General features: G+C 32.0%; 51 protein-coding genes (1 of these 51 cut by a window edge). 2 read left to right on the top strand and 49 right to left on the bottom strand.

Annotation, left to right across the window (positions count from 1 at the left end):
- Window positions 1-8: 8 nt before the first annotated feature.
- The 46 genes from ACWYN7_RS08380 to ACWYN7_RS08155 all read right to left on the bottom strand — a co-directional run bounded on the left by ACWYN7_RS08380 (window position 9) and on the right by ACWYN7_RS08155 (window position 50,572).
- Window positions 9-422 (bottom strand): HYC_CC_PP family protein, encoded by a 414-nt coding sequence (locus ACWYN7_RS08380; RefSeq protein ID WP_462859460.1) that lies wholly within the window; start codon window positions 420-422, stop codon window positions 9-11.
- Window positions 423-870: 448 nt separating this feature from the next.
- On the bottom strand, window positions 871-1,773 hold the full coding sequence (locus tag ACWYN7_RS08375; protein WP_462859458.1) for a leucine-rich repeat domain-containing protein: 903 nt from the start codon (window positions 1,771-1,773) through the stop codon (window positions 871-873).
- Window positions 1,770-2,630 carry an alpha/beta fold hydrolase gene (locus ACWYN7_RS08370; protein WP_462859457.1) on the bottom strand — a complete coding sequence of 287 codons (861 nt, stop codon included), beginning with the start codon at window positions 2,628-2,630 and terminating at the stop codon, window positions 1,770-1,772. Before ACWYN7_RS08370 ends, ACWYN7_RS08375 begins: the two co-directional genes overlap by 4 nt.
- 91 nt (window positions 2,631-2,721) lie before the next feature.
- Window positions 2,722-4,155, bottom strand: a complete 1,434-nt coding sequence (locus ACWYN7_RS08365; RefSeq protein WP_462859456.1) for an amidohydrolase family protein — start codon at window positions 4,153-4,155, stop codon at window positions 2,722-2,724.
- A gap of 92 nt (window positions 4,156-4,247) precedes the next feature.
- Complete coding sequence (locus ACWYN7_RS08360; protein ID WP_462859455.1) at window positions 4,248-5,210, bottom strand: NAD(P)-dependent alcohol dehydrogenase; 963 nt, start codon at window positions 5,208-5,210, stop codon at window positions 4,248-4,250.
- Window positions 5,211-5,287: 77 nt separating this feature from the next.
- Window positions 5,288-5,986, bottom strand: a complete 699-nt coding sequence (locus ACWYN7_RS08355; RefSeq protein WP_462859453.1) for a DUF4386 domain-containing protein — start codon at window positions 5,984-5,986, stop codon at window positions 5,288-5,290.
- Window positions 5,983-6,135: a hypothetical protein gene (locus ACWYN7_RS08350; RefSeq protein WP_462859452.1), complete on the bottom strand. Its 153-nt coding sequence runs from the start codon at window positions 6,133-6,135 to the stop codon at window positions 5,983-5,985. The genes ACWYN7_RS08355 and ACWYN7_RS08350 overlap by 4 nt, the downstream gene beginning before the upstream one ends.
- A gap of 82 nt (window positions 6,136-6,217) precedes the next feature.
- Window positions 6,218-6,739: a GNAT family N-acetyltransferase gene (locus ACWYN7_RS08345; RefSeq protein WP_462859451.1), complete on the bottom strand. Its 522-nt coding sequence runs from the start codon at window positions 6,737-6,739 to the stop codon at window positions 6,218-6,220.
- A gap of 38 nt (window positions 6,740-6,777) precedes the next feature.
- On the bottom strand, window positions 6,778-9,015 hold the full coding sequence (locus ACWYN7_RS08340; protein WP_462859450.1) for a CocE/NonD family hydrolase: 2,238 nt from the start codon (window positions 9,013-9,015) through the stop codon (window positions 6,778-6,780).
- A gap of 32 nt (window positions 9,016-9,047) precedes the next feature.
- The gene (locus ACWYN7_RS08335) at window positions 9,048-9,668 is read right to left on the bottom strand and encodes a hypothetical protein (RefSeq protein ID WP_462859448.1); all 621 of its coding nucleotides are present in this window, start codon (window positions 9,666-9,668) and stop codon (window positions 9,048-9,050) included.
- Between the two features lie 119 nt (window positions 9,669-9,787).
- A complete protein-coding gene (locus ACWYN7_RS08330; protein WP_462859447.1) occupies window positions 9,788-10,510 on the bottom strand; it encodes a LytR/AlgR family response regulator transcription factor in 723 nt (240 codons plus the stop codon).
- Window positions 10,497-11,588 (bottom strand): sensor histidine kinase, encoded by a 1,092-nt coding sequence (locus tag ACWYN7_RS08325; RefSeq protein WP_462859446.1) that lies wholly within the window; start codon window positions 11,586-11,588, stop codon window positions 10,497-10,499. The genes ACWYN7_RS08330 and ACWYN7_RS08325 overlap by 14 nt, the downstream gene beginning before the upstream one ends.
- 127 nt (window positions 11,589-11,715) lie before the next feature.
- Window positions 11,716-13,458, bottom strand: coding sequence for a tetratricopeptide repeat protein (locus ACWYN7_RS08320; protein WP_462859445.1), 1,743 nt, complete (start codon window positions 13,456-13,458; stop codon window positions 11,716-11,718).
- 122 nt (window positions 13,459-13,580) lie between these two features.
- A complete protein-coding gene (locus tag ACWYN7_RS08315; protein WP_462859444.1) occupies window positions 13,581-13,919 on the bottom strand; it encodes a hypothetical protein in 339 nt (112 codons plus the stop codon).
- A gap of 101 nt (window positions 13,920-14,020) precedes the next feature.
- Window positions 14,021-14,266: a hypothetical protein gene (locus tag ACWYN7_RS08310; RefSeq protein WP_462859443.1), complete on the bottom strand. Its 246-nt coding sequence runs from the start codon at window positions 14,264-14,266 to the stop codon at window positions 14,021-14,023.
- Window positions 14,267-14,607: 341 nt separating this feature from the next.
- On the bottom strand, window positions 14,608-15,249 hold the full coding sequence (locus ACWYN7_RS08305) for a DUF6266 family protein (RefSeq protein ID WP_462859442.1): 642 nt from the start codon (window positions 15,247-15,249) through the stop codon (window positions 14,608-14,610).
- Window positions 15,250-15,374: 125 nt separating this feature from the next.
- Window positions 15,375-15,917 carry a DUF6943 family protein gene (locus ACWYN7_RS08300; protein ID WP_462859441.1) on the bottom strand — a complete coding sequence of 181 codons (543 nt, stop codon included), beginning with the start codon at window positions 15,915-15,917 and terminating at the stop codon, window positions 15,375-15,377.
- Between the two features lie 132 nt (window positions 15,918-16,049).
- The gene (locus ACWYN7_RS08295) at window positions 16,050-16,346 is read right to left on the bottom strand and encodes a helix-turn-helix domain-containing protein (RefSeq protein WP_111126185.1); all 297 of its coding nucleotides are present in this window, start codon (window positions 16,344-16,346) and stop codon (window positions 16,050-16,052) included.
- A gap of 874 nt (window positions 16,347-17,220) precedes the next feature.
- On the bottom strand, window positions 17,221-17,715 hold the full coding sequence (locus tag ACWYN7_RS08290) for a heavy-metal-associated domain-containing protein (protein ID WP_462859440.1): 495 nt from the start codon (window positions 17,713-17,715) through the stop codon (window positions 17,221-17,223).
- A gap of 32 nt (window positions 17,716-17,747) precedes the next feature.
- Window positions 17,748-19,526, bottom strand: coding sequence for an efflux RND transporter periplasmic adaptor subunit (locus ACWYN7_RS08285; RefSeq protein WP_054851355.1), 1,779 nt, complete (start codon window positions 19,524-19,526; stop codon window positions 17,748-17,750).
- A complete protein-coding gene (locus ACWYN7_RS08280; RefSeq protein ID WP_027879803.1) occupies window positions 19,516-19,998 on the bottom strand; it encodes a DUF305 domain-containing protein in 483 nt (160 codons plus the stop codon). Before ACWYN7_RS08280 ends, ACWYN7_RS08285 begins: the two co-directional genes overlap by 11 nt.
- A gap of 18 nt (window positions 19,999-20,016) precedes the next feature.
- Window positions 20,017-22,512, bottom strand: coding sequence for a heavy metal translocating P-type ATPase (locus tag ACWYN7_RS08275; RefSeq protein WP_054851356.1), 2,496 nt, complete (start codon window positions 22,510-22,512; stop codon window positions 20,017-20,019).
- Window positions 22,513-22,516: 4 nt separating this feature from the next.
- Window positions 22,517-23,752 carry a TolC family protein gene (locus ACWYN7_RS08270; protein ID WP_054851357.1) on the bottom strand — a complete coding sequence of 412 codons (1,236 nt, stop codon included), beginning with the start codon at window positions 23,750-23,752 and terminating at the stop codon, window positions 22,517-22,519.
- Entirely contained in the window at window positions 23,752-27,456 is a 3,705-nt protein-coding gene (locus ACWYN7_RS08265; RefSeq protein ID WP_462859439.1) for an efflux RND transporter permease subunit, read from the bottom strand. The genes ACWYN7_RS08270 and ACWYN7_RS08265 overlap by 1 nt, the downstream gene beginning before the upstream one ends.
- A 107-nt stretch (window positions 27,457-27,563) precedes the next feature.
- Entirely contained in the window at window positions 27,564-27,977 is a 414-nt protein-coding gene (locus ACWYN7_RS08260; RefSeq protein ID WP_036122971.1) for an HYC_CC_PP family protein, read from the bottom strand.
- A 71-nt stretch (window positions 27,978-28,048) separates the two neighbouring features.
- Window positions 28,049-30,001 carry a heavy metal translocating P-type ATPase gene (locus tag ACWYN7_RS08255; RefSeq protein ID WP_054851359.1) on the bottom strand — a complete coding sequence of 651 codons (1,953 nt, stop codon included), beginning with the start codon at window positions 29,999-30,001 and terminating at the stop codon, window positions 28,049-28,051.
- A gap of 11 nt (window positions 30,002-30,012) precedes the next feature.
- The gene (locus tag ACWYN7_RS08250) at window positions 30,013-30,219 is read right to left on the bottom strand and encodes a GDCCVxC domain-containing (seleno)protein (RefSeq protein ID WP_076692386.1); all 207 of its coding nucleotides are present in this window, start codon (window positions 30,217-30,219) and stop codon (window positions 30,013-30,015) included.
- 5 nt (window positions 30,220-30,224) lie between these two features.
- Window positions 30,225-30,812, bottom strand: coding sequence for a mercuric transport protein MerTP (gene merTP / locus ACWYN7_RS08245; RefSeq protein ID WP_054851360.1), 588 nt, complete (start codon window positions 30,810-30,812; stop codon window positions 30,225-30,227).
- Window positions 30,809-31,171, bottom strand: coding sequence for a DUF3703 domain-containing protein (locus ACWYN7_RS08240; RefSeq protein ID WP_013622781.1), 363 nt, complete (start codon window positions 31,169-31,171; stop codon window positions 30,809-30,811). Before ACWYN7_RS08240 ends, merTP begins: the two co-directional genes overlap by 4 nt.
- A 67-nt stretch (window positions 31,172-31,238) precedes the next feature.
- The gene (locus tag ACWYN7_RS08235) at window positions 31,239-31,652 is read right to left on the bottom strand and encodes a Fur family transcriptional regulator (RefSeq protein ID WP_054851361.1); all 414 of its coding nucleotides are present in this window, start codon (window positions 31,650-31,652) and stop codon (window positions 31,239-31,241) included.
- A 2-nt stretch (window positions 31,653-31,654) separates the two neighbouring features.
- Window positions 31,655-32,860: an efflux RND transporter periplasmic adaptor subunit gene (locus tag ACWYN7_RS08230; protein WP_013622779.1), complete on the bottom strand. Its 1,206-nt coding sequence runs from the start codon at window positions 32,858-32,860 to the stop codon at window positions 31,655-31,657.
- 4 nt (window positions 32,861-32,864) lie between these two features.
- Window positions 32,865-37,199 carry a CusA/CzcA family heavy metal efflux RND transporter gene (locus tag ACWYN7_RS08225; protein ID WP_054851362.1) on the bottom strand — a complete coding sequence of 1,445 codons (4,335 nt, stop codon included), beginning with the start codon at window positions 37,197-37,199 and terminating at the stop codon, window positions 32,865-32,867.
- A gap of 123 nt (window positions 37,200-37,322) precedes the next feature.
- Window positions 37,323-37,718 carry a hypothetical protein gene (locus tag ACWYN7_RS08220; protein WP_236630970.1) on the bottom strand — a complete coding sequence of 132 codons (396 nt, stop codon included), beginning with the start codon at window positions 37,716-37,718 and terminating at the stop codon, window positions 37,323-37,325.
- 63 nt (window positions 37,719-37,781) lie between these two features.
- On the bottom strand, window positions 37,782-39,893 hold the full coding sequence (locus tag ACWYN7_RS08215) for a Piwi domain-containing protein (RefSeq protein WP_054851363.1): 2,112 nt from the start codon (window positions 39,891-39,893) through the stop codon (window positions 37,782-37,784).
- Window positions 39,894-39,914: 21 nt separating this feature from the next.
- The gene (locus ACWYN7_RS08210) at window positions 39,915-41,168 is read right to left on the bottom strand and encodes an ApeA N-terminal domain 1-containing protein (protein ID WP_013622775.1); all 1,254 of its coding nucleotides are present in this window, start codon (window positions 41,166-41,168) and stop codon (window positions 39,915-39,917) included.
- Window positions 41,169-41,183: 15 nt separating this feature from the next.
- The gene (locus tag ACWYN7_RS08205; RefSeq protein ID WP_038507003.1) at window positions 41,184-41,480 is read right to left on the bottom strand and encodes a helix-turn-helix domain-containing protein; all 297 of its coding nucleotides are present in this window, start codon (window positions 41,478-41,480) and stop codon (window positions 41,184-41,186) included.
- A 155-nt stretch (window positions 41,481-41,635) separates the two neighbouring features.
- Window positions 41,636-43,387: a DUF3987 domain-containing protein gene (locus tag ACWYN7_RS08200; RefSeq protein ID WP_054851364.1), complete on the bottom strand. Its 1,752-nt coding sequence runs from the start codon at window positions 43,385-43,387 to the stop codon at window positions 41,636-41,638.
- Window positions 43,384-44,292 (bottom strand): BT4734/BF3469 family protein, encoded by a 909-nt coding sequence (locus ACWYN7_RS08195; RefSeq protein WP_105473071.1) that lies wholly within the window; start codon window positions 44,290-44,292, stop codon window positions 43,384-43,386. Before ACWYN7_RS08195 ends, ACWYN7_RS08200 begins: the two co-directional genes overlap by 4 nt.
- Complete coding sequence (locus ACWYN7_RS08190) at window positions 44,279-44,575, bottom strand: helix-turn-helix domain-containing protein (protein WP_133355496.1); 297 nt, start codon at window positions 44,573-44,575, stop codon at window positions 44,279-44,281. Before ACWYN7_RS08190 ends, ACWYN7_RS08195 begins: the two co-directional genes overlap by 14 nt.
- On the bottom strand, window positions 44,572-44,874 hold the full coding sequence (locus ACWYN7_RS08185) for a helix-turn-helix domain-containing protein (RefSeq protein WP_027879783.1): 303 nt from the start codon (window positions 44,872-44,874) through the stop codon (window positions 44,572-44,574). Before ACWYN7_RS08185 ends, ACWYN7_RS08190 begins: the two co-directional genes overlap by 4 nt.
- 156 nt (window positions 44,875-45,030) lie before the next feature.
- The gene (locus tag ACWYN7_RS08180) at window positions 45,031-45,978 is read right to left on the bottom strand and encodes a DUF6617 family protein (RefSeq protein ID WP_105473072.1); all 948 of its coding nucleotides are present in this window, start codon (window positions 45,976-45,978) and stop codon (window positions 45,031-45,033) included.
- A complete protein-coding gene (locus tag ACWYN7_RS08175; RefSeq protein ID WP_105473073.1) occupies window positions 45,978-47,072 on the bottom strand; it encodes a site-specific integrase in 1,095 nt (364 codons plus the stop codon). The genes ACWYN7_RS08180 and ACWYN7_RS08175 overlap by 1 nt, the downstream gene beginning before the upstream one ends.
- A gap of 7 nt (window positions 47,073-47,079) precedes the next feature.
- Window positions 47,080-47,532, bottom strand: a complete 453-nt coding sequence (locus ACWYN7_RS08170) for a helix-turn-helix domain-containing protein (RefSeq protein ID WP_255449828.1) — start codon at window positions 47,530-47,532, stop codon at window positions 47,080-47,082.
- Window positions 47,533-47,662: 130 nt separating this feature from the next.
- On the bottom strand, window positions 47,663-49,051 hold the full coding sequence (gene mnmE / locus ACWYN7_RS08165; protein ID WP_462859438.1) for a tRNA uridine-5-carboxymethylaminomethyl(34) synthesis GTPase MnmE: 1,389 nt from the start codon (window positions 49,049-49,051) through the stop codon (window positions 47,663-47,665).
- A gap of 90 nt (window positions 49,052-49,141) precedes the next feature.
- Window positions 49,142-50,020, bottom strand: a complete 879-nt coding sequence (locus ACWYN7_RS08160; RefSeq protein ID WP_462859437.1) for a mechanosensitive ion channel family protein — start codon at window positions 50,018-50,020, stop codon at window positions 49,142-49,144.
- A 51-nt stretch (window positions 50,021-50,071) separates the two neighbouring features.
- Window positions 50,072-50,572, bottom strand: coding sequence for a Dps family protein (locus ACWYN7_RS08155; protein WP_462859436.1), 501 nt, complete (start codon window positions 50,570-50,572; stop codon window positions 50,072-50,074).
- A 238-nt stretch (window positions 50,573-50,810) separates the two neighbouring features.
- On the opposite strand from ACWYN7_RS08155, the gene ACWYN7_RS08150 reads away from it, so the two are divergent.
- Window positions 50,811-51,149 carry a DUF4870 domain-containing protein gene (locus ACWYN7_RS08150; protein ID WP_462859435.1) on the top strand — a complete coding sequence of 113 codons (339 nt, stop codon included), beginning with the start codon at window positions 50,811-50,813 and terminating at the stop codon, window positions 51,147-51,149.
- 59 nt (window positions 51,150-51,208) lie between these two features.
- Here the strand turns inward: ACWYN7_RS08150 and ACWYN7_RS08145 are convergent, their stop codons facing one another.
- Both ACWYN7_RS08145 and ACWYN7_RS08140 read right to left on the bottom strand, forming a co-directional pair.
- Window positions 51,209-51,640, bottom strand: coding sequence for a DUF4268 domain-containing protein (locus tag ACWYN7_RS08145; protein WP_462859434.1), 432 nt, complete (start codon window positions 51,638-51,640; stop codon window positions 51,209-51,211).
- A 69-nt stretch (window positions 51,641-51,709) separates the two neighbouring features.
- On the bottom strand, window positions 51,710-52,291 hold the full coding sequence (locus ACWYN7_RS08140; protein WP_462859433.1) for a MiaE family protein: 582 nt from the start codon (window positions 52,289-52,291) through the stop codon (window positions 51,710-51,712).
- 121 nt (window positions 52,292-52,412) lie between these two features.
- On the opposite strand from ACWYN7_RS08140, the gene ACWYN7_RS08135 reads away from it, so the two are divergent.
- Window positions 52,413-53,726 carry a DEAD/DEAH box helicase gene (locus ACWYN7_RS08135; RefSeq protein ID WP_462859432.1) on the top strand — a complete coding sequence of 438 codons (1,314 nt, stop codon included), beginning with the start codon at window positions 52,413-52,415 and terminating at the stop codon, window positions 53,724-53,726.
- Here ACWYN7_RS08135 and ACWYN7_RS08130 read toward each other — a convergent pair.
- On the bottom strand, window positions 53,716-55,833 hold the 3' portion of the coding sequence (locus tag ACWYN7_RS08130) for a SulP family inorganic anion transporter (protein ID WP_462859431.1). Its footprint extends 87 nt past the window's final position; 2,118 of the gene's 2,205 nt are visible here — the last part of the coding sequence; its start codon lies off the right edge, out of view; it ends in the stop codon at window positions 53,716-53,718. The two genes, ACWYN7_RS08135 and ACWYN7_RS08130, sit on opposite strands and share 11 nt — an antisense overlap.

The raw sequence follows: 55,833 nt of genomic DNA, 5'->3' as shown, positions 1-55,833 counted from the left end.
TTTAAAAATCAAATTAAGTATGTCTCGTCAATCTTGTAGAGTTGCCTTATGACGAGTGGTGGTTTGTATTCTTCGTACGTAGATACATTATTGTCTAAACCTTCAAAAAGGTTACTATAAGTGTAAACAAATGAAGCTATAAATAGGTGTTGCTCAAACGTGATCTTGTCAACTTGCAATTGTAATTCGTCTTGACCTTGAATTGCTAATTGCTTGTCATTACAACAGTTTTTCTTTATCACTGAACACTCTTCAGTTGAAGGTTTTTCCATTTCCATGCCACAACCTTTGGCCTTATGAAAAAGAGCAGTTTCCACTAAAGTATCTCCACAATAATGCATGTTTATAGTAAATGACATTGTAGCGCATAACACTACAAAAACCATTACTAAGGCTATTATTTTATGGAAAAACTGTTTTATATTCATATCTGATACAAAGTTACGAAAATTTAACAACTTGTTATTTTGTTTTGTAAAAACTATAATTAATCTTCAGTATTTGATAGGGAGTGTTTTGAAAATATGTATCATAATTTAGTTACCAATTCAAAATATTAGATGGTAATTGTTAAGTTTTGTTATATTAAAGATTTTCTGCAAATGCTGCTAAATTGATCTACTTATGCAGATAATACTAGGAGCATATCTGTAATTTTAAAAGTACCTTTATCGGGTTAAAAATACTTCTATAGAAAAAATGGAGAGCACTTTCTGTTGCTTGATATTTATATTTTTTCAGCAGGATTGCCTATATTTTTTTACCTGCTTCAAAAACTTCTAATTTAATACCATTTATTGGAATCATGTTAGGTTCCGGAATTTTACTGGTTTCTTTTATTGATTTCATCTTATTATTGAGTTTAATTTGTTAATTACAAGAATCATTTAATACTTGATGATTGGATAAGGTTACAGATGGTATATTTTGACCATTAGCTATTTTAATACAATTTAAACTTGGATTTCTATCTACTTTTAATTCCACTAAGTTTTGATTTTTACTTACATCTAAACCTGTAATCAAATTACTAGCTATGTATACATGCGTTAAACTCGTATTTTCACTAAGATTAATACTTTGTAATTGGTTATCTGATACCAATAATGTTTGTAGTTCTTTATTTGAAGATATATCTAAACTATTGAGCTTATTTGATGTTAGCAATACGTTTTTAAGATTTACAACTGAACTTATATCTAGGTTTATTAAATCATTATTACTAAAATGAAGAACTTCTAATGCTGGATTATTAATACTTAATTCTACAAAGTAATTGAAAGATAAATCAATACTTTTTAGTTTTACTAGGTTAGATAATCCTATGATCGTTGTAAGTTGGTTTGATGTTAAATCTAGATCTACAAGGTTTGTGTTTTTACTCACATCTATGCTAGATAGGTAGTTACCTGCTAGATATACTTCTTCCAAAAGAAAATTAGCACTCAAATCTATCTGCTCTATATCATGTTGATTTGCATATAATCTCTTTAAACTTGTAAACCCTTCAATACCAGATAAATTAGTAATAGTACCCAACTCTAAGTTTGCTAAATCTAAATCTTCAATAACTTGAGCATCTGACTTCAGTATTTGGCGGTTAACAACGCCATCTGAATCAATACCTTTTGCTATAAGTATTTCCTCGAAGCTAGTGTCAGGTATACTTAAAAAATTATCAGAGTTTATATTCATATTGTCATCTTTTGAACACGAAAAAAACAGGCTGATTGCTAATAATGCAGTGTAAAATAGTTTTATATTTTTATTCATTTTATTGATTTAATGAGAATTAACTCTTCAATTATTTTAAAATTTATATTGGTTGGTACATGTTTAGACCCCACTAATAACATTACTTCTTCTAAAGAAGGAAATACTTTCTTAGCACGTTTTATCATCTTTTTACCTGGAAATAAGATGTCTTTTTCGGCTGCAAAAATGCTGATTGGTGTTTTAATGTTTTTTGCCTTTTCCTTAGTTATTATTGGTAAAGGTGAAAAATCCATATTACACTGTTGAAATGTAGTTGACATGAAGTTTAATGCAAAATCATCGTATTCTGAAAAAAGTGCTTGCATTACTTTTTTAATGTATTTTGTATTATTAGTTTTTATAAACTTTTTTAAGGGTATAAACATTTTCCATAAACCAAGTAATGGATTACCATTAACAATATATACAGGTGCAATTAAGAAAACTTGTTTAATAGATGATTCATTAAATTCTAAAGCTTTTACGCTAATTAAACCACCAAAAGAAAAACCAACCAAGGTTACATCTTTTAGTCTTAATTTAATTATGATTTCTATCAGCCACTTTCCATAATCTAAAGACTTCATGTCTAATCTATTTTCTGCACTTTTATTCGGTTGTGCTAATACATCAACTGTGTAAACACAAAATTTTGAAGATAAATTTGGAAATGATTCTAAAATTAAAGGGGCACAACCTCCTGTACCATGAATCAGCAGTAAAGGCGGATTTTTAGTATTACCAGTAATGATCACATTAGTTACTCCAAACTTTGTTTCTAACAATTTTTCTGAATATTTAATATTCAGCTCATCTAACTTTTGATTGTAAAGGGTTATGATTTTTTCTTTACCTTCTTTAGTTTTGAAAAACATATTTATTCTTTATTTGATTGATGATTGTAATAGTTTTTTTGATTAAATGATATATGACTATTTCTGATTTTAATACTTTATAGCCTATATTTTATTTTTCAATGATTAAGTTTTCCAAATACCTAAGAGCCGTAGCTATTAAATTCTTTCGGTTTTTTGCCTTTTCATTAAAAGAATCCAAAGTCTCTCTATTTAATTTTTTTCCCTTCACAAAAACATAGGTTGGATTACGAAGTGTCGATAACTCAACAAGAGGATTTTCATCCACTAATAATAAGTTGGCAATCTTGCCTTCTTCAATAGTCCCAAGTTGATTCATCATTGCATGCGTTTGGGAAGCATTTACAGTAGCCGTTTTCAAAACCTCGAAATTAGAAAGTCCAGCTTCTTTGTAAAAATTCAGTTCTTGATGAATTGAAAACCCTGGAAGGGTAACTCCAATACCGCCATCAGTACCACAAATTATAGTAACACCCGCTTCATGCAGCTTTTTAACGATGGTTATGTGAAAATTGTGCTGTTTTTTTATCCTATCAACGGTCGTAGGATCTTCTTTTTTAGCATTGAACCAACGTTCAAACTGTTCTTTGCTATCCGTTTTTTTAATGAGTGGATTCATGTATTTTAATGATTCTGATTCTAAAATGTAATCATCCATCATCATTTGATAAATATTACTAAATACCGTAATTGTAGGACTATAATTTGTGTGTTTGGATTGCGAAATTGAATCAATTATGGGTTGCAGTTTAATAGTATCTAAATCAAACTGTAAGGGTTGCTGTACAATTTCTTCAGCATGTTCAATAGTTTTGATTTGAAAATTCAAATGATATGAAAAAGATACTTTTTGAGAAGGGTGAGCAACAATATCAATATCAGAAATCTTGGCTTGTTCAATCACAGCATCAAAAACCTTTTTTTCTAATCCATAATATGTTTTGATGAAATCGTAACCTCTGTCTTTATATGAAATAACTTTGTCTTTAGCTTCACTCGGATTACTTAGATTTAAATTGTCATAACCAATGAATTCTGAGCCTGTTAATTTTGGTCCTGTCGTAAAAAACGATGGTGAAAAAATATTATCTTCCATTACATCTTCTTTAATTCTTAAATGCATTGGCATACCCCAAAGATTTCTAACGGCTGTTACACCATTGGATAGGTAGAGTCCGAGTTCATATCTATCCCACACATGTACGTGCATATCGATAAGACCTGGTGTTAGATACTTATCCTCTCCGTCAAAAATTTGAATTCCATTGACCTCAATAGTATCTGCAATCTTTTCAATAATTCCGTCTTTTATATACACCATTTTATTAACCAAAACAGTGTCTTGGTTCATTGGGATAACATTGACATTCTTTATGAGATAAGAATTATTAGATATTGATTCATTCTTATTAATATCGAGATAATTTGTTCTTGATGAATCAATCCAAAGTGTAATGATTCCTATGAGCACTAGCAAGCCGATAAGAGCGAAGACAATTTTTAAAATTCGTTTTACTATTTTCATTTTTATAAATTTTAAACAACGTATTATATCAATTAAAAATTAACAGTAGTTGTGGTTTAAAAACATTTGATGTTCGTTTTTTTATTAATGATTTATGGATTGATGATAACAATGTTGCCCACTTTGCGAGCTGTTTCAATATATTGATGAGCGTATTTTAAATCCTCTAAATTATATGTTTTGTCAATATGAGTTTGCAGTTGATTCTGTTTAAAGAGACTTATTAAGTCCTTTAGCAAACTTTTTAATTCTTCTTTCTTTTTTATGCCAGTAGCTTCAAACTTAACTTTTTGGGGGTGCAATATCATTTGCCCTAATATTTGAATACTTAGTACAGGTGTCATAAAAATTCCATTATCATTTAAAATATTTTTAGAGTTATTATAAGAAAGCTTACCCACAGTATCGTAAACCACATCATATCTACTTTGTAGTTCGTTCAATTTTATTGTGGTATAATCTAACACCTCATCTGCACCTAATGCTATCACAAAATCCATATTTTTTGAACTACATATACCAGTAACCTTTGCACCCATTGCTTTTGCTAACTGTACAGCAGCAGAACCTAAACTACCAGAAGCTCCATTAATAAATACATGTTGACCTTCTTTAATTTTTGCATGTTCTTTTAGGAAATTATAAGAGGTTAAAAAACCGTCACATATTGGTGCAGCGTCACAATGAGAAATATTTTTTGGTTTTTTTTCTACAAGTTCATTTTCTCCAATACATAAATATTCGGAGTTACTTCCGTTTCCAAACAATTTTTCTCCGAAAACTTCATCACCTATTTTAAACCTTGTGATTTGTGAACCTATAGCCTCTACGATTCCTGAAAATCCCGTTCCTAAAACTGTGTTCTTAGGTTTGAATAATCCTAAAAATATTCTACCAAATTTAGGTATACCTTGTCGCATCATTGTATCTGCTCTTGTTACTGATGCGGCTTTGATTTTTACTAAAATCTCATTAGGTTTTGGTGATGGGATTTCAACATCAATTATTTGAATAACTTCTGGTGAACCGTATGTTGTATAAATTGCTTTTTTCATAATTGTTATTATTTAGGACAAAAATGGTAAACATATGTATTATAAAAGTTCTTCTTTATAAAGCCGAACGAAATGGATTACACAGTAGTTTGGGATTGGAGACACTTAAGATTTACTCCGTTAATTAAAAGCCAAATACCAAATACTAGCTCAAATAATGCACCTGGTGCCATCAATACCATTAATTGTTTTGAAATGACTGGAAATAGAATTTGCGAAGTGAAACCTATAAAAATTGTTGTATAGGTGAAAAGCCCCCAATAACTTAACCATTTAGGTACATAAGAAGCTGATTGTAACAATTTAATAAATATGAATGCACCTATACTCATAAGAATGAGATGAAGATTAGATCCCATGCCATATACGTCAAAAAAAACAGAAGCTAATGAATGTAAAGTATCATTTGTAAACTGGTATTTTTCTTCCTTTCTTAAAATAATTAATGGCGCTGCATATAATAATAGCATTACGAAACCCATCACGACTTCTGCCACTCTAAATATAAATCCGAGAGTCGCTCTATTTTTATTAATAGACTTCGTTAGTATATACAGTGCAACAGCCATCCACATTACTAATGCGTACATTGTAATATCTAAAACTATGGACATTCTAAACTGAAATTCTGATGCTAATAGTGTTTCAGGTTTATGTAGACCTATTTTAACAAAGAAAATATTTATGAACCCAATTAAGGTTGTTGTTAAATAGGTAAAACCAACTATTTTAGTTTGTTTCTGTATTTCACTAATTTTATTATTTGTTGTGCTCATCTTTTTTGAGTTGTATATTCTAAACCTGCACCAATTGCAATTCCAATGGGTAGCGATAATGCAATATTAGAGGTTAAGACCCCAACTAACACTCCAAAAATTACACCTACAGCTATCTTAACTCCTTTTGTACTTTTTTTTGTTTTCATTTTTTATTGATTGTATTAATTACTTTTAAAAGTAGGATGAATGAAAGCGTTTAAAGTTCTATTTTATGAATCAGCACTAAGTTTAAGAATTGAATATTATTGGGTGATTATTAACAATAAATCGATTTAAAGTTTCTTTGGATATAGCTTCTGGATAAGACATAACCAATAAATCAATTTTACGATTATCGACACTTGAAGGCACTTTGTAATCGTGTAAGTTTAATTTAAATCCTAATCGCTCGTAAAAATTTATTCGTCTTTGGTCAATACTTGATGCTGGTAACTCCACTTCTAAAAGAATAGACTTGTCATCATTATTAATAAACGTATTGAGAATTAGTTTCCCAAAACCTTTATTTCTAATATTTTTACTTGTCGCAAAGTGGTCAATATATCTAAACTCTTCAAAATCCCACCATAGAATAAACCCAATAAACTGATTGTGATCAATTAGAATCTCAAAATGATAATTGCTTCTTTTTAAAACGCGTTTTTGGACATCTAAAGTCCTTCTTTCATCAAGAGGGAAAGCATCATTATAAAGTTTCCACGCTTGATGGAAGTAATTATCGGTACTTTTTTTTAGTCTTTTTAGTTTCATTATATAGATACTTGATAGGATATAAATATCAGAATTTGTCATTCCTTCACAGGATTCCATATAGGTAAAGAAATACTGCTGTTACCTGTAAAGGTTATTTTCAAAGGAATTTCTGCATCCTTAACGCTTTCACTATTTACATCTCTACCTGTGCCATAATTAATTTGAGCATTGTTGTTTTTATTTACATTAACAACTACAACAAACCGACTACCTTTCTGTATTTTTTTGCTAATCAATTTAGAATTATCAAAAGACACTTGCGTCTTTTTATTAGGTACAAGTAAATTTCTGTGCTCTCTGTCTTTAGAAAAGCTAGCTCTACCAATATAATAGCTTAAATGAAAGTATTTGTTTTCTGGTGTTAATTGATAGACTATAACAGAATAGTCAACATCTTTTTTATTGATTAAAAACTCAAGATTCCCAGTAAAAGAACCATTGATAATAATATCTTCTTTTAGAGCTTCAGATTTAAAAATTAAACCATCGTTTAAGTTGATGTTGTCTTTTTCTAGAGGCCATGGATAATATTCTGTATTAGTCATGCTTTTTCTATCTCTCATATCAACTTTCATATCAACTTTAGAAGGATTCGCTTCTGATTTTAACTTATAAAAATCATCTGTTTTTGTGGCACTAAAATAATACATTAAGGTATCATTGGCCATGGCACTTAAACTCGGTTTATGCATCCAAGTATCGGTATCCATTACCTGAAAATTCACTTTATCTTTTAAAATACTTGGTTTTGCTTTTCCTTTTAAAACATAATCAAACCATTGGTAAATAATATCCTTTCCAATGTTTATCAAAGCAGATTTGTCTAATTTATAATTCCTTAAGCTTTCTTCTGGCTTCGATTGTGCAGTCCAATGATCATAAGGGCCAATTAATAAAAAATGATTTGGGTTTTTAGCATATTTATGATGTTGATTGTAGTAATACATCGCACCTCTTTGCGAATCATCATAATACCCTGTAATGGTTAAAATAGGAATATCAATCTTAGTAAATTCCTCCTTATATGGAATCATCTTTTTCCAATAATCATCATAACTAGGATGCTGCATATAGGTGTTCCATAATGTATTTACTTGGCCATCTAAACTATCCAATTTGTTATATGCAACTCCGGTTTTGTACCATGTGTTTTTTAAGGTATTCCAACGATTAAAATCATTCGAAGCTTCAAAGTCTAGAAACTTGTTGTTGGTGACATAAAAATTCCAAGAATATGAATAATTATGCAGTACATTATTTTCCATCGGATAATCAATTCCAGGCGCAATGGCTACCATTGGAACAATTGTTTTTAATGCAGGATGTACTTTATGTTTCATAGAAGCCCATTGCGCAAAACCATTGTAACTACCACCAAACATTGCTACTTTTTGATTAGACCATGATTGTTTACTAATCCAATCAATGATCTCATAAACATCTGTATGTTCATATTCAAGAGGTTTTATATCGCTTTTACTCAATCTTTTCCCTCTTGTATTAGAAATAACTCCAACATAGCCCTTAGATGCTGCTAACATTGCTGAAGCTATATTTGTACCTGTATAGATAGAAGACACTAATATTGCAGATTTTTTAGTAGTTGAACTTCCCTTTTTCTGAACTAATACCACAGAAATTTCTGCACCATCTTTCATAGGTATTACAATACTATCATTTGTAAAATACTTGCGTTTATGGTCTTGCTTTATTTCCTGAAAATAAATAGCTCTGGTAGATGAAAACACAGTACTTAAAAAGTATTTTTTTACTAAATCTTTAGCTATTTCCTGTGTTATTTTTCCTGATTTAATATTACTGTACGTATTGTTGAAATCACTAACATAATAATCTGTAGGATCTCTTAATATCAACGCTTTATCTAAATTAATAACTTGTATATCATCAGAGTTATTTACGTATTTGTTATAAGAGTTTTTAAACGCATCTTTAAAATTCGAAGAAAGCTTTGCCTCTACATAATGCCTATATATATCTAAATACGGTCTTTGATCTTTTGGTATTTCTTTAATTGCTTTTTTTAAAGTAACTAATGCCGCTTTATAATTACCTCTAATGACCTGAAAATTAAATATATCTAATTCTAATTCTAATTCTGATGAATTTTGAGTATCACATAACAAGGCTAATTGCTTCATTTGATTTGCAAGTGCTATTGAATCTGAGAGTTCTACCTTCTTAAATGATATTTCTTGACCAAAAGAAGCTATAGGTATAGTGATTAAAAGTAATATCAGGACTAATTTTTTCATTGTTTGTGATTGAAAACGGATAGTAACCTATACTATTTCTCATTTGGTTTTTTATACTTGATTAACTCTTCATTGTACAAAAAGCCATCTTGAGTTTGCGTCATTTTAATAAAGTTTTTTATTTCTGGTGCATACAACCAAACTTCATCTGTTTGCGCATTGTATCCTCTAGAATTTGAAACCGTTCCTTTGTATTCAATAGTATAAGCCATAAATGTACCTGCGTCTACAGTTTCTTGTTTATAAGATACTACTTTTGCATCTTGACTTTGAGTTCCTGTAGTACCATCTTGACTGGTCCAATTTTTTTCATATTTCCATTTCTCACCAACTTTTAAAGGCCACTTGTATTTTGGTGTTTTGCTTTCTTCTGGCTTTGTAATGTCTGTTAGTGGAATTGTATCTTTTCCTATTGTCATACCTAAAACGCCATTCTTACTAACAATTTCTCTTGTGTCTTCTCCATTAGAACGTACTTCACCTTCTGTGGTTACTCCTTTATATTTCCAAACCCATGTTTCCCCAACCATATAATCGTTTAACGTTGGTTGTTCTGCTAATGAATCAGTGTTTTCACTACAAGACATCAACAATGAAATTATAACTAAATACACGATTTTTACTATTCCGAATGCAACTTTTAAATACTTCATAATAAGAGTTTTAAATTAATGATAATACAAAGTAAAGGTGTCTGTTTCTATCAGAAAAGGAAAAGTACATGAGCGTAAATAAATGTAAGCGAGCGTTATAAAATTGAGCGATTGTTTATTTATAAACTGTTCCAGTTTTTAAACTTAACAGATTGTCTATTAGATACTTCTACCTTTTCTCCTGTAGTTAATATAATTTGTAATTTATTATTGAAGTAGGGGTGAATCTCTTTGATATAGTGTATATTAATCATTTGGCTACGATTTACACGGAAAAAGACTTTAGGGTCTAATTTCTCTGATAATAAATTTAAAGAGCGCTTTATCATTGCTTTATCCGAACCAAAATACAAACGTGCATAATTTTCTAACGATTCAATAAAATGTATATCTGTTAGCGGAATAAAATAACATTTTTCACCATCTTTTATAAATATCTTTTGATGCATGGGTAAAATTGTAGACTCTAATTGTACTCTTTTAGATAATTCTACTTTCACTTTTTCTATTGTTTTAGAAAAACGTTCCTCTCTTAAAGGTTTTACCAAATAATCTAAAGCGTTCATCTCAAAAGCTTTTACAGCATATTTATCATAGGCTGTTGTAAAAACAACATCTGGTACATTGGTTAATTCTTCCAATAAATCAAACCCAGATTTCCCTGGCATGTGGATATCTAAAAACAATAGATCTGGCTGTAAGTCTTTAATTAAAGTTATGGCCTCATCTACATGACTGGCTTCTCCTATAATTTCAAACTCTTGGTATTTTTCTAATGCACGTTTTACTTCTTCTCTAGCCAAACGTTCATCATCAATGATTATGGTTTTATATCTTTTCATCTTCAATATGCATTGGAATTATTATTTCTGCAACTACACAGTCATTTTCTTTCGCTATTAAGCTAAAATTAGCCTTGCCTTTATATTGGATTTCTAAGCGTTTTTTTAAGTTTTTTATACCTAATCCAACACTTTTGTTTTTGTTAATTACTCCAGGATTCTCAACCGTAATATGAATATTCGCATCCTGTTTATTAATTTTCAAGAAAACAACACCACCTCCAACTTTTAAGTCAATGCCATGTTTTATAGCATTTTCAACTAACAACTGAATACTTAACGTGGGAATCTTATAATTAATCAGGTTATTATCAATATTGGTTTTTAGTTGCAGTCGTTCTTCAAAACGCATTTTTTCTAATTCAATATAATCATAAACTAAGGCAAGTTCATTTTTAATAGAAATTAAACCTTTGTCTTTTTCATATAATGATGACCGTAATAAATCTGACAATAAATCAATTGCTCTTCTTGCCACGTTAGGATTTTCGATGACCAACGATTTAATTGAGTTTAAGGAATTGAATAAGAAGTGAGGATTTAATTGAGCCGATAAATTATCTAATTGAGCTTGTTTAGCTATTAAAGATAATTGAGCATTTTCTTTAGCCGTAACAACTTCCTTCTGATAATAATGATACAAGTGATACGCCAAAATCCAAATAGACATTAATCTTAGTCCGGTAAGTAATATTGGATCCCAGTAAATAATAGACTTCCATAGATTTTTATCCTCGCCTGCAATCAAAGTCCAGTAAGCATGCCATTTCAAATTGTTTATTAACACGTATAAAACAGCTAATAAAAGTATTGTAGGCACTAAACGGATTAGTAGTTTTTTTATAGGTAAACTACTCCATTTTGCTTTTAAGGCAAATCGTCTGTACATGTGTGTTAAAAATATTCCAATCGAAATATCTAATACATAATTTAACAGCGTATAAAAAATGCCATAATTATCTCTTGTATATACTGTATATGCCCAATAAACAGAAACAATACTCCATCCTATTAATTGACATTTCCAATAAAGAGATATTCTTGTATTACTAATATTTGTTTTCTTATTGATATCCATTCCTAAACAAAGCAACGAAATACTTTTAAATAGTGAAAGGAAAAATACAGGAACGTCAAATATGAGGTTTAAATGCTGTTATAAAACAACATGCTAAGTTCTAATCATTCTAATTATAAAGTCAGAACTAATTGTTGTTCTTTAAGTAAGAATTAGGTGTGGTACCTTCCATTTTTTTGAAGAATGTATTAAACACTGTTTTAGAGTTAAAACCACTATCGTAAGCGACAGCCATAATTGTTAAACCTTTATTTTCTTCTAAAAGAACACGTTCTTTAAATTCATTCACTCTAAAGGTATTCACATATTCCGAAAAGTTTTTTTGAAAGCCCAGATTTAATAACTGAGAAACATAATTAGCAGGAAGTTCCAAGTAAGATGCTAAATCTTTTAATGATAAGTCTGGGTTTAAATACAGTTTGTAATCCATCATAATTTGCTTCAACTCTATACTGTACTTTTTAATGTCGTTTGTATCTAGTAAAACTTGTTTGTACTTTTTTTGTTGTTTGTAGTTAACATTATCAGGAATTGCTTTAAGCATGATGTCTTTAAACCTTTTGTGATGTTTTACAGGTTTCAGAATTGGTGATGGATTTAATAGCAAAACTAATGGTAAACGTTTATTATATGCTTGCTCTACTAAATCAATTACCTTTTCATTATTACCTAATAAGGCATTAACTAATATCATAAATGTAAATGCCTTATCTACAAGTTCCGTTGTTAAATAAGATTTTAATTCCTTTAATCCCTGATTGCACTTTTCAGTATCATTGAGTTTTGCATAACACATGGTTAACCCTCCTAATTTGGTAAGGTCTTTCACAGAAACTCCTTCAAGTGAATTAAAATAAGTTAAGGCTTCTTTTGGTTTGCCTGATAGTAATATACAAGTCCCAATGTAGATTGGTGGAAAGGGTAACATTGGATCTAGCTCCAATGCCTTTTCCATATGTGTAATTGCAGTATCATATTTTTCTTTTAAGTAATACAAGAAACCCTTGTAATGATGATTTATAGCAGCAAAAGGATCTAATTGTAATGCTTTGTCGAGATAATTTTGAGCTGCATCTAGTTTCCCTTCTACAGTTAAAAAGTTAGAAATGGTTAAGTAAATATCGTCTGCTTGTTGTATCTCTAAAGCCTTATTGGCATGTTCGTAAGCTTTCTTAAGATTCCAGTTTTGCCAGCATTCTATCCAAGCCTTATTCAATTGAGACCTGGATGAATTTGGGTCTAGCTCTAATCCCTTTAACAAATAAGGCTGTGCCTTCTTGTAGGCTTCAAATGCAGGTAACAACCCCATGGTTCCCATATTAAAAAAAGCTAAATTAATATCTAGATAGGGATTGGGAAAATTGGGTGATTTTTGAATTACTTTTTTTAAGATCTTGATCCCTTTTATAGAGTTTTTATAATCCAACTTCATGATGTAATACCTGCCTTTCAGATATTCTCTATAAATAGCTACTGGAACATCTATAGGTGCTACTAGTTTATCTTCAATTTCAAGATGCCCTATGTGTTCGCGTAATTTTTCAGCTATAAACAGACTAATTTCATCTTGTATTTCAAAAATATTGTCTGGGTTTCTATCAAAAGTTTCTGACCAAAAATGAAAATCATCTAGAGTATCTATCATTTGCACTGTTATGCGCATTTTCTTTTTTGACACTCTTACACTACCCTCAATAAAAGTCGCTACATTTAATTTCTCTCTTATCTCTTTAATAGTTACTGTTTTGTTTTTGAAGTAAAATGAAGATGTTCGAGAAGTAACCGAAAGTTGTTTGATTTTTGCTAATGCGTTAATGATTTCTTCTGTTAATCCATCACAAAAGTATTCGTTTTCAATGTTGTTACTCATATTGACGAATGGAAGTACTGCTATGGATTTATTATCTATCATTATATTTTTTACCCTTATTTCTCTCTAAATGTAATATAAATTTTTAGTTTGGAAATTGAATTCATTAGATATTTTGTTTCTTACAAAAACCATAATTTATCTTTTGCATGTTCTGGAATTGGAGCATTAAAACGAGGTGCTAGTTCTGCAACCATTGCTGGGTATTTTATGGTAACAGGTACATTTTGTTGTCTTAATGATTTCCAATATAATCTACTAAATTGATATACTTGGGTAAGTAATTCTGTTATAATATTTGCATCTTCGAAAGCGTCTTTGTCTGGACTTGATATACTAATTTTAATAGGGAATGGATAACTTTCTGTAGCAGAATACTTATTATCATTGTTATACCTAGCGTTGTTAAATAGGAAAAATATATTTAAACCTATTCTGATATACGTACCACTTTTTGGCATTAAATTAGACCAATTGCTATCATAGGCAATAATGTCTTGTGCTTCAGTTTTGTTGATGTTTAAAATATATAGAGCACATGTAAGCCTAATAGTTTCATACCTTATTTTATGGGTTTTATTTCTTTTTCCCTCATGTCTTTATAGAAATGAATAACGACTTTGTCAGGTTCAAAATGAGATGAGAAATTTCTGATCTTTTTACAAATATTACCTGCTAATGCTTTACTACTGCTTTCTGAGAAGTAATCGAAATCTCTAAACAAACCATTATTTTGAAAGCTAAATGCACTTGCAATGTATCTTCTATTTTCATCTTGAAACGTAAATGCGCCAACACCTATAACCAATTCTTTTTTTTCTGTAATAGCTAGTTTCCAAGGTACTCCTCCTAATTTTACGTGTATAAAATTTAGTTAAAAAAGAACAGATTTAGAACAGATAAAGGAAGATTGTTTTTGTTAAAGTAAAGAAAAACAAGTAGTTGTGTAGTAAGGAAAAGTGTATTACTTTCCGATACAATATATAACTAACCCTGTATTCATTGGTAATACTGCATATGGGCAACAAATAGCATACAAAAAACATATAAAAAGAGAAGATTAGCAACAACTATTAATAAATAGAGCAACAAATATAGCATAAAAAAAACCGCTCGATTAGAGCGGTTTCCAAACAAAAACACCAAGCATTAATTAGCTGTTCCAGAGCCTAAATAAATACTGTTTGATACTTGACTACCATCAGCAGTAATAAACGCCATAAATAGCTCTACTGTATCTCCTGCATAAGTTGTTGGGATTGGAACAATTTGAGAACCAACAGTTCTGTCGGCTCCATCAAGTAAAGAAATAGATTCCTTTTTTGAGGGGTTGTAAATCAATAACATTGACTTGTCAGTAGCATTTGCATTACCTTCAGCAGAGTTATCATCCCAATCAAAGGTAACTTCTCCAGCAGTTGCTAAATCAGTCGTTGGGTTTAACGCACCAGATAAACCTCCTCGACTTACTAAAGCGTTCGGATAGTCAACAACAAAGTTAGGTTCAGTACCTGTAATCGCATTATTCAACACATACGACATTGCAGCATTAAATTCTGTTTTCTTAACTGCTAATCCTTTATACCCTAACTTAATAAAAGGCTTTACAGCCTGTAAAAATTCTAAAGTGGCAGTAAACTTTGTTCTTTGGTTTACTTGACCAACAGTTCTTGGATTGGCTACACTTGAGGGTTTAATTCTAATGTAATCAATTCCTTTCCAGCTTCCACCGATAACGTTTCCAACCTTACCTGAAAGCCCTCCTAAAATACCTTGGGAAATTTTACCCATAACATAAATAATTTAAATGAAACTTATTTTTCTTCGGACTTGGTACGGACTTAACACGAAGTTGTACCTTCCGACTGAATATATGGCAAGTTTTATGCTATTCGTTAGATATGGATTTTGTTGCTTTAGATTGCTTCTTTTTGCATTTTAGAAAATAAACTTTGAATGTATGACACTTTCAAATCTGCCATTTTTGAAATGACTTTTTGAAGTTCGTCTTCTTTTTTACTAATCGCTGACACTATATTAATATGCTTTTGCAATTGAAATTCGTTATTTATTAATGATATAAAACTATTTTTTAGAGTATTTCTGCAATCATCTCTTGAAATAAATGGAATAACACTTCCTTTTAAATAGTAAGCATAAAACCCGCCTATTTGCAACATCATAGATAAGTTAAAAAGTGTGTGTTTTACCTCTTCTGTTGTAGTAGTGACAACGAAACAGTTAGCACAGGATTTTAAGAGTGGTTTTCCGCTGTTTAGCCCTTTGTTTAGTATAAAAAAATGAGGGTTTGAGTAAGCTTTTCCGACTTGGTGTGTTTTTAGTTCAAAAGTTGACATAGCTATCCAATTTAAAATTGCTTCGCTACGCTTCGCGCCATTATTTTTTTTTGAAAAGAAAAAAGATAGCCATAGTTGTTGTGGCGTGGGTAAGGCTGTCAAGGTTTTTGGATAAAAGTTTTTTTATTGAATGACTAAATCAAAAAAAAAGGTATTGAAAAAAGTTTTATTCAAAACCCGTAGGGCTTGACCTTTATAGCCTTGCGCGTTGGCTGTGGTAGCCACATATATTTGCTACCTTTTTTTATTTATTGACTGTTCTTCTAAAACATCTAAAATATCTTGTTTTTTATATAAGATTCTGTTGCCCATACGAATTGGATTTAAAATACCGTGTTTATTCCAAGAATGTATTGTTACCAAACTGATTCTTAAATATTCGGCTACTTCTTGTCTTGTTAGTAATTCATCATTTTTTGATTTTGATAGTTCTTTAAGGTAATCTTCAATTTTAAACAATAATTTATCTGCTACCTTATCCGCTAATTCATCAACTGTGACTTCTGTAATTTGGATTGTTTTTGTAATCATATTGAAATGTATTTAATTTATTGAACAACACTTTTTGGGGCATAAACTCTTAAAAAAATAGGTTACATCCAATTTGAGCGTGGGGTGAAGCGTTTGTATGGGTAGCGTTTTAAATAGTTGTTTGATAAAACAGCATTTAAACAAGCTACTTATACAGGACTTTTAGGCAATAGCTTTTTGTTTTTTTGAGGCACGATAAAAAGCAATATGCTATGGCGTATTACTGCATATTATGAACCTATTTTTTTAAAACCGCTGACTTGGGTGGTGGGGAAAAGTGGACTTTTAAATTTGTTAACGAAATGAAACAAACAAAGACTTGAGGTAAGGAATACTTGGACTTAACGATGGTTTTGTGCAGCTTGAATGAGATAACGAATATTATTATCAATTAACGTAACCCTTAAAATATTCAGATGTTTAATGTTTGTTCAAAATGTGGTTATATGTTCCGATGTGCGCGTTGGAATTGCGGATATTTTACATAATACCAGTTATAGCTACAAAATGCATTAACACTGCGATAGCAAACCTTTGAAAAGTGCCGTTTGCTACTATAACTTCTATTATGTAACATAGCTTGGGATTGGTTTTGTGGCGTAATAGTTGTTTGTGCGTTGGCAATGGCTCTTTGCTTTTTTATTGTACCAATTTTATAAAATAACGACGTTTAAATAAAACAAGCAATGTGCCATTATAGCTTTAGATACAAGTATTATGACATAAAACCAATTATGCATTGGCGCGCGGAACAACACAAAAGACAGAGGATTTTGAGCTTTCGACAGGCTCAAGCCAAGGCAAGCGAAAAAACTGGGTTTTGGGTTGTGGGGAATAAAAAAGAGCCTTCCGAAAAAGACTCTTTCATTATTGCTTAATGGTCGTGATTTGAATGGTCATCACTTTCTTCTTCACCAGATTGATTCATCATCATATCGTGGTCGTATTTACAACAACCTGGTAAACCATCATATGCTTCTTCATCACCTGCTACTTTTTCGGTATCATATCCTGAAGCTGCGATTGCTTTATGGATTGCCATTGCATCGGTTTTTGTATCATCAAAAGACACATCAATCTTCTTTTTATCGACATCCCAATTAGCACTTGCAACACCTTCAACACCGTTAGCTGCTTTTTCGATAGTGTTTTTACACATTCCGCAATTTCCTCTTACACCAAAAGACAGGTCTGTCATTGCCATATCTTTTGACATTTCAGTAGTTGTGGTTTCTGTTTCTTTTTTGGTTTCGTTTTTACAACTTGTTAAACCTAATGCTGCTATTACAGCTACACTTAAAATTACTTTTTTACTCACGTCGATTACATTTTTGTTTTTGTGTTCGTGATTTTTCTTTGAAAAATTCATTGTTTAAAATTTAATTGTTATTACTTGATTTATTATTCTATTACTTGTTTTACTTCACCACAGGTTAGCATTGCTTCGCCAAAATATGGATTGATTACTTTTTCTTCTTTGCTTAACCAATAAGCACCATTATTGTTATCTGCCATTGGACAAAATTCTACATAGACCTTTTCATTGATACCAAATAGTTGTACAGCATTGATTAGATGTGATGATAAATGTTTAAAATGGTCTCTTTGTGATTTTATATCGGACGTTTCAGAAATTGAAGTTGCAGAAGATTTTATTTCGCCTTCTAATGACATCCAATGGTTATGCGCCTTATTATCTGACAACAATTTCATATCTACTTTGTTCAATTTATTTAATAAAGTTGTTGCGTTTGCTGAAGTACTTATTGAATCTTCTTTTACTAAAGCATCTTTTAAATTGATATACGCATTGTAAACACTATTTAACTGTTGTTGAAATTTCTCTGATACTTCCAAACGCTCATTCATATTAGTGTGGTCACTTTCTTTGTTAGATGCATTGTTATCCATACCTAAATGACCTTCGTGTCCAGTCATTACTTTACCACCATCTTTATTCATCATAGACTTTTTGCCTTGTAATTGTGCTGCTGCATCAACCGTAAATGTTCCGTTAGTCACTATTTCATTTCCAACAAATAAACCTTCTACAACTTCATATTCATTACCAATTTGATTGCCTAATTTAATTTCACGCATTTCAAAAATAGGTTGGTCTGGATTTGTTTTAAGGTACACCACAGAACGTTCACCTGTCCATAATACAGAAGATGCAGGAATTGATAATACTTCATCATTTTTAGCTGTACTGCCTTCAATATTTGCGGTTACAAACATTCCTGGTTTAAATACATCGTCCTTATTGCTTAAAACAACACGTAAGGTTACAGTTCTTGTTTTCGTGTTTAAAACTGGGTCAATGAAATCTACTTTACCTTTAAACTCTTTATTAGGATAAGCATTGGTTGTTATCATCACTTCCTGTCCTTTTTTAAAGCGGTCAATCTGATTTTCATACACATCAAAGTTTCCCCAAACTGTGTTGAGATTGGCAATTTTTAATAAGGGTTGTCCTTGTTTGATGTAATCGCCTTGCTCTACCAATTTTTCTGTAACAGTACCCGAAACGGTTGCATAAACAGGAAAGTTTTCTTTTACTTTTCCTGTTTCTTCAATCTGGTTGATTTGATTTTCAGAGAGTTTCCATAATTTCAATTTATTACGGACTGCTTTGTATAAAGCAGGTTGAGATTCCTTTAAAGAAGCTGCTGTGATTAATTCTTGTTGTGCTGCATAGAGTTCTGGCGAATAAATGGTTGCCAATAATTGACCTTTACGAACTTCTTCGCCTGTAAAACTCACATTCAAACGTTCAATTCTTCCAGCGAAATAACTTACCTGTACTGCATTGGCTTCTTCGTTTTCAGCAATTTTACCAGATAACTTTATGGTGTTGCCTTCAACATTTCCCTTGCCTACAACAGTTGTTTGAATATTGGCTAATGCCATCGCATTTTCTGTTAGTTTAAATTGGTCTGCCATTAAGCCATCACTTCCGCTTTCCGCAGGAATTAAATCCATACCACAAATGGGGCAGTCGCCTGGCTCTGGTTGCATAATCTGTGGATGCATAGAACACGTCCACATTTGATTGGTTGCTGCAACCGCATCGTGATTATGGTCTATTTCTTCATTTGATGAGCCACCAAAAAGCAACCAACCCAATAACACACCTACTACGAGTATGCCAATATATATGACTATTTTATTATTTTTCATTCTCTAATCGTTTTATCATTGCTTTCATTTCTTCTATTTCTTTACGTTGTGCTTTTATAATGTCTTCTGCTAATTTTTTAACTTCTGGGTCTTGAATATCTGCTCTTTCACTTGTTAAAATAGCGATAGAATGATGTGGTATCATTGCTTTCATCCAAAGGACATCACCAATAATTGGTGCTTGTGTTCTCACCAACCCTAATGCACCTACAAACAGAATGAAACTACTTGCGAGTATTGCGATATTCTTCTTTTTATCATTATACATTTTTCGCATAAAAAACCACATTATTACTGCCATTGTTGAAATTCCTAAACACGTCATATAGAATCGTGTTAAACTAAACCATACGTGGTCTATGGAATAGGTGTTTAAATACATTGTGATGTACATTGCTACAAATGAGCAAGCCAACATTATAAAGAAGGTTTTGTAATTTCCTTTGTTTGAGTGTTTTTTTGAATTTTCCATAATTATTTGATTTTATAGTTATACTTTAATTGTTCTTAATCGTAGTGCGTTACCTATTACCGAAACCGAACTAAAACTCATTGCTAAAGCTGCTATCATTGGCGAGAGTAGTATTCCGAAGAATGGAAACAACACACCTGCTGCAATAGGCACACCTAAAGTGTTGTAGATAAGTGCAAAAAATAGGTTTTGCTTAATGTTCTTCATTACAGCATTACTTAAATTTTTTGCTTTTACAATACCGTGTAAATCGCCTTTTACGAGTGTTATCATAGCACTTTCTATCGCTACATCTGTTCCCGTACCCATTGCAATACCTACATCACTTTTTGCCAATGCTGGTGCATCATTAATGCCATCACCTGCCATAGCAACTACTTTTCCATTTTTTTGTAGTTTCTCTACTTCTTTGAGTTTGTCTTCTGGTAGCATACTGGCTTTAAAATCTGCAAGATTTAGTTCTGATGCTACTGCTTGTGCTGTATTGTGATTATCACCTGTTAGCATTATTACATCTATCCCTTTATCTTGAAGTGCTTTAATGGCTTTAGCACTTGTTTCTTTTATTTTATCGCCTATAACTACATATCCAACTACGGTTTCATCTATTGACAAATAAGAAACTGTTTTACCCTGTTCTTGGTAAGATTTAGCTTCGTCTTTCATTTTAGAAGTAATATCCGCTTTAGCATATTCCATCATTTTAGGATTACCTAATGCTACATTTTTTCCATCAATTTTAGCTTCAACACCTTTTCCTGTAACAGCACTAAAATCTTCGGACTTTAAAATTTCTGCGTTGTGTTCTTTGCCATATTTAACTGTCGCTTCTGCCAAAGGATGTTCGCTATTTGTATTTAATGACACGATGTATTGTAACACTTCTTTTTCGCTTAAAGCATCATTAAAAGCTCCAACGGTTTCAACTGTTGGTTTTCCTTCGGTAATTGTTCCTGTCTTGTCAACGATAAGCGTATTTACCTTATCCATTTTTTCAAGAGCTTCAGCATTTTTAATCAATACACCATTTTGAGCACCTTTACCCACACCAACCATTACAGACATTGGTGTTGCTAAACCTAAAGCACAAGGACAAGCAATGATTAGTACTGCAATTGCATTGACAAACGCATACACATAAACTGGTTCTGGTCCCCAAATAGACCATACAATAAATGTGATAATAGAAATAAGAACTACAACTGGCACAAAATAGCCTGAAACTTTATCTGCTAAATTTTGAATAGGTGCACGACTTCTACTGGCATCATTAACCATATGAATGATTTGTGATAATAAAGTGTCACTTCCTACCTTTTCTGCTTTCATTAAAAAGGATTGATTCCCATTAATGGTTCCGCTACTTACTTTATCTTCTTGAGATTTGTTTACAGGAATAGGTTCGCCTGTAATCATAGATTCATCAATAGTTGTTTCGCCTTCAGTTATCACACCATCCACAGGAATTTTATCTCCTGGTTTCACTTTTAGAATATCATTAAGTTCTATCTCGTCAATACTGACTTCAACTTCTTCACCATCTACTATTTTTATGGCTTTATTAGGTGCTAATTTCAACAGTTCTTTTACTGCCGAATTGGTTTTACTATGTGCACGAGCTTCTAACAATTGACCTAAAAGCACTAACGTTAAAATCACAGTTGCTGCTTCAAAATAGACGTGAACTGCACCTGATTCTGTTTTAAATTGACTTGGAAATACGTCTGGAAAGAACATACCAAAAACACTAAACGACCACGCCACACCTGCACCAATCCCAATAAGTGTAAACATATTGAGATTCCAAGTCTTAATGCTTTTATAGGCACGTTCAAAGAACATCCAAGTGGCATAAAACACTACTGGAATTGATAATGCAAACTGAATCCAGTTCCAATATTTCTGTTCCATTATATCGTACAACGGATTGTTATTGAGCATTTCGCTCATAGCCATTAAGAAAATGGGCAAGGTAAATGCTGTGGCAATCCAAAATTTCTTTAATAGCTTTTTATACGTTTTTTCTTCTGCTGAACTATCTGCTTCCATTGGCACTAAATCCATCCCACAAATAGGACACGAACCTGCTTCTTCTTTTACAATTTCTGGATGCATCGGACACGTCCATTGTTCCTTTGAAGTTGCTGATAGATTTTGTTCTTCCACCAAATCCATTCCGCAAACAGGACAATCACCTGGTTTGTTATAGATTTTATCGCCTTCGCAATGCATAGGACAATAAAATGTGCCTGTACCTTTAGGTTGCTTTTCCTTTTTAGCTTCTGAATGCTGATGGTGTTCACCTTGTTTATGAATGCTATATGTACCACCATCCTTTTTTAAGGCTTCTTGAAATGTTTCTATGGGAATATGTGATTCCATTTCTATGTTAGCTTCTGCCTTATCTAAATCGACTGTTGCTTTTGAAACACCTCCTACTTTAGAGAGCGTTTCCTCAACGTGACTGCGACAACCGTTGCAGGTCATTCCGTGTATGTGATATGTGTGTGTCATTGTTTTACTGAATTAAATAATTAATGATTGTACTTTGCACATAGTAGGTCTTCACAGATTCTATTTGGTTCATTTGAAACTTTAGCTGCAACTCTTGAATATCCAAAACATCATTAAAATCAATCGTTCCTGTTTCATAGCTTTTGATTAAAATGTCTTCTGCATCTTTGGCTTGCTGTAGGTTTTTGGTTTGGGTAGCATAACTTATTCTTGCAGAAATGCGTTCGTTATTCGCTTTGTCTAAAAGCGTTTCCAATGCATTTAAACGTTCCTGTTTTTGAGCAGTAATTTCCTGCTGTTGCAAATCATTTTGTTTGGTTTGGGATTTATATTTCTTATTGAAAATTGGGATAGATACCGAAACCATTGGCATTACAATATCCTTTCCGTTATCGCTGAAATCCATATTTGGTCTTTCAGCAACATTGATATAATCTAATCCAAAACCAATCATTGGACTGCTTTCTTTTTGATTCAATAATTCTGATTGCTCTATGGATTGATAGAGTTTATCAAATTTTAGTAATTCAGGATGTAATACTAATTTTTCAAAAGTAATATCAAAGTCTTCAGAAGGTATCATTAAACTATCTACCACATTCACGGTAACATCATTACCTCTATTCAATAGATTATTGAAGTTAGTTTGTTCTGCTAAAAATTGTTGTTGCAATACGTCTTTTAATTGTTGCATTTCGTTTTGACGCATTTGTAAACGCAATACATCAACCGCTGATGCTTTACCAACCTCAACAGAAGTCAAAGCCATTGTTTCATAAGTTTCTAACAGATTGATATTCTCTGTTAATACCTTTTGTTTTGCTTTATTAGCATATAGTCTATAATAAGATTGTGAAACTGAAGACATTAGTTTTCGCTTCGCAATTACAATATCTTCATACTTAACATCTGCTAACGAACTAACGTAATTTTCTCTTGCCGAAATATTACCAAACCACGGTAACATTTGTTTTGCAGACACCTTAAAGCGTTGAGCACCTGTTCGAGTTTCTGGTTCACTTACAAAATAACCAACTCCAAATTCTGTATTAGGAACCGTATTTACTTCATTTACTTTTTCTGAAACCCTTTTGTATTGCAATTCAAATTTTTGAATTTCAGGGTTGTTATCTAATGCTTCATTAATGAGCACATCTAATTGTTGCGCATTTCCTTTGAGAACAAAGATTAAAAAACAAAGAAAAATGACTGACTTTATGTGTGATTTTATATGTTTCATTATACTGTTCTTTTAAGTTTAACTTCTGCTTTCCAACTATATAAAACAGGGACTACAAATAGTGTTATTAAAGCGATTAACATTCCACCAAAACTTGGTATTGCCATAGGTATCATAATATCACTACCTCTTCCTGTAGATGTTAATACTGGTAATAATGCCAATATGGTAGTAGCAGTTGTCATTAAACAAGGTCTAATACGTTTTTCTCCTGCTTCTACTACTGATGCTCTGATTTCTTTTTTATTTTCTGGTGTATTTCTATCAAATGTTTGTGTTAAATAAGTTGCCATTACAACTCCATCGTCTGTTGCAATACCAAAAAGAGCAATAAACCCAACCCAAACCGCTACACTTAAATTAATGGGGTGCATTTGAAATAAATCGCGCAGATTTTCACCAAAGACATTGAAGTTTAAGAACCAATCTTGACCATAGAGCCATATCATTACAAAACCACCAGCAAAAGCAACTGCAATACCTGTGAATACCATTAGTGATGTCCCTACTGAACGAAATTGGAAATACAGAATTAAGAAAATGATTGCCAACGCTAAAGGCACAACAACCGACAAGGTTTTTTCTGCTCTTAATTGGTTTTCATACGTTCCCGTAAATTGGTAGTTGATACCTTTTGGGACTACCAATTCGCCACTATCTATCTTTTCTTGAATTAAGGTTTGTGCATTTTCTACCACATTGACTTCTGCAAAACCATCCATTTTATCAAATAACACATAGCCAACTAAAAAAGTGTCTTCACTTTTAATTACTTGTGGACCTTGTTCATATTTTATAGTCGCCAATTCACTTAAAGGAATAGGGCTTCCTTTTTCAACAGGCACATAGATTTGTTTTAAATCGGTTGGATTTGCTCTTAATTCTCTTGGGTAACGAACTCTAACACCATAACGCTCACGACCTTCTACTGTCTGTGTTAATACCATACCACCAACAGCCACTTTCAAAACATTTTGAACTTCCTCAATGGTTACGCCATAACGTGCAATTTTCTCTCTATCAATATCAATTAACAAATAAGGTTTACCAACAATACGGTCTGCAAAAACAGCTTCTTTTTTAACACCTTCAGCTTGTTTAAGTATATCTTCTAACTGAACACCAAATGCTTCTATTTGTTTTAAGTCTTGACCTTTAACTTTTATTCCCATAGGTGCACGCATACCAGTTTGTAGCATTACTAATCGGGTTTCAATAGGTTGCAATTTTGGTGCAGATGTAACGCCTGGTAGTTTGGTAACTTTAACAATTTCGTTCCAAATATCATCTGGTGATTGTATTTCAGGTCTCCAATTTCGATAGAACTCTCCATTATTGTCTGGAATGAGTTGAGACCTTTCGACTGTGCTCAAGGTGACATTTTCTGTATTATTTGGATTTGCGATAAATCGACCATCTTTTAATTCAAACAAGCCATCATTATTCACTTTGTAGCGTTGACGTTCTCGATTTTCATTCAGCATATATTCTGACTTATACTGAATAACATTTTCATACATTGATAGTGGTGCTGGGTCTAAAGCAGATTCTGTACGACCTGCTTTTCCGACTACTGTTTCAATTTCAGGAATACTTGCAACTGCCATATCTAACTGCTGTAAAACACGCTTATTTTCTTCTACACCAGAATGTGGCATCGAAGTAGGCATCAATAAAAACGAACCTTCATTTAATGATGGCATAAATTCTTTACCTGTGTTTTTCATAATGAAAAAACCAGCAATGACAATTGCAGTTGGAATTGAAAGAAATAGTAATTTATTATCTAAACACCATCTTAAAATTCGAGTATAATACCTGATAAACAATGAGAAAACACCCAATAAGCCAAAGCAAATGACACCAACAAAGATGAGGTTCCAGAAGATACTTTTATCAACTCCTAAAGGTCTCCAATATTCCGCTAACAGAAATACTATTGCAGTTGTACATATTATGATATTAATTAAGTTGGATTGTTTTTCTGTTATTTTATTTTGAGTACTTAACAATGCTGTGATACCAAAAGCTATCAATATTAATCCTAACCAATAACCATAGATTATTGCTATTATCCCTAATACTATTAAAACGCCATTTAAAGCATATTTAAAATGCGTTTTTATGCTTTTCTTTCTGAATAAAAACGCTGCAAAAGGTGGAATTAAAAACAATGCTACAATTATTGAAGCTGTTAATGCAAAGGTTTTTGTGAATGCTAATGGTCTGAACAATTTACCTTCAGCGCCAATCATTGTAAATACAGGAATGAAACTTATAATTGTAGTCATTACTGCGGTTACGATTGCACCAGAAACTTCGGCTGTTGCGTTGTAAACTACTGTATTAATGGATTGTGTTCCATCATCTTCATCTAAATGCCGAATGATATTTTCTGATAGTATAACACCAACATCGACCATTGTTCCGATAGCAATTGCAATACCAGATAATGCGACAATATTAGCATCGACGCCAAAGAGTTTCATCGCAATAAATACCATTAAGACTGCAACTGGTAATAATCCTGAAATCAAGACAGAAGCTCGAAGATTAAACACCATAATGATTATAACCAAAATGGTAATCAATATTTCAAGAGTTAAGGCTTCATTGAGTGTACCTAAAGTTTCTTGTATCAATTCTGTTCTGTCATAAAAAGGCACTATGGTAACTTGTGATGTTCTTCCATCTGCCAAAACTTTTGAAGGTAATCCTGCACTTAATTCATTAATTTTTTCCTTTACGTTATTAATGACTTCCATTGGGTTTGCTCCATAACGAGCCACCACAACAGCACCAACAACTTCAGCACCTTCTTTATCCAATAAACCTCGTCTTGTTGCTGGACCTAATGAAACTTTTCCAATGTCTTTAATTTTTATTGAAGTGAAATTTTCAGAATCAACTACAGCATTTTCAATATCTGCAATGGATTTTACATACCCCAAACCACGAACTAAATATTCAGCTTGGTTAATTTCCAAGGTTTGTGCGCCAATATCCTTATTACTTTCTTTTACAGCTTTAACAATATGATGTAACCCAATGTTATATTGACGCATTAGTTCTGGGTTTACATCCACTTGGTACTCTTGAACATAACCACCAATTGATGCAACTTCAGAAACACCGCTTGCAGAGGACAAGGCATATTTAACATAGTAATCTTGAATACTACGTAATTCGTGTAAATCCCAACCACCTGTTACATTACCGTTCTCATCACGACCTTCAAGTGTGTACCAAAATATTTGTCCTAATCCTGTGGCATCTGGACCTAACGCTGGATTAACACCTTCGGGTAATAAACCACTTGGTAAGGAATTAAGTTTTTCGAGAATACGACTTCTGCTCCAGTAAAATTCTATATCCTCTTCAAAAATGATATAGATGCTTGAAAACCCAAACATAGAGGAACTACGAATGGTTTTCACTCCAGGAATACCCAATAATGATGTGGTTAATGGATAGGTTATTTGGTCTTCTATATCTTGTGGGGAACGACCATCCCACTTGGTAAATACGATTTGTTGATTTTCACCTATATCGGGAATAGCATCTACTGCTACAGGGTTACTTGGCAAAAATCCTGTATCCCAATTAAAAGGTGCATTAACAGTTCCCCATCCAATAAAAAGGACAAGTAGTAAAACTGCAACGAGTTTGTTTTCTATTAAAAATTTGATGCTTTTATTTAGCATATGATTGATTTTAAACAATTAGACAATAGTGTTGTAAAAACACCGAATACAGTAAATTATCCTTACGACATTGCAGTCATAGGATAAAAGAGTCTATTGTTTAAAAATCAAATTAAGTATGTCTCGTCAATCTTGTAGAGTTGCCTTATGACGAGTGGTGGTTTGTATTCTTCGTAGGTAGATACATTACTGTCTAAACCTTCAAAAAGGTTAATGTAAGTATAAACAAATGAAGCGATGAATACTTGTTGCTCAAACGTGATTTTGTCAACTTGCAATTGTAATTCGTCTTGACCTTCAATTGCTAATTGTTTATCATCACAACAATTTTTCTTGGTAATAGAACATTCTTCGGTTGAAGGCTTTTCCATTTCCATTCCGCAACCTTTGGCTTTTTGAAAGATAGCAGATTCTACTAAAGTATCTCCACAATAATGCATATTCACAGTAAATGACATTGTAGAGAATAACACTACAAAAGTCATTGCTAAAGACATTATTTTATGGAAAATCTGCTTCATATTGATTGCGAAGTTACGAAATTTTAACAACTATTGATTTTGTTTAACAGAAGTTTAATTGATTAATCTGCTTAATCCCATTTCATTTTCTGCAATCGAACTGCATTTAAAATTGCTAATAATGCTACTCCTACATCTGCAAAAACAGCTTCCCACATTGTGGCTAAACCACCTGCTCCTAATATCAAGACAATAACTTTAACTCCAAACGCTAAAATGATATTTTGCCAAACAATTTTTCTTGTAGAACGACTTATTTTAATGGCTCTAACTACTTTTGAAGGCTGGTCGGTTTGAATGATAACGTCTGCTGTTTCAATAGCTACATCACTACCTAAACCACCCATTGCAATACCAACGTTACTTGCTGCTAAAACAGGTGCATCGTTAATACCATCACCTATAAAGGCTATTTTGTTTTCAGGATTTTTCTTTAAAATTTCAACTTCGTTTAATTTATCTTCTGGAAGTAAACCACCTTTAGCATTTTCGATATTCAACTCTTTAGCGACTTGTTGCGTGATGGAATCTTTATCACCGGAAAGCATCATAATATTTTTAATGCCTACTTTGTGTAATGCTGTAATAGTTTCTTTTGCATCTTCCTTTAATTCATCTGCTATGACTACATAACCTGCAAATTGATTATCGATTGCTACTAAAACAATAGATTCTACAATAGATTCCGTTTCAGATGGAACATCAATATTATTAGTAGTCATTAAGGCTTTATTTCCTACTAAAACTGTTTTACCATTTACAATGCCTTTTAAACCTTTACCTGCAATTTCAGAAACGTCTTGTGCTTCAAAATCTTCTCCCTCTGATTTATACTCTAAAATTGCTTTAGCAATTGGATGCGTGGATTGTTCTTCCATCGCCATTAAATATTGCATAAATTCGGTTTCTTTCCAACCGATTGCTTTTACTTCTTTGATTTTAAAAACACCTTTGGTAACGGTTCCTGTTTTGTCCATTACCAAAGTACTTATCTTGGTCATTGCATCTAAAAATGAAGCACCTTTAAATAAAATTCCATTTTTTGAAGCTGCTCCCAAACCACCGAAATAACCTAATGGAATTGAAATCACTAACGCACAAGGACAAGATATTACCAAGAAAATTAATGCTCTGTATAACCAATCTCTAAATACATAATCATCTACAAAAAAGTAAGGTATAAAAGTAACACCAATAGCTAAAAACACAACAATTGGTGTGTAGATACGAGCAAACTGTCTAATAAATAGTTCTGTTTTAGACTTACGAGCTGTAGCATTTTGAACCAAATCTAATATTCTCGCAATAGAACTGTCTTCAAACTTATTAGTTACCTCAACTTCAATAACGCTTTCTAAATTGATACTACCTGCGTAAACCTTTGCTTCTTTCTGAATGGAATCTGGTTTGCTCTCGCCTGTTAACGCTGCGGTGTTTAGAGATGCTTTTTCGGATAATAAAATCCCATCTAACGGTATTTTCTCACCTACTCGAATTTGTATTTTTTCACCAATATTTACAGCTTCTGGCGACACACTAACATAATCACCATCACGAAATACATTGGCTTCTTTTGGTCGAACATCTAATAAGGCTTTAATATTTCCTTTTGCTCTATTAACTGCTGCGTTTTGAAATAATTCTCCTACTGCATAAAATAGCATTACTGCCACACCTTCAGGATATTCACCAATGATAAACGCACCAATGGTGGCAATAGACATTAAAAAAAACTCGGTAAAAACATCGCCTTTTATAAGACTTTTCCATCCTTCTTTAATTACAGGAAATCCAACTGGAATATATGCTAAAGTGTACCAAACTACTCGAATCAATCCTTCAAATTGAGGAATCGCATCAAAATAATCTACAGCGATACCTACCATTAACATAACAAAACTTATAATAGCAGGAATGTATGTCTTGAATGCACTTCCATCTCCGTGGTCGTGACCATCATCGTGAGAATGTTGCTCTTCTGAATTTGGTTTTAAATCTCTTAAATTGACTTTCTTTTTTTTCATTTAGTTTTGTTTTAGCAACAACTTTTGTTTTGTTGAATTGGTGGACAAGGAACTGTACCATAAGAACAATACACACAACAATCTCCTTCGATTGGTTTCAAAACCGTTTTACAATGCTCACACTCGTAAAAGAATTGACAAGCGTTAGTTGGCATATCTTCTTTCTTTTTATGACCACAGGTTGGGCAAGTGATTTCCGATTTTAATATAGTTTGCATCAATTTTAATTTTTATCAGTTACTTTATAACCCGTAGAATTAATTGCTTTCTCAATTTCTAATTCATTAGTTTTAGTTTGGTCATACTCAATGATTGCGTTACCATTCTTGTATGATGTTTTTGAGTTTACAATTCCGTTAAGTTTATTTACTTCGTGGTTTACGTGAGCTTCACAACTGGCACAAGTCATTCCACTTATTTTATACACTGTTGTTTTGATATTTGATTTATCAACGATAACAATTTGTTTCTCTGAATTTGGATAAAACATACTTGAGTAGTATGGTAATGCCAACATCACTATTGCGAATACTGTTACAACTCCTAAAAAGGTTTTTGACTGAATAAATTTTGGTTTTTTATCCGTTTCACATTCACAGTCGATTTCTTTTTCTGGTTTTAATTTTTGATACCAAGCAAAGAGAAGAACTAATATAGTTAGCCCTATTAAGTAAGGTCTAAATGGTTCTATCCAAGAAAAAGTTGAAGCTACACCACTTGTACCTGCAATTAATGCCAAAACAGGTGTGATGCAACACAATGAAGCTGTGATTGCTGTTAGGATACTTGTAACCGCTAATTTATTTTTCATTTAATATCTAATAATTTTTCAATGTCATTGGGAATAGGCATTCGTTTTAATGGTGGCACGTTTGCTCCACCAGTATTACCAAGTGGAACGTGATTTATAAATGATTTCCAGCCACCCACAAGCAACCTAATTATTTGACCTATTACTTCTTTCGTATCTTTTTGTCTAAATCCAAACTTTAGCATAAGCCAATGTGAATAGGTATGTTCTATAGGATAAGATTGTCCTATTATATGACTACGTTCTAAATGATACCAAGCATTACCAAACTGCTTATTTTCTAAACAGAAACTGTATTGTTTTAATTCTTGGTTATACGCCTGTTTTAGATGTTTAGGTATTTTAGTATTAAACTTCATATCCTCTAATTTTGGATAAATGTACTTTAATAGTAAGTGCAATGGAAGTGCAATGGAAGTGCAATAATTAGACACTACACTTATCGCAAATACCTTTTACCACCAAATTTACATTCTCTGACACAAAACCATCTGGCACTTTTATTTGAGGTATTTTATGTTCTGTTAAGCAAATGGTTTCATTGCAATTATTACAATGGAAATGTAAGTGCAAATCGGTTTCAATTTCACAATTACATCCCTTTTCACATAATGCATATTTTGTAATCCCTGTACCATCGTCTATTTGATGCACAATAGCCTTTTCTTCAAAGGTTTTAATAGTTCTGTATAAAGTGGTTCTGTCTGCTTTTGAGAAAGCATTTTCAATATCACTTAAAGTAACAGCGACCTCTTTTTCTGTAAGAAACTTATATATAAGCAAACGCATTGCTGTAACACGAATATTTTTTGACTCTAATACTTGTTCTATTGTTTCCATAATTAATGTGCGTGTTCTGCTTCTCCTTTTTTCATTTCTGCGTTAAGATAATAAGCATTGTTATAAGCAAATTTTGTATTACTTTCTATGTTTTCAGTAAATTGAACCGATACCCAATCACCATCTTTAGTGCCTAATACAACTTCGATAGGTTTAAAGCTCCAATCGTCATTTTCTTTTTCTACTGAAAACACATAATATCTTTCGCCTTCTTTTATAATTGCACTTTCTGGTAAAGCTTTTGTTTGGGTATTATCTACTTGAATTTTACCTTGAATATACATACCAGGAATTAAGTTACCTTTTTTGTTTTCTATTTCTGCGTGAACGTGGACTGCTTTTGGGTTGTCCTCAAAGGTTTTGCTTACGGAATAGATTTCTGCGATAAGCTCTGCATCTGGTATGGATTGTACCGTAAAGTTAACTTTCTGACCTTTCTGTACTTTATAAACATCTTTTTCAAAAACCATTAAATCGGCGTGAACGTGATGCGTATTTACAATTTCAAATAATTCGGTTTGTGGCTCTACATATTGACCTGTTTTTACTTCAACTTTTTGCACAAAGCCTTCTATTGGACTTCGCAATGCTATGCGCTGTGCAATTGTTCCATTGCGAACTGATGTAGTGTTAACGTTGAGTATTCTTAATTGCGCTTCTAAACCATTAACCATTGCTTTTGATGCTTGATATTCTGCTTCTGCTTTCTGGAAATTAGCACCAGAACCAACACCAGCATCGTATAATTTTTGTTGACGTTCATAATTTTTCTTTGCAAGCTCGCTATTGCTATAAGCGTTTAAATAATCCGTTTGCGCTTGTATGATATTTGGGTGCGATAGATAAGCCACAACTTGACCTTTATTAACCTTATCACCTTCAATCACTTCAATTGAAACGACATTTGCACCAACAACAGTAGTAATAGCTGCTTCGTTTTGTGGTGGTACTTCTAACGTTCCGTTTGCTTCTACATAGCCGCTCATATTACGTAATGCTAACGTATCTATTTTCATTTTCAATGCATCGAATTGCTGTTGTGAAAGCATTACTTCGTCTTCATCGTGATGCTCTTCGTTAACTTCTGTTTTTTCTTCCTCATCGTGGGAATGACCATCATTCTCGTTATGATTTTCTTTATTTCCGCAAGCTGAAACAAATATGGCTAACACCATTACGGTAAGGATTTTATATATTTTGTTTTTCATTGTCTTATTTATTAAAATATTGTAATTGAAATGTGCTTTCTAAATAGTTTACTAATGCAGTCTGTGCTTCCAGTTCCGATTGAATTGCTTCTTTTATCAACTGCGTAAATGCAGTATAATCAATTTCGCCTTCTCTATATGCCAGTAATGCACCTGTTTTTTGCTCTTTTGTTAATGGTAAAACTTGGTCTTTGTAAAACTCCCAAGATGTTTTCCATTTCATATAATTTTCTTTAGCCTGAACAAACCTTGATTGTACTTCCTGTTTTTTGAACGCTACATTGGTTTCCGCTATTTCTTTATCAATTCTGGCACTTCTAACTTGTGCTTTGCTAGAACCTGATAAAAACGGAATTGAAATTCCTGCTTGATAGGTGTAAAATCCTGAATTGCCATTTACTTTTTGTAAACCACCTTGAAGATTGAACTTTGGCAAATTATCTGCTTTTGCAGCTTTATATTTAGCTTCCGCTTCATCTACAATGCTCTGCGACATACTGTACAATGGATGACTTTCAATACTGAATGTTTCCATATCACTATCTATCGCTACCTCAAATTCATCTGAAACTGTAAAAATTTCTTCTGATACCAACCACAAATTGAATTGCTGTAAGGCAATAAGATAATTACTATAGGCTTGCGCTTTTTTATTCTGAATTTGAAACGCTTGATTTTTTGCTGCCGAATATTCTAATTTAGAAATAGCTTCGACTTCATAATTTAAAGCTACTGCTTGCTCGAATTTGGAATAAATGGAATCCAATTCCTTATACAAATCATAGTTTTGTTTCATTTGATAGCAATTAGACCAAGCTTTTTTAACTTCCAATTCTAATTCCAACTCGGAAAGTTGAAAGGCTTTTTGTTCCAATTGAATGCGTTGTTCTTGTAGCTTCTTTTTAGAACCAATGCCAAATACATCGATATTTGATTGACCAATACCAATGGTTGTATAGATGCCATTTCCATTATCAATTTCTTCTCCACCTGTAAAAATTTGAGTCGTTCCGAAATCATAGGCAGTCGATTTTAATTGTTCTTGTTTTGTAATTTCCAACTGCTTTTGCTTCAATAATGGATAATTACTTTTTGCGAGTTTAACAGCTTCCTGTAATGAAATTTCGGGAATTGTATCATTCAACTCTTGTGCATTACTTTGTGGTGAAAAGCCAAATAGTAATAATACAACTGCTGTTGCTGTTACTAACTTTTTATTTGGCTTAAACGTAAAAGATTTGTTTTCTACCCAATGATATAAAATTGGTAAAACAAATAAGGTAAGCAAAGTTGAAGTTAATAATCCACCAATAACAACCGTTGCCAATGGACGTTGTACTTCTGCACCAGCTGATGATGAAATAGCCATTGGTAGAAAGCCTAATACATCTGTAAAAGCAGTTAGCATAATAGGTCTGATTCTTCGTTTAGTACCTTCAACTATTCTATCCTTTAGATTGGTTACACCTTCTTCTTTTAATTCGTTGAGTCCGCTTATCATTACCAAACCATTTAAAACTGCAACACCAAACAGCACAATAAAACCAACACCTGCCGAAATACTAAATGGCATATCACGTAACCACAACGCCACAACACCACCAATAGTTGCCATTGGAATAGCTATGTAAATCATTAAGGTCTGTGGTAAAGATTTTAATGCAAAATATATTAGTATAAATATGAGTAACAATGCAATAGGCACAACGGTTTGTAATCGGTTGCTGGCACGTTCTAAATTTTCAAATGCACCACCATAACGAATAAAATAACCTGATGGTAATTCTAATTGTGCATCTAATTTTGATTTAATTTCAGTTACTAACGATTTTACATCACGTCCTCTAACATTAACACCTACATAGGTTCTTCTATTGGTGTTATCTCTACTGATTTGCATTGGTCCTGCTTTATAGCTTACATCTGCAATTTCACGTAAAGGAATTTGAGCACCCGAAGGTAAATTGATATACAGGTTTTGAACATCTGAAATATCCTTACGGTTTTGATCGCTTAATCGTACTACTAAATCGAAGCGTTTTTCACCTTCAAAAATTACACCTGCTGTACCACCTGCAAATGCAGATTGTACGGTTTGATTAAGCGTATTTATTTGAAGACCATATTGCGCCAATTTATTCCTGTTGTAATTGATTGTCATTTGTGGCAAACCTGTTGTGGCTTCCGCTTTCATATCACCAATACCTTCAGTACCTGCGATAATTTTAGATATTTCTTCGGCTTTTTGAGATAGAATATCAATGTCTTCACCATAAAGTTTTATAGCAATATCTTCACGAACACCTTCTAATAACTCGTTAAAACGCATTTCAATAGGTTGTGTAAACTCATAATTAACACCAGGAACCATTTCAACTGCTTCTTTCATTGCTTCAATCAATTCATCTTTTGATTCTATAGTAGTCCATTCACTTTTAGGTTTCAGAATTACAAAAACATCGGCAATATCCATAGGCATCGGGTCGGTTGGAATTTCGGCAACACCAATACGACTCACAATTTTATCAACTTCTGGAAATTTTGCTTTTACTATTTGTTCTATTTTGGTAGTAGTTTCAATAGTTTCTGTAAGTGAACTACCTGGTTTTAAAATAGCGTGAAATGCAATATCACCTTCATCGAGTTGCGGAATGAACTCGCCACCCATTCTTGAAAACATAAAAACGGTTATTCCGAACAACACAACTGCAATACCAATTACCCATTTCCCTTTTCGCAAGGCTCTAACCAATAAAGGTTGGTATTTATCTTCAACCCAATGCACAAATCTATCTCCATAAGATTTTTTATCGTTTTTAGGTGCTCTTAATATTAAAGCTGACATCATTGGCACATAGGTTAAACAAAGTACCATTGCACCAATCATAGCAAAAATAAAGGTCAAAGCCATTGGTTTAAACATCTTTCCTTCAATACCTTGTAAGGCTAAAATGGGTAGAAAAACGATAAGGATAATCAACTGACCGAAGAAGGCAGCATTCATCATCTTTTTTGAAGCATTAGAAGCAACTTTATCTCTTTCTTTAGATGTAAGTTGTTTCTTTTTCAAAACTTGTGATGCTATAAGAAAAACAGTGCTTTCAACAATAATTACAGCACCATCTACAATGATTCCGAAATCAATTGCTCCTAAACTCATTAGGTTTACCCAAACATCAAAAACATTCATTAAAATAAAAGCAAATAATAAGGATAATGGAATAGTAGAGGCAACTATTAAACCTCCTCGCCAATTACCTAATAAAAAGACCAACACAAAAATGACGATTAATGCACCTTCAATAAGATTAGTTGTTACTGTAGAAGTTGTTTCGCCAATTAATTTACTTCGGTCTAATAATGGTTCAATAATTACGCCTTCTGGTAACGACTTTTCAATTTGAGTCATTCGCTCTTTTACATTGGCAATAACATCATTGGAATTAGCTCCTTTTAGCATCATTACCAATCCACCTACAACTTCTCCTTCACCATCTTGGGTTAATGCACCGTAACGAATTGCAGAGCCAAATTGTACCGTAGCAATATCGCCAATAGTGACAGGTATATTATTAATATTCTTGACAGTGATTTTTTTAATGTCCTCTAAACTTCTCACCAAGCCTTCACCACGAATAAAATTGGCTTGATGGTTCTTTTCAATATATGCACCTCCTGTATTTTGATTATTGGCTTCAAGTGCATTAAACACATCTGTAATGGTAAGGCCAATAGCATTTAAATCGTTTGGGTCAACCGCTACTTCGTATTGTTTTATTTTTCCACCAATAGCGTTTACTTCTACCACACCAGGAACCATTGCCATTTGACGCTGTACAATCCAGTCTTGCATTGAGCGTAAATCTGCAATGTTGTATTTGTCTTTAAACTCTGGTGCAACTTTTAGTGTGTATTGGTAAATCTCTCCTAAACCTGTTGAAATAGGCCCCATTGTAGGTTCGCCAAATCCAGCAGGTATTTGCTCTTTGACTTTGTTTAGTTTTTCGGCTACTAATTGGCGAGGTAGATATGTTCCCATATCATCATCAAATACAATAGTAACCACAGATAAGCCAAAACGAGAAATTGACCTTATTTCCTGAACATCAGGAAGATTGCTCATTGCCACTTCAATTGGATAAGTAACAATTTGCTCAATATCTTCAGTACCTAAATTGGGGGATTGTGTTATAACCTGTACTTGGTTATTGGTAATATCTGGAACAGCATCTATTGGCACTTTGGTCATACTCCAAATACCTGTTCCGATTATGGTAAGCGTAAGCAAACCAATAATGAATTTGTTATTGATTGAAAAATCAATGATTTTATTAATCATAGAAAATGTATTAATTCAGTTAAACTATTCGATACAATTCTGATATAAGAAAATAGAATTACACGAAATGAAATGAACCCTTTAGGCTCAAAATTGGATATAGCTATCCATTAAAAAACTGAATTATACTTTAGGTGGCTGGAAAAGTGATTCCAAATATCTGGAAGTGAAGTTTACTTTATGTAAATTATATTGTTTTTTCTCTTCAAACTTTAATCGATTGGTTAAAGCCAAATTATTGTTCGCAATAATTAATACCAAAGGGTGACAACATTGATTATGGGAATGGACTGGTGTATTCTCCTTATCTGGGTTATGATGATGCTCTTCATTTTTAGCATCGCTCTCAATGTAATCTTCAACTACATATTCAAAGAAAGAGTCTCCATAAACTTTATGGTCTTGATAATGGGTAATTACATTTGAAATTTCTTTAATTGGACCACAAAAGTCCATATCTATGCTTATCCCTTGAAAAAAGAATAAAATAGACATTGATATGGAAACAAATATTTTCATATAATTTATACAAATATACAAATTATTGAATGCAATGGTGTTGCAAATAAATTGATTGGTAAATTACAAAAACCATAGAGCATCTTTAGCATCGTCTGGAACGCCATTATTAAAACGTGGTGCTATTTGTGCTACCATTTCTGGATATTTTATTGTGATTGGTACATTTTGTTGTCGAAGCGATTTCCAATATAATCTGCTAAACTGATACACTTGTGTTAATAATTCTAACACTACATCTGCATCTTCAAAAGCATCTTCATCTGGACTGCTTACCTTAATTTTTATTGGGAACGGATAACCATCTGTATCTGAATACCGCTGTGAATTAGGGTAACGTGCATTATTAAACAACAAAAATTGATTTTCGCTAATACGTATGTATGTACCACTTACAGGCATTAACTTTTTGTTCCAATTAAGGTCGTAAGCAATAATATCTTCTGCTTCTGTTTTATTGATATTTAGAATGTAGAGCGGAATTTTTAACCCTAATGTATGCATCCCTCTAATAATTGGTTTTAGTTCCTCGTAACTCATTTCCTTATAGAAGTGAATGACTACTTTATCTGCTTCTGCAACCGATGTAAAATCTCTAATGGCTTTACATATACTTCCTGCCAATAGGTCTGTTTCGCTTTGGTCAAAATATTCGAACTTTCTAAATAAGCCATTGTTTTGAAAACTAAAGGCACTTGCTATATAACGTCTGTTTTCGCCTTGATTGGTAAATGCACCAACACCTATTACTAATTCTTTTTTATCGGTTACTGCAAGTTTCCAAGGTGCGCCACCTAATTTGGCGTGAATAGCTAACGCCATATTTTGCAATGAAAATTGGAAGTTGTATTGATTCTCGATATTGACCACCATTTTTTCATAATCTACCACTTGTGTAACAATGCCTTCATTTAAAAACAGTTCTTTGATTTGAATATAGATTTCGCGGTCTTCGGGATTTTGTGTGAACTTATCGAAAGGACTTAAATAAAAAGCTGCGTAAAGCACATTATCGTGGTCGAAGGTTAAACTCTCTAACTTTTCAATTATTTCTGGTATTGGGTCGTTTTCGTTGGTAAATTCAATGAAGTGTTCTTTGGATGATGATGCTTTAATGTTCACATAGGCTTCTAATCCTTTATAATAATTCTTTTCTGTATTTACACCTTCCTTTAAATTTTGATAGAAAGACAATACCGAATCTTTATGAGAAGTATGGCAAATGAAAAATATCTTGATATTTTGATTGTTTGGACGTCTGTAAGGGTTTAGGATATTCATTGCCTTTTTAGGCACTAAATGGGTTTTCTTGTTACCGTATTGGTCTTTACCAAATTCCAATAAACCTACTTGTGGGTCGATATGGTTGATACGATTGAGTGGCACATCTATAAACGTATCAGTTTTAAATGGAAATATGACTTTAAAATCTTCTTTAAACAGATAGTTGGTTGCAAAATTATTAATAAGTGCTACGTACTTTTGATATTTATTAATTGGTCTTATAGGTTCCTCAATAGGTATATCTAATGCTCGTGCTAATGACAAATTAAAAATTGGGTATGCTTGGTCAAACTGAATAGCATTGTAAAATTCTTGTTTTTCCTCTGTATCGAGGTCCATTTGGTAATTGAACGTTTTTTGACCATATACACAACGTTTTATTAACTCTGAATCCTCTATATCCTTAACCGATGTTGTAAGGACTTTTGAAGTACCATCGTATGATACAATTAACTCTGGTAAGTCTGTGAGTTTTGCAAACTGTATCTTAAATGAAAATTTATAGTAGAGGTTATAGTCTGCTGTATTCCCTTTTTTTGAAGGCATCCACACTTGTACATCACCAACGAAGTTTTTTACTACTATATAGTCTTTCGATTTAAAATAGCTTCTTAATTTATGTTTAAGGAATTGCTTATAAATTCTTAATTCTCTACCATCTACTAAATTTAGCTTAATGCTTGGTGCATCTGGTATTTCTGTTGTAAATGTTGTAAATATTTGGTCTTTGTTAGATAAGTCTGCATCTGGAAACACCTCTTTTATCTGCCTTGAAAATTTAGATTTATGGATAGGATGACTACCTTCAATATCCTCTAAAGTTAAATAAATAGTAGGCGCACTATTAGGCCATTTAAAGTTTAGTATGTTGGTTTTTAGGTGTTCTTGCATAAATGAAATTATATTGTAATTTTACATAGAAGGTTGAACTTTATTATTGTTATCAACTAATAAATCTTTGTTTAGTAGTCTATTTACAGACTGCATATCTTGGTATGTAGATTTAGCACGCTCTATTATTTTTTCAATAATTTTATCAGAAACTTCCATTTGTTTCACCAAGCCTAAACCAACCAAATAATCTAATAAAAAGGATATATACAATAGTTCAAACTGTGAAAAAATATTGTTTTTTGTTTTAGTGCGATGTATTAAATAATCTCGATGACGAACAATCTTTGATACATATGTTTTAATATCATCTTCTGGAATATTAGTTATATCGACTAATAATTGCTTTTGTTCTAATAAATCTTTGGCAAAAGATGAGTTCTTAATCTTATTACCAAATTTCAAACTATAAGCTTCGAAAGCTGTATAGGAATTTGTAAATCGCCTACTATGGCTCGTTTTAACCGAGAGTAAATTTTCGATAATAATATCAGCACAATAACCTATGCCTTCATTGTTATACCAATGCTTAATTATATTGGACAAATCATCTTTAATAGTATCATAGTCAAGCGCTATAAAACCAGATATGTTTTCTTTGTTGAAATCATCCTTGTAATATAACGAAGCCCAATTACCACAGCTTAAACATTTAAAATTAAAAGCTTTAAATTGTACAGACTTACCGTATAAAAAATGAAATAATTTTTGAAATGAATTATATAAATCTATACTCTCAAGAATACTCAATTTTTTTTCTGATTTAAAATCGACATATCCAACATTGTCCATTCTAAAAAAGTTGTGGTTAGAAGTATATGATGTTGATTTTGTGATTTTAATAGATAAGTCTTCAGTAATATTCGTATTGTGGACTACGTCATCCTCTTTTTCAAGTTTGTCTTCTAAAGAATTATACCAATGCATTTTTCTAACCCAACTCACTATTGCTAAATTGTCAATTTGAAATTCATTAATTTTCAAACCTATAGGTTCAATTAAATGATATGCACAAGCAAACGTATATTTAGGCTTATAAGTTTTAGTCTCTACTATTCCATTGCTACTGTTTTTAATCTTGCAGTTTACAAAAGTTAAATAGCCTAAACCTGTAAAAACCCCATAAATTAACTCTATTTGATAGGCAGGTAATCTTTCTGACAAATTGGTCGTTATGTGTACTTCATCATTAATTAACTCTAATACACAAAAGCACTTATTATCCTCTGCAGATTTAAACCATACCTCGCCATAATATTTATTCTCTTTAAACATAAATTACTTTAAATCCTAACCCTTTTTTACAATCTTACTAATTTTTTCTTCAGCTATTTTGAGGATTTCCGTACGCTCCTTTTCATTTTTGAGCATTAGTACAATTTGTTCGGACATCCATAGCTTAATTAATTCGTTTTCGTCTTCTTTTAATGTTTTGGCAAAAGCAACTACTTGTTCGCGTCTTGCCATCCGATTTCCTCGTTCTATTTTACTTAAATAGGCAACATCCATATTTAGGTTTGCAGCCATTTCCCTTAATAGCAAATTGCGTTTTTCACGCAATGAACGTATGTACTCTCCAAACTCCATAATAGAATTATTTAGACTTGTCAAATTTTGTCTAATTTAACAAAAGGAAACCAAAGGAAAGTAAAAAGATATAAACAGTTATTAACAGGTAATGAGGATATTAAGGATTTGAGGAAGTCAATTTAATCATATCCTTAAATCCTTAAAATCCTTAACTATGTCTTTGCAGGATTTGAATAGTTGTTGTGTGCTTCTCTGTATATTAAACCTGCATCAACAAATTTGGTAATATAGCCTTCTGCGGTTTTGTGTGCGATGCTTTGTTTTGTGGCTAAATCTAAATACTCTTGTCTGCTAAATTGCTTTGGCAAACTTTCTAAAAAGCGTTCTTTTCTATTTAAGCGTTTTGTTGCTTTTTGCTCTATTGGTAAATCATTAAATACTTTACTACTGTGTTTTACTAAAATTGAAATTATGGTTAGTGCATTTTTAAAATCTATATCCTCACATTCTTTAGTTGCGTTTACATCACCATCCTCCATAATTCGGAATGCTGTGAATAGCATCATTATCCTAAACGCAATTAAGCCTAATCGCCTTATTGTTGCGATGTACTCTTCGGGTTGTAGGTTGATGTATTTGGTCTGTAAGGATTCAAAGAACGTATTGAATTGCTGTTGTTGGGTTGTGGTTAATCGTATTTCAATCTCTGGGTTGTTTTTTAGCGTTTTGTACAATTCTAAAAACTCACTACCTAATTGGTTATAGTAATCATCTAAACCTAACTTATTACTATTTTGAAATACATTTTTCCAAGTTGGTTTTATATTCATATAGTAAAACATAAAGCGACTAAATAGCCCATTTTCTGCATTGGGTATTAAGGTTGCCACTTGTTTAGGTGTGCCTGATAATACTGTTGACAAGCACGGTTTCTCAATATCTACATATTCTCTATCTGTTCTACGATAATAGCTTATGGTTTCGTGATGAAATGCTTTACGAAATCCATCGGAATAATTGCCATAATCACTTTTAAAGGCTTGTGCTAATGTATCGCCTTCGGTTTCAAAAATTAAACCTCTGCCTTTATTATCAGAAATTAATTGATATACGCCTGTTACACTATTGTTAGCAGGAATGAACAGCATTCGCTCTGGCGGTTTACTCGGTTTTTCCAAGTTTTCATCTTTGCCTTTATTCATATTATAAGTAGCAGTTTCTGCTTGAAATTGCTGCTTTAATACTTTGGCTTGTTCTCGTTTTAATTTATGAACAGGCTCTACCAAATTTTTAATTTGGTTAAGTCTTCCTTTACCTGCAGATGCAGGTGCGGTTACAAATAAATATAAGTTGCTGAATACTCTACGTTGGTCATAGATACCAAAGAGTTTAGGAAAACACGCACTAAATGCTGTTAATGAACCTAACAATAAAATGTCCTTTTCTTCTTGTCCATTAGCAGGATTTACAACTTGTTGTAAAAACTGTGGCAAATTCTCATATACCGTTTCTGGTATTGTAGGCATTGATTGGTTGGCTGTATCGACAACAGTTGCAACGTTTGTTGCAACTTCGTTGTTATACTGTTGTTTAGTCGGTTTGATACCTGACTGATGTGCATAGTGATAAAAGGTAGCAATTGTAATTCCGTGTCCTTTTGCGTTTGAGCATTTATCGAATTGTGCATCACACTCTTTAGCATCGTAACCTGCATAATTTTTACTCATACGGTGGAAATAATCTCTACCTATTTCTCCATATTCTTCTGCTAAAGCAAAGCCTAAATCTCTCCAAGTGGCATAACTTCCTGTTATGTCTGTACCTGATTGCTCGATTGCTGAAATGTAGGATTCAATGTCGTTATCAGCAACAGCAACAACATTAGTTGTTGCTGTGTTGCTTTTTGGTTTTGTTGGCTCTTTAGGAACTTCTAACCAATCTTTTGGGTTAAATATTTTAGTCATAATGCTTGATGTCTTTTATGTAAAAAGGCTGTTGGGTCATATGGTAAAAAACACGCTCTGGAAACGTCTTTACCTGACTGGTCAACCTCAATGTTATAATTGTGTTTAATGTAATTTGCAACTGCTGTGAAATACTCTGAATGTGATACTTCTGAAATATCTATTCTAATAATCCATTTTAAACCATCACCAGATGGTGATATGAATAGCATTTCGGTTTCAAAATATTCATCATTTAAGAGTTGTGTTCTTAACTCTTGTAAATTCTCTAAATGGTCAAAATCAATCGTTAATAGATTAGAATGCTTTAGCAAATTGTTATCACTTCGTTTTTCAAATGTTCCTGAAAGTGTTACGTAATCAAAGCGATTTGCTTTGAATTTACGTGCTTCTTTTACATTGGTAATTGCTCTTAATTCTTCAGTAATCCTTTTGTATTTATCACTTGTGATTAATGCAAATATTTGATGCAGTCGCAATGTTTCCGCAGGAAATACATTACGAACAGGTGCTTTGAAAAAGCTACAGTAAGCATACCAGGTATCGTCTGGTTCGTTTAACCATTCTAACTCGTCATTTTCTTTGATTTCTAAATTCAGATGTACTGCTTCATTTATTTTCTGCAATAAATCAGCTTCATCAATAGTTTTAAAATGATATTTGGCAAATTCAAATACATCACCGTTAAAGGTTTTTAGTTCGGTATCTCTATGGGTTGCAATCACTCCATCAATATGAATCCGTAAAGTTTCTTTTCCACCATTAAATGGGTTACGAGTTATCCCGCAGTCCCTTCCTTTTACGGAAAGGACTGTTGTATCAGGATAATACTGTCTTAACACATAGGCATAAATCTTTAAGCCATAATGTGTTTTGTCTAAAATTGCTTCTCTACTTATTTCCATCTTGCTTGAAATTATGGTTGTAGTAGTTGTCTTGAAGCAATTGCTCTATGTCAGCAACTCTATAGTAAAATTTACCTTTTACTTTGCTGTAAGGCAAAGTGCCATTGGTTCTTAAAGTTTGCAACGTACGCTTACTAATATGTAAAGTCTGCAATACATCTTGATTGTCTATCCACGTATCTTTTAATACTTCTGCTCTCGATTGTCGCAACAATTCGATACGTGCTTTTAAGTCCTTAACATCTTGCGAGAGCGTTAAGAGTAAATCGATTATTTCTGTCATAACTTCACCGCTCCTTTCTTAATTAGGTAATCGGCAGCTTGCTGTTCGATTTCATCTCTTGAGTCCATACGGTTACGTAGTAACCAATGGTCTAACTCTTCTCGTTGGAAATAAATCTTTTTACCATTCGGTTTATAATGTGGAATGGTTCCCGTACTTGTAAGTTTATACAAGTGCGATTGGGATAATTCTAAATACTTGCAAGTTTCATTAAAGTTTAATACTTGCTTTTGCATTGTTTGTTGCTCTAACAAGAGTTTTTCAATGCGGTCTAACTTTTCGATGATATTTGTGTCCATCGTTTATTTTGTTTTAAATAAATGAGGACATCTGGCCAAATGTCATTCTTGGTTTTCAAGAACAGGACAAAGGTTCAAAATTGGCTTCTCGATTTTAGTAAGAGTGTAAAACAAGGGTAAGACAACAGTAAGGTTTCTTACTATTCTTACTGTTTTTTATTGCAGTTGTTGGATAATTTTATCTATTTCTTCCTTTTCTTTTGGGTTATGAACTTTGTTTTTGTGAAGATTATTAGCCTTTAATAGCGTACCTGTTTTGGTAACAAATTTTCCAGAACGTTCTATTGCCGTAGGATTGAAATAAATAAAAAATGGTTTAAGTTTTGTTACAAGGTAACTAAACTGTGTCGTCTCGCATTGAAGATAAATTTGCGATTCTGTATTTGTGAAATCTTTTGCTAATAAGAGTTCGTGCAACTGTTCTACAGTTGTACGGTTATCTAACAAATCTATTTTTAGATTTACCAGTTTGAGCACAGTTAGCAAAGTTGAAGTGTCATTACTTTTATATCCGAAAGAAGTCTTTGGTTTTGCTTTCGTTTTTGATGTTTTTTTGGTAGCAACTTTTTTAGTGGTGCTCTTTTCTATCACATTAACATCAAAAGTTTCATCATTAAAGTATTTTTCTGCAATTTCTGAAATAGAAAATGTTGTGTTTTCTGAAAACTGACCGTATTGCTCTTGTAGTTCAGCATACAATCTTATAGCAGACACTTTTAAGTAGTTTATGATATAATTATCATCATTATTTAAATCTGCTGTTATTCCTCTCTTATTGATATAAGTTGCAATGTCATTTAAGTACTTATCAAATTTATTAAGTAGAATAGTATAGCTATATTTATTTTCCGGTGTAGTTGCATTTACGGGAAATTCTTTTGAAAATGATGCTACTGTATTTTCTGTTTCAATAAAGATTAGCTTTTGGTAGTATTCTTTTTTCGCATTTAAAGGCTTTTTAAAGTTTACTTTAAAAACTGCATTATTGGCTTTTGGATTCAATTTAAAATCAGACAGTAGGTATTTAAAATCCTTTTTTTGTCTATTATCTCTATGTAAGCCATTGGTTATAGAAACCAAACTTGAAAATACACTTCCTTTCATTATAAATCCAGTTGAATACGGTTAGCAGCTTCTTTCTTTTTATCGTCAATTACTTTAGCATATATCTGTGTAGTGCGTAATTCTTTATGACCTAATAATTTTGATACTGTATATATGTCTGTACCCAATGTTAATTGTAAGGTAGCGTAGGTATGGCGCGCGCAATGGAAGGTTATATTTTTAGTAATACCTGCTTTCATCATCCATTGTTGTAGCTTTAAGTTAGACCAGGCACTATAATGTAAGCCATCAAACACTTTATCATCTGGATTACCTTTTTCTCCTAATAGATTTCTTGCTTGGTCTGATATTGGTAAGGTTTCTACACCTTTAGTTTTCTTTTGTCTAAATCTGATATAATATCCCATTTCTTTAGAGTGCTGGATTTCTGACCATATTAGTTTTTCAATATCTGACCAACGTAATCCGGTTAAAGCTGAAAAAATAAAAGCATTTTTTAAAATAGGTAGTTCACATTCTGTATTAACTGCCTTTTGTAATTCATCAAGCGTTAAAAATTCTCGTTGAGGTTCGCCTTGTTTAAAGTATTCAACACCATTTGCAGGATTTACTTTTAATATACCATCCTTTACAGCCTGTTTTAATGCTGCTGAAAATTTCCCGAAATATGAATATTTTGAATTTTGAGACAATTGCTTACCTGCTCTACCTATTGCATCTTTATCTAAATACTCTTTGAAACGCTCAACAAATGATTTGTCTATATCTTGAAAACTAACATCAGTTGGACAAAACTTTTTTAAATGTTTTAGCATACTATTCCAATTACCATAATTGCCAGAGCTTGTATTTTTCTTTTCTGCTAAAGCTGTGATATAAGTAATAAAACTGCCTTTTAGCTTTTCAATATCTTGAAAGCCATAAATACCGTTTTGAATTTCAATCTGTCGTTGTGCACAAATAGTTTCTGCAAGTTGCTTCGTTTTCCTGTTTACCTCTCTTTCCGTTTTGGTTTTAGGATTTGGTGTAAGGTATAAGCGTAAGTATTCGGTTTTACGTTTACCTTTATGATAGTAATCTAAATACAGGCTTATTTTGTCGTTTTTCTTGCGTTGTCTTAATGTTACTTTCATAATGGAATTAATTAAAGAGGTTTTCTATTTGCCATCTGGCCACAATACGCTTTCTACCAAAAGGAACTGCTTTTAAACGTCCTTGTTGAATCATTCTTTGAATGGTCCATCTACTCACACCAATAAGTTGTGAGGCTTCTGTAACGCTTAAAAAATCCTTGTTATTTACAGCATTAGGATTGTGAACTTCAACAACTTGTTTTTGCTGTTGCATATCTTCAGTAAGAGTAGCTTGGATTTTTTCTTTACGCTTACGTGCCTTATATGCTCTTTTTGCACAAGTATCGCCACAGTATTTAGTAACTGTTGTACGTGCTGTGAAGGCATTACCGCAATGCTTACAAGTTTTAGGAATGAATAAATTACTGCTCATAAATGGTGCTTTATGTAGCGTAATGGTGCAACGTGGTGCGTTATGGTGCATCATTTCGCCTTTATTTTCGCCAACAGATTTGGGCAACAAATCCGTATTTAAGGCAACAGATATACAACAAATTTAATCAAAAAAGAGTAAATAAGCAACAAATAAAAGAAGATAAAACACTATAAAGTCAACAATAACAAGGGATTAACAAATAAAAGAAAGTAAGTTACTTTCCGATACAAAAGTTAGAGAAAATATGACCTAAAATATCTTTATCTACATCATAATCTCCAGTAATTGCACCTAAATGCCGCAAACATTCACGAATATCAATAGAAAATAAATCCGTAGAAATTTCTAAATCAATACCTTGTTGTACAGAAGTAATCGCTATTAAAGCATTATTCAAAGCTTCGAAATGGCGAGAGTTGGTAACAATCGTTTCGTTATTGCTTAAAGCACCAATATTAACTAAAGATGTTAATTCTTTTTTCAATTTCTCAATACCTGTTTTATTTTTTGCGGAAAGAGGAATTAAATTTTCAATTTCTAATTCTAACGCAGCTTTTTCATCATCAGAGATCAAATCGATTTTATTGGCAATAACTAACAAACGCTTATTTGGGAAACGTTCTTTTATGGTATAGATCTCTTTTTGTCTTTGTGCTTTTTTTTCTGTTCTAGCGTCTATAATAAAAATAATCAGTTGTGCATTTTCTGCCTTTTCATAGGCTTTTTTAATACCAATGTTTTCTACAACGTCTTTGGTTTCTCTAATACCTGCTGTATCAATAAAACGAAAAGCAACACCTTCTATAATTAGTTCGTCTTCTATGGCATCTCTTGTAGTACCAGCAATATCAGAAACTATGGCTTTTTCTTCGTTTAAAAGAGCATTTAATAAAGTAGATTTTCCAACATTAGGTTCGCCAATTATGGCTACAGGAATTCCGTTTTTCATGGCATTACCAAAAGAAAAACTATCAATTAAACGTTTTAAAACAAAAGTAATTTTTGCTACCAATTCTTTAAAACGAGTTCTATCAGCAAACTCTACATCTTCACCAGAAAAATCGAGTTCTAATTCTATTAATGCTGCAAAATCTAATAACTGACCTCTTAATTCTTTAAGTTCATTTGTAATTCCACCACGCATTTGCTGAATTGCCATCTGATGGCTTGCTGCTGAATTCGAAGCAATAACATCTGCTACAGCTTCTGCCTGACTTAAATCCATTTTGCCATTTAAAAAAGCACGCATGGTAAACTCTCCATTATCAGCCATTCTACAACCATTTTTTAGAAACAATTGTATAATTTCTTGCTGAATAAAACTAGAACCATGGCAAGAAATTTCTACTACATTTTCGCCAGTATACGAATTAGGATTTTTAAAAACAGATACTAAAACTTCATCTAAAACAATACCCTTATCAACAATATGCCCTAAATGAATGGTATGCGATTTCTGATTTTTTAATGATTTTCCTTTTTTTATCGATTTAAAAAAAGCATCAGCAATTGTAATTGCATTTTCGCCAGAAAGCCTAATAACAGCAATTGCTCCAACACCAGAAGGAGTTGCTAAAGCTATAATAGTATCGTTTTTAATCATGCTGCAAAAATACATAAAGATTTTATCAGAAAAGAAAAAGCACTACAAATTACGTAGTGCTTTTTTCTAATTATCTAAATAAACTTTTTGTTAGTTTGATGCCATTTGTTTTCTAGCAATATCATTATTTACATTCAATTTATTGGTAAACTCTAAAGTTCTAATTGGGAAAGGAATGTTTATATTCTCTTTATCAAATGCCTTTTTAAGTTCTATAATGGCCTTACTTTTTCCACTTAATCTTTCAAGTGCATTTTCGGATTCTATCCAAAATCTGCATAAAAAATTGATAGAACTATCACCAAATTCAGTAAAATAAAACTCTACTTTTTTATTGTATTGTTTTTGATCAAAATGATTTTGTATTGTTTTTTTTGTCAACTCTTCTACAAATTCTAAATCCGCACCATATTCTACACCACACTCTAAAGAAATTCTCATTTTTGTAGTTAACGAGTAATTTTTAAACGGATTTTCTAAAATGGTTTTATTAGGTATAACAACTGTATTATGATCAGCTTCACGAATTACAAAGTAGTTTAAATTTATATCAATAACTTCTCCTGCATAACCATTGGTTTCTACCCAATTACCGATATTTAAATTGTGTCTAAAAGATAAAACAACACCAGAAATTGTGTTAGAAAGTGTGCCTTGAAGGGCCAAACCAACAACAATACCAGAAACCCCAGCTGCAGAAACAATGGTTTTTAAAGTATCATCGAACTTTAAAACGGTCATTGCAATATACAGCCCAAACAAGAATATAATAGCAGAAGAAACTCTAGAAACTAAATTTCTTACAGATTCTTGCTTAATTCTATTTCTTAAGTTGTTAGAAATAAATTTATTGATTGCTCTAGAGGCAAAGTATGCTATAAATACCACAACAACTGCTATGGCAATGTTGGGTATGTTTTTTAAAAAAATGTCTTTCCAGGTTTCTAGTTTTTCTATTATTTTATCCATGAGTAGGTTTGCGTTTTGTTATTAAAATGATTTTCTTAAGTACAAGAACTATTATTTAACAAAACTTGAATTCAATTCTTCTTTTGAGTCTTTAGACCAAGCGTTTAACATCCAAGTTGATTTTTCTAACTCTCTAATGTATGCACCAATTAAATCTAAAGTGCCTTCATCTTTTGCTTTTTCTGCTCTATCTACAACTTTGCCAAATTGTTCTAAAATAATTTTATGATCTTCTATAATTTCTTTCACCATTTCATCATCAGATAATAAAGGCGAAGATTCTTTTATTTTAGAAACCTCAATATAATCTGATAATTTACTAATTGGATGGTATTTTAAGGTTACAATTCGCTCTGCAATTTCATCAATTTTAACTCTAGTATCATTGTACATTTCTTCGAACTTATTGTGTAAATCAAAAAAGTTTTTTCCAAGGATGTTCCAATGAAAATTTCTTAGTTTTTGATAATACACATGAAAATCTGCGAGTAGTACATTTAATTCTGATACTACAGGTAATACTTTTTGGTTGTCTATGTTAAGGTAATCCATAATGTTAAGGTTTTAAAATTATTATTGATACAAAGATATTTTGAAAGTGAAGTGTTTTTTTGCTCAAACAAATGAGATGTTAACCTATTTACATTTTGATTGTTTTTATAGTAGATTTTCTTAATTGCATCAGAATTAAGTAGTTTAGCTTAAATAATGATGTATTTCTGAGCGATAAATTGTAACAAAACTGTAATTTTAGCGACAAATAGATACAAACCAAACAACAATTATAAAGATGAAAGAAGATAAACAACTATTAGTTTTAACACATTTAAGTCAGTTATTAGATTTTGTAACTGGTATTGGTGGTTTTATTGTGCCATTAGTGTTATGGCTAACCAAAAAGGATGAAATTATAAACATGGATGCACATGGTAAAGCAATTATCAATTTTAGAATATCGATGTTTATTTACATTTTAATCTGTATTCCTTTAATTTTATTACTAGGTTTAGGTGTTTTAGGATTAATAGCTATTGGAATATTTTATTTAATTTTTCCGATAATTAATGCCATTAAAGCAAGTAATAGAGAAGCACCAAATTATCCGTTTTCGATAAATATTATAAAATAGAAGAGAAGAAGAAATAAAAGTAAAAATCGTCTTTATGGCGATTTTTTTTGTGATGGTAATTAGATGTTTTTAATTACATCTTCATATTCATAAAAGAAGAGTTCAAATTTTTCCATAGTTGCTACATAAAATTCATAACAATCGCGCCAAGTATCTTTGTTGTAAATGCTAAATTTTTTATCAAAAGGAACGTAAATTCTATGGATTGTTTTTCCGCTTTCTAAAAGATAATCATCATCAAAAATTACTTCTGGCAGTTCAGTTTCTAACAGCGTTTTTAAAGAAAGTAATTGATCGTAATACAAAAGATTTACCAATTCATCCGGATTTTCGATATCCAAACAAACCATTGCCTTTTTTCGATCTGCAACAAACTTAAAAGAAAACCCTTTTATTTTAGTATTGTACAAAAGCCATTTTCTAGGAAAAGATTTGCCAAAACTTGTCCAGAATAGTTTACGTAATTTTGCTGCTTCTTCTTTAGAGAACATTTAATAGTTTAAAGTTTAAGTTTTTGAATTCTGTAATTTTTAATTAAGAACTCACAACTCAGAATTGAGTTACCCGTGAATTTTAGCCGTTTTTCCTCTTTCTTTCATCATTTCTGCTTCAAACTTTAATAAAGCATTCCATTTTTCATCAACAATTGTTCTATCTTGATATTCTCTAGCAAATTGTAAAAATGTAGTATAATGATTGGCTTCTGAAATCATTAAGTTTTTGTAGAACTTTTGCAATTCTTCATCTTCCATATTTTCAGAAAAAACCTTAAAGCGCTCACAACTTCTAGCTTCTATTAAAGCAGCCACTAACAAACGTTGAATTAAAGCATTGGTTCTGTCTTTTGTTTTTGGGAAAAATTTCTGCAAACGAACTGCATAATCATTTTTCTGCTCACGACCTAAAACCATTCCTCTTTTTACCATTAGCAAATGCACCATTTTAAAATGTTGCATTTCTTCTATAGCAATATTGCTCATTTCTTTAACTAGTTCTGTTTCTTCTGAATAATTAATAATGATAGATACTGCATTAGAAGCTGCTTTTTGTTCTAAAAATGCATGGTCTGTTAATATTTGTTGCAAATTTACTTTTGCAATTTCTGCCCAAGAAGTTTCTGTTTCGAATTGTAAGCCTAACATTGTTTTAATTTGAAAACACAAAAGTAAAAAAATATACACCCTTTTTTGATAAAAGACTAACTATCTTTGAACCGAATTTAAAAACCATTAAGTTCATTTAATTTTTACAGCAATAACAAGTATGGCAAATAGCATTAAGAATCAAGAAGATATTTTAGCAAAATTGAATATTTATGAGTTGAATGAAATGCAAAATGAAGCCATTTCTGTAATAGATACCACAGCAAATACAATACTTCTTTCGCCTACAGGAACAGGTAAAACGTTAGCTTTTTTGTTGCCAACTTTAAAGTTGATAGACCCTGAAAATAAAGATATTCAAGTGTTAATCTTAGTGCCTTCTAGAGAATTAGCTATTCAAATTGAGCAAGTAATTAGAGAAATGGGTACAGGTTTTAAAGTAAATGCAGTTTATGGAGGGCGTTCTATGGCTAAAGATAAAATAGAAATAAAACATACACCAAGTATTTTAATTGGTACTCCTGGTAGAATTTCTGATCATTTTGCCAACGATCGTTTTTCTAAAGAAAGTATAAAAACTTTAATTTTAGATGAGTTTGATAAATCTTTAGAAGTTGGTTTTGAGTATGAAATGAGAGGTATTATCAATCAATTGCCAAATATTAACAAACGAATTTTAACATCAGCAACACAAGATGCCGAAATTCCTGATTTTGTTAACCTAAATAATCCTAGCATTATCAATTATTTAACCGGAAAAAAATCTAAAAAATTAGATATTAAGATTGTTGCATCAGAGGCAAAAAATAAAAATGAAACTTTAGTTAACTTATTAAAATATATTGGTAACAAACCCGGAATTATTTTTTGCAATCTAAAAAGTAGTATTGATAATGTAAGTGATTTTTTAACCAAGAGTAAAATTACACATACTTGTTTTTCAGGAGGTATGGAGCAAAGAGATCGTGAGCGTTCTTTAATTAAATTTAGAAATGGAACAAGTCAGATTTTATTGGCCACAGATTTAGCTGCTAGAGGAATAGATATCCCAGAATTGCAATACATTATTCATTACGAATTGCCACAAAGAATAGAAGAATTTACCCATAGAAATGGAAGAACAGCCAGAGTAGATGCCAAAGGAACAGCTTATGTGTTAAAATGGAAAAAGGAAATTTTGCCAGAATTTATTAAAGGATTTACAAATACTGATATAACCCATCAACAAAAACTAAAACCTGTTTTTTGGGAAACTTTGTTTGTTTCTGGTGGTAGAAAAGACAAAATTTCTAAAGGAGATCTTGCTGGTTTGTTCTTTAAAAAAGGAAATTTAAATAAAGATCAATTGGGTATTATTGAGCTAAAACAAGATTGTGCATTTGTTGCAGTACCAGTAACAGAGGCAAAAAGATTGGTAGAAGAATTAAATAATGTGCGTTTAAAAAATAAAAAAGTTCGAGTTTTTATGGTGTAATTTTATCAATACTATTTTGTAAACCAATACCAAAATACGCGAGCGCTTTTATTTCTTTAACACTTGCCAAACGCTCATTACCAAAGATTAAAAGTCCATTTTGGCTGGCAGAAATATGATATTGTTTGTTGCTTTCAAAAAATAAAATCAGTTCATCAGTAAAGAACTCTTTTATTTTCATTTCATCTTTTCCAGATAAATAAAAGCGTTTGCTAAAATCTGGATGATTTTCTAAATCAATATCAGCATAGCCCACAAAATGCAAAATATGCTCAAACAAACCTTCTTTATCCAACGTAAAATCTGGAATATTTTTTTTGGGGTTTATGTGCATCATCGTGGTTTTTACAATTTGCTTTGCAATTAATTCGCCTTCAGAAAAATGGACATCAAAAATGGTACAAGAATTATTAGTGAGTATGTTAGATATTTTTTCAATCCTCCTTGTTTTAAAGTAACCAAAATTGTGTAATTCTTCCATTTCAACTTCAGAAAACGCATCATATTGCCAATGCATTGTTTTGCTGATGTTTTCTATTAAATCTTGTCTTTTGGTAAAAACTTTATTTAAATTGTGTATTTGTTTCGGAATAATTTTACGCAAAGCAAAAGGATGATTGCTTTCAGATTGTGCATCATCTAAACCAATAACCTCAAAATGGCCACCTTTTCTGGTAAAACTTTCTGCATAATTGTTCATGTTTTCCATCACAGAATCATCAACAAAATCACACAAAGAAAAATCGATAATGGCTTCTTCTGTTTCTGGAATTTGATTTAGCTTGTTTTTTAATTTGGTATAATTTAAAAAACTAGAAAAATTCTTAACACTTACGTAATAAATGCCATCTTCTTTAAACATTAAAACATTAGGTTTAATGATGTTTTTAAAAAACAAAGAAGCATTTTTATTAATGATTATATGTATGATAAAAGTTGCTAGAATTCCGACTAAAATTCCAGTTATTAAACTGGTTGCTATGGTTGTAAGTAGGGTAATTAAAAAGATAATTAATTGTTCTTTACCCACTTGAAACACTTTTATAATATTTACTGGCGATGCCAATTTGTAACCTGTAAAAACTAAAATTGCAGCCAAAGCAGGCAATGGAATTTTACGCAATTGAGCAGCGAATAAAAGCAGAAATAAGACTAAAAAACTAGCATGAAAAAAGTTTGCAGATCTATTGGATCCTTTATTATTTACATTAACAGAGCTTCTTGCAATTACAGTTACTACATTTAAACCGCCTAAAAAACCACTAATTACAGTGGCAATTCCTAAAGCTCTAATGTCTTTATTTACATTAGATCTTCTTTTTAAAGGATCTAATTTATCAACTGCTTTTATACTTAGTAAACTTTCTATACTCGCAATTAAAGTAATACTAATTACGGCACTTATAAAATCGATTTCATAAATTTTACCAAAATCTGGAAAGGCAAAGTTGGATAAAATTTTCTGAGGTAAATTGATTAATAAACTTTGATCAATAGGATAATCAGAAGTAGAAAAATATTCGAAATAAGTATAAAAAACGATGCTTAAAATTACAATCCACATAGGTGCAGGAATCAGTTTTAAATATCGATTTCTAATTTTACCATAAAAAACCATAATTAACAAACTTAATATACCTACTAAACCAGCATAAAAAACACTAGAACTGTCTGTTTTTATAAAATTGATAATTCCTTCTGGAACTTTTAAAAGTAGTGTAATAATACTTCCTTTAGCAGAAACATTACCAAACATTACGTGAATTTGTTTGGCAAAAATACCTATACCAATGGCAGCTAACATTCCTTGTATGGCAGACGAAGGAAAGAAATCGCCCAAAGATCCCATTCTTAAAAATCCAAGAATAATCATAATAATTCCAGAAACCACAACTGCAGCTAAAGTATATAGAAAACCTTGCTGTAAATCTCCATTTCCTAACGTGGTAATTGCGCTTAAAATAACCACAACCAAACCATTTCCAGGGCCAGTAATGGTAACGTTAGAACCACCAATTACAGAAACTACAATTCCGCCAGTAATGGCAGCAATAACACCAGAAATAGGTGGTGCACCAGAAGCCAAAGCCAAACCTAAACCCAAAGG

The organism is Polaribacter sp. M10 (assembly GCF_054968445.1).
The sequence above is the reverse complement of the archived record's forward strand: the minus strand, read 5'-3'. Positions and strand labels throughout refer to the sequence as shown.

Bases quoted from the DNA above. Each gene is read 5' to 3' on its own strand.
- ACWYN7_RS08195 (WP_105473071.1), bottom strand. From the start codon at position 44,292: ATGGAAATAAGTAGAGAAGCAATTTTAGACAAAACACATTATGGCTTA.
- ACWYN7_RS08355 (WP_462859453.1), bottom strand. From the start codon at position 5,986: ATGAGCACAACAAATAATAAAATTAGTGAAATACAGAAACAAACTAAA.
- ACWYN7_RS08320 (WP_462859445.1), bottom strand. From the start codon at position 13,458: ATGAGTAACAACATTGAAAACGAATACTTTTGTGATGGATTAACAGAA.
- ACWYN7_RS08270 (WP_054851357.1), bottom strand. From the start codon at position 23,752: ATGAAACATATAAAATCACACATAAAGTCAGTCATTTTTCTTTGTTTT.
- ACWYN7_RS08315 (WP_462859444.1), bottom strand. From the start codon at position 13,919: ATGCCAAAAAGTGGTACGTATATCAGAATAGGTTTAAATATATTTTTC.
- ACWYN7_RS08220 (WP_236630970.1), bottom strand. From the start codon at position 37,718: ATGAAAATATTTGTTTCCATATCAATGTCTATTTTATTCTTTTTTCAA.
- ACWYN7_RS08290 (WP_462859440.1), bottom strand. From the start codon at position 17,715: ATGAATTTTTCAAAGAAAAATCACGAACACAAAAACAAAAATGTAATC.
- ACWYN7_RS08360 (WP_462859455.1), bottom strand. From the start codon at position 5,210: ATGAAAAAAGCAATTTATACAACATACGGTTCACCAGAAGTTATTCAA.
- ACWYN7_RS08230 (WP_013622779.1), bottom strand. From the start codon at position 32,860: ATGAAAAACAAAATATATAAAATCCTTACCGTAATGGTGTTAGCCATA.
- ACWYN7_RS08240 (WP_013622781.1), bottom strand. From the start codon at position 31,171: ATGAAGTTTAATACTAAAATACCTAAACATCTAAAACAGGCGTATAAC.
- ACWYN7_RS08145 (WP_462859434.1), bottom strand. From the start codon at position 51,640: ATGTTCTCTAAAGAAGAAGCAGCAAAATTACGTAAACTATTCTGGACA.
- ACWYN7_RS08155 (WP_462859436.1), bottom strand. From the start codon at position 50,572: ATGGATTACCTTAACATAGACAACCAAAAAGTATTACCTGTAGTATCA.
- ACWYN7_RS08225 (WP_054851362.1), bottom strand. From the start codon at position 37,199: ATGATTAATAAAATCATTGATTTTTCAATCAATAACAAATTCATTATT.
- ACWYN7_RS08215 (WP_054851363.1), bottom strand. From the start codon at position 39,893: ATGCAAGAACACCTAAAAACCAACATACTAAACTTTAAATGGCCTAAT.
- mnmE (WP_462859438.1), bottom strand. From the start codon at position 49,051: ATGATTAAAAACGATACTATTATAGCTTTAGCAACTCCTTCTGGTGTT.
- ACWYN7_RS08175 (WP_105473073.1), bottom strand. From the start codon at position 47,072: ATGAAAGTAACATTAAGACAACGCAAGAAAAACGACAAAATAAGCCTG.
- ACWYN7_RS08260 (WP_036122971.1), bottom strand. From the start codon at position 27,977: ATGAAGCAGATTTTCCATAAAATAATGTCTTTAGCAATGACTTTTGTA.
- ACWYN7_RS08280 (WP_027879803.1), bottom strand. From the start codon at position 19,998: ATGGAAAATTCAAAAAAACACTCAAACAAAGGAAATTACAAAACCTTC.
- ACWYN7_RS08205 (WP_038507003.1), bottom strand. From the start codon at position 41,480: ATGGAGTTTGGAGAGTACATACGTTCATTGCGTGAAAAACGCAATTTG.
- ACWYN7_RS08135 (WP_462859432.1), top strand. From the start codon at position 52,413: ATGGCAAATAGCATTAAGAATCAAGAAGATATTTTAGCAAAATTGAAT.
- ACWYN7_RS08235 (WP_054851361.1), bottom strand. From the start codon at position 31,652: ATGGAAACAATAGAACAAGTATTAGAGTCAAAAAATATTCGTGTTACA.
- ACWYN7_RS08340 (WP_462859450.1), bottom strand. From the start codon at position 9,015: ATGAAAAAATTAGTCCTGATATTACTTTTAATCACTATACCTATAGCT.
- ACWYN7_RS08255 (WP_054851359.1), bottom strand. From the start codon at position 30,001: ATGAAAAAAAAGAAAGTCAATTTAAGAGATTTAAAACCAAATTCAGAA.
- ACWYN7_RS08345 (WP_462859451.1), bottom strand. From the start codon at position 6,739: ATGAAACTAAAAAGACTAAAAAAAAGTACCGATAATTACTTCCATCAA.
- ACWYN7_RS08250 (WP_076692386.1), bottom strand. From the start codon at position 30,219: ATGCAAACTATATTAAAATCGGAAATCACTTGCCCAACCTGTGGTCAT.
- ACWYN7_RS08350 (WP_462859452.1), bottom strand. From the start codon at position 6,135: ATGAAAACAAAAAAAAGTACAAAAGGAGTTAAGATAGCTGTAGGTGTA.
- ACWYN7_RS08285 (WP_054851355.1), bottom strand. From the start codon at position 19,526: ATGAAAAATAATAAAATAGTCATATATATTGGCATACTCGTAGTAGGT.
- ACWYN7_RS08370 (WP_462859457.1), bottom strand. From the start codon at position 2,630: ATGTTTTTCAAAACTAAAGAAGGTAAAGAAAAAATCATAACCCTTTAC.
- ACWYN7_RS08325 (WP_462859446.1), bottom strand. From the start codon at position 11,588: ATGGATATCAATAAGAAAACAAATATTAGTAATACAAGAATATCTCTT.
- ACWYN7_RS08275 (WP_054851356.1), bottom strand. From the start codon at position 22,512: ATGACACACACATATCACATACACGGAATGACCTGCAACGGTTGTCGC.
- ACWYN7_RS08335 (WP_462859448.1), bottom strand. From the start codon at position 9,668: ATGAAGTATTTAAAAGTTGCATTCGGAATAGTAAAAATCGTGTATTTA.
- ACWYN7_RS08160 (WP_462859437.1), bottom strand. From the start codon at position 50,020: ATGGATAAAATAATAGAAAAACTAGAAACCTGGAAAGACATTTTTTTA.
- ACWYN7_RS08150 (WP_462859435.1), top strand. From the start codon at position 50,811: ATGAAAGAAGATAAACAACTATTAGTTTTAACACATTTAAGTCAGTTA.
- ACWYN7_RS08305 (WP_462859442.1), bottom strand. From the start codon at position 15,249: ATGGGTAAAATTTCCCAAGGTATTTTAGGAGGGCTTTCAGGTAAGGTT.
- merTP (WP_054851360.1), bottom strand. From the start codon at position 30,812: ATGAAAAATAAATTAGCGGTTACAAGTATCCTAACAGCAATCACAGCT.
- ACWYN7_RS08200 (WP_054851364.1), bottom strand. From the start codon at position 43,387: ATGACTAAAATATTTAACCCAAAAGATTGGTTAGAAGTTCCTAAAGAG.
- ACWYN7_RS08180 (WP_105473072.1), bottom strand. From the start codon at position 45,978: ATGAAAGGAAGTGTATTTTCAAGTTTGGTTTCTATAACCAATGGCTTA.
- ACWYN7_RS08140 (WP_462859433.1), bottom strand. From the start codon at position 52,291: ATGTTAGGCTTACAATTCGAAACAGAAACTTCTTGGGCAGAAATTGCA.
- ACWYN7_RS08330 (WP_462859447.1), bottom strand. From the start codon at position 10,510: ATGAAAAGATATAAAACCATAATCATTGATGATGAACGTTTGGCTAGA.
- ACWYN7_RS08295 (WP_111126185.1), bottom strand. From the start codon at position 16,346: ATGATTACAAAAACAATCCAAATTACAGAAGTCACAGTTGATGAATTA.
- ACWYN7_RS08185 (WP_027879783.1), bottom strand. From the start codon at position 44,874: ATGGACACAAATATCATCGAAAAGTTAGACCGCATTGAAAAACTCTTG.
- ACWYN7_RS08190 (WP_133355496.1), bottom strand. From the start codon at position 44,575: ATGACAGAAATAATCGATTTACTCTTAACGCTCTCGCAAGATGTTAAG.
- ACWYN7_RS08365 (WP_462859456.1), bottom strand. From the start codon at position 4,155: ATGAAAATAGTAAAACGAATTTTAAAAATTGTCTTCGCTCTTATCGGC.
- ACWYN7_RS08375 (WP_462859458.1), bottom strand. From the start codon at position 1,773: ATGAATAAAAATATAAAACTATTTTACACTGCATTATTAGCAATCAGC.
- ACWYN7_RS08265 (WP_462859439.1), bottom strand. From the start codon at position 27,456: ATGCTAAATAAAAGCATCAAATTTTTAATAGAAAACAAACTCGTTGCA.
- ACWYN7_RS08210 (WP_013622775.1), bottom strand. From the start codon at position 41,168: ATGTTTAAAGAGAATAAATATTATGGCGAGGTATGGTTTAAATCTGCA.